This window comes from Pseudomonas sp. NMS19W (genome assembly GCF_051554255.1).
Classification (GTDB): Bacteria; Pseudomonadota; Gammaproteobacteria; order Pseudomonadales; family Pseudomonadaceae; genus Aquipseudomonas; species Aquipseudomonas kribbensis.
This window is the reverse complement of record NZ_CP136718.1, coordinates 5,427,795-5,483,472: the sequence shown is the minus strand read 5'-3', so window position 1 is coordinate 5,483,472 and position 55,678 is coordinate 5,427,795. Positions and strand designations below refer to the sequence as shown.

Here is a 55,678-nt window from a genome sequence, read left to right as displayed (position 1 = left end):
CTGTCGGCGCCGAACAGGCCATGGACCACGGCCAGCAGATCGACACCGTGGGCCACCAGCGGCGCGGCGTTGTCGAGGGTGATGCCGCCGATCGCGCAGATCGGCAGGTGCAAAGTGCGTTTGGCCTCGTCGAGCAGGTCGAGGCTGCAACTCGGCGCGCCGGGTTTGGTATTGGAATTGAAGAAACGGCCGAAGGCGACGTAGCTCGCGCCTTCTTTGGCGGCCTGTTCGGCCAGTTCGAGTTGCGCGTGGCAGGTCGAACCGATGATCGCTTTCGAGCCGAGCAGGGCGCGGGTCGGCGACAGCGGGCCGTCGGTCTGGCCCAGGTGCACGCCGACGTTCAAGCGTGCGGCCAGTTCGGCGTCGTCGTTGATGATCAACTGGGTCTTGTAGCGTTCGCACAGATCGCGCAAGGCCTCGGCTTCACGCAGGCGCCGGGCTTCGTCGCTGCTCTTGTCGCGGTATTGCAGGAGAGTGACGCCGCCTTCCAGCGCCGCCTCCACGTACGGCAGAAACTTGCCGGCCAGCAATGGACCGTCGGTAATGGCGTACAGGCCACGTAGTTTCATCAGGCAGACCTCACGACGTTACGAGCAGAAATCCAGCGGCAGGCGACGCGGCACGAACTGGCCTTTGCCCAGTTGTTCGGCATCGCGCAGGGTACGCCAGGTGTAATCCAGCGCGGTACGCACGGCGCTGGCCAGGTTTTCGCCCTGTGCCAGTCGACCGGCAAGGGTGCTGGCCAGGGTGCAGCCGGAACCGTGGTAGCTGCCGGGCAGACGCTGGCACTTGAAGGTTTCGCGCAGGCCGTCACGGCTGTACAGGCGATTGTGGATTTCGGTTTCGTCGCCGTGACCGCCGGTGATCAGTAGGTTCTTGATGAACGGCAACAGTTTTTCAGCACACTCGTCCGCGGTGCCTTCTGGCAGTTCGGCGAGGATCCGGCTTCGGGAAGGTTGGGGGTGGCGATGATCGACAGCGGCAGCAGGCGTTCGCGCATGGCGTAGCCGACCTCGTCCTTGCCCAGGCGTCCGCCACCGCCGGCGCGCAGCACCGGGTCGCAGACCACCGGCAAGTGCGGGTGCGCCTGGAGCAGTTCGACAACGGTGTCGACCATTTCCAGGGAACCGAGCATGCCCAGTTTCACTGCCGCGACTTCGGAATCGTTGAGCACGGCATTGGCCTGGGCCAGTACCCACTCACGGTCGAGGACGCGAAAGTCAGTGACGTTGACAGTGTCTTGCACGGTCAGGGCGGTGACGGCCGGAGCCGCATGGCAACCCTGAGCGAGCAGGGCTTCGATATCTGCCTGCAAGCCGGCGCCACCACTGGGGTCGTGGCCGGAGAGACAGAGGACAACGGGGCGTGAGCTGTAGATATTCATGGTGCGCGAGCTTACCACCAAACCTGTTTTTCGGGTGTTGTGGCGCAGCGCTTGGCCGATAACCTCGATAACCGGATCCGCAAGGGTTGTAACAATCTGACCAAGCCAACAGCTCTAGCTCGGTGTTTTGCTCTGAAACGCCCGTTCTAGAGCCTTTGTCAGAAAAATTTCCATGGTGCTCAATGGCCATCAACGGCTATGCTAGAGTGGATCCAAACCAATAACAGGTAATACCGGTTTTACGTCATCTCAAAGGGAATGGGGGGCTTCCTGACACAACCGGACAAGCCACGCTGGGGCTTCAATGCGCTATTTGTTGATGTTGCTGTTCTGTTTGCCCCTCCTGGCAAACGCCGTCGAGTTCGATGAGTTCACCCAGAGCCTCCCCCTGGGTCGATCCCTGCAAGTGTTCGAAGACCCGAGCGGTCAGGCGAGCATTGCCGACGTCCGCGCGCAGGCCGCTGCCGGACAATTCAAAAAACACGATAAAGCCACGCTCAATGCCGGTTACTCGCGCTCGGCGTTCTGGCTGAAGATCGATCTGCATTACCGTCCGAGCAATCCGGCGGCGCAGCGTACCTGGCTGCTGGAGCTGGCCTATCCGCCGCTCGATCACCTCGACCTGTATCTGCCCGATGCCGCCGGCGACTATCGGCTGGTGCGCCAGACCGGGGACGCGTTGCCGTTCGCCAGTCGCGAGATCCGGCAGAACAACTACCTGTTCAACCTCACGTTCAAGCCTGACCAGCAGCAGACCGTCTATTTGCGACTGTCCAGTGAGGGCTCGATCCAGGCCCCGGTGACGTTGTGGTCGAGTACCGCGTACCTCGAAGACCAGCCGGTGCGCCTGTACGTATTGGGCCTGATTTATGGCGTGCTGTTGGGGATGCTGGTCTACAACCTGTTCATCTACCTCAGCGTGCGCGACACCAGTTACCTCTATTACATCTTCTATATCGCGTCGTTCGGCCTATACCAGCTGTCAGTGAATGGCGCGGCGGTCGAGTATTTCTGGCCGGACAACCCGTGGTGGGCCAACGCCGCCACGCCGTTTTTCATTGGTTGCGCGGGGCTGTTCGGCAGCCAGTTCGCCCGCAGCTTTCTGCAGACCAAGAACCACAGCCGCTGGCTCGACCGGCTGTTGATCGCCCTGATCGTGTTCGGTGCGCTGGTGATCGGTCTGTCACTGATGACCAGTTACGCCCTGGCCTTGCGCCTGGCGACAACCCTGGCGCTGACCTTTACCGTGGTGATCTTCGCCGCCGGGATCCTCGCCTGGTGGCGCGGTCTGCGCGTGGCCCGCTACTTCATCATCGCCTGGTCGGCGTTTCTGCTCGGCGGGATCGTCAACACGATGATGGTCCTGGGCTTGCTGCCGAACGTGTTCCTGACCATGTACGCCAGCCAGATCGGCTCGGCCATCGAAGTGGCGCTGCTGTCGCTGGCGCTGGCCGACCGCATTAATGCAATGCGTGAACAACAGGCGCAGACCTTGTTCGATGCCGGCCAGAAACTCGAAGTGCTCAACCAGCAACTGGCCCACAGCAACAAGCTCAAGGACGAGTTCCTCGCGACCCTGACCCACGAGCTGCGCACACCGATGAACGGTGTGATCGGTTCGCTGGAACTGATGCAGACCGTCGAACTCGATCCGGAGCTGGAGCAATACCAGCAGACCGCCGCCGGTTCGGCCCGGGACATGATGCGCATGGTCAACGGGATCCTGACCCTGACCGAATTGCAGGCCGGCAAGCTCAAGGCCACGCCGGGCAGTTTCAGCCTGCGCGCGGTGGTCGAGGCGCTGCGCGTGCAGTTCGACGGCAATGCGTCGAGCAAATCGCTGGACTTCAAGGTCGACGTGCTGCCGACCCTGCCGGACCGCCTGCATGGCGACAGCGCCAAACTCGCGCAATGCCTGGAATGCCTGCTGGATAACGCGATCAAGTTCACCCGCGTCGGCGGTCTCGCTTTGCGGGTTACCGGCAAACCGTCGACGGACAATCGCTTGGCGCTGTCCTTTGCGGTGATCGACACCGGCATCGGCTTTACCGATCTGGGCGAAGCCACGCTGTATCAGCGCTTCTTCCAGCTCGACGGTTCGATGACCCGTGAGTACGGCGGCCTGGGCGTCGGTCTGGCGATCTGCCGACAACTGGTGGAATTGCTCGGCGGCAAACTCACGCACCGTTCCGAGCCGGGGCGCGGCAGCCGTTTCCAGCTGGACGTCGAGTTTGAATTGCCCGCCGTCGAAGCCGCGCCGACGCCTGTTCGCGATGCCATACGCGCACCGCAGGACTGCACCGTGTTGCTGGTGGACGACAACAGCGTCAATCAATTGGTGATGCGCGGGATGTTGCTCAAGCTTGGTTTCCGCGTGCGAACCGCCGACCACGGTGTCGCAGCCATCGAATGCCTGCAGCGCGAACCGTTCGATGCGGTGCTGATTGATTGCCAGTTGCCGCCGCTCGATGGTGCGTCGCTGTGCTGCCAGATCCACGACCTGCCGGGCTGTGCCAACCTGCCGGTGTTCGTGATCGCGCTAGGGGCGGATCGAGAGCATTGCGCCTCCGCCGGCTCGATCGATTACCTGAGCAAACCGGTGAAATTCGAAGACTTGCAGGTCGCGATGCAGCGTCGGGTATTGAGTTGCTGACAGGGTGAAAGCGCCGGCATTTAGGCCGATATGACACTTTGATCGGTCAGGGGGCGGTGCTTAACTGAAGCTCTGGCCGATCAAGGAGCCCCGTCATGAACCTGCATCAGTTCGCCGAAACCCACGAAGTGACCAACCAGCCACCGTCGCTGGACGGCACTAACCTGTACCGCATCGACCTGCCGCTGCAGGAGTGGTCGCGGCGGTTCGGCGCCGGCTGGGCCGAATCGCGGATCGATGCCTACGGCGCATTGGCCGGCGGGCCGCTGATGGAGGCCGGGTTCCTCGCCAACCAGAACAAACCGGTGTTCGCCAGCCATGACCGCTACGGTCATCGCATCGATCTGGTGGAGTTTCACCCGGCGTATCACGAGCTGATGCGCACGGCCATCGAGCATGGCCTGACGTCGTTGCCCTGGGCTCATCCACAGGACGGCGCCCATGTTGCCCGGGCCTCCATGAGCTATCTGCACAGCCAGGCCGAGGCCGGCAGCGGTTGCCCATTGACCATGACTTTCGCCAGTGTCCCCGCGATGCGCTTGCAGCCGGATCTGGCCGAACAGTGGTTGCCGAAAATCCTCGCCACCGAATACGACCCGCGCAATGTCGGCATGGCCCACAAGGCTGGCGTCACCATTGGCATGGCGATGACCGAGAAACAGGGCGGCACCGACGTGCGAGCCAACACCACCAAGGCTTATCCGGTCGGCGCCAGCGGTCCGGGCCAGGCTTATGAGCTGGTAGGCCACAAGTGGTTCTGCTCGGCGCCGATGTGCGATGCGTTCCTCACGCTGGCACAGACCGACAAGGGCCTGACCTGTTTCCTGCTGCCGCGCCATCGCCCGGACGACACGCGCAATCAGTTCTACATCCAGCGTCTGAAAAACAAACTCGGCAACCAGTCCAACGCGTCCAGCGAAGTGGAGTTCCGTGGCGCGCTGGCGTGGATGGTCGGTGAGGAAGGGCGCGGTGTGCCGACCATCATCGAGATGGTGGCGATGACCCGTTTCGATTGCATGGTCGGTTCCAGCTCGCTGATGCGTCAGGCGCTGACCCAGGCCAGCCATCACTGCGCCCACCGCAAGGTCGGCGGCAAACTGCTCAGCGAACAACCGCTGATGCAGAACGTGCTGGCCGATCTGGCGCTGGAAAGCGAAGCCGCGCTGGCGTTGAGCCTGCGCATGGGCAAGGCGCTGGATCATCTGAATGATCGCCATGAAGCGAAGTTCGCCCGGCTGGTGACGGCGGTGGGCAAGTACTGGATCTGCAAACGCGCGCCGGGGATGATCAACGAAGCGGCCGAATGCATGGGCGGCGCGGGGTATGTCGAAGACAGCATCTTGCCGCGGCTGTACCGCGAAGCACCGGTGAACTCGACGTGGGAAGGCTCCGGCAACGTGCAATGCCTGGATGTATTGCGCGCACTGTCGAAGGAGCCGGGCGTGCTCGACGTACTTTTCAACGAACTGGGCGACGGCCATGGCGACAAACGTCTTGCGGCGCATATCCAGCAATTGCAGGCCTCGTTCAAGGACACCAGCGACATTCAATATCGGGCGCGGCAATTGACCGAGGACATTGCTCTGGGGTTGCAAGCGAAGCTGTTGCTGGAGGCCGGGAATTCGACGGTCAGCGATGCGTTTATTGCCAGTCGCCTGAGCGGGGGCGGTCGGGTCTACGGCGCGTTGCCGCGCGGGCTGGATGTCGAAGCCATCGTTGCCCGCTCGACGCCGCAAGGTTTCTGACTTCATGCGAATCGACTGTGGGAGCCGCCAGCCAGGCTCCCGCCGCTGACGGATTGCTGAACAGCCAACATGCCACTGTTTCCGTGAAGCCACGATGCAGGCAAGATGAAGCTCTGCAAGTCAGAACACAGGAAGCTGATCGTGACCGAAGCGTTTATTGTCGTTCAAACCGCCGAACAAGCCGTGGATCGTCTGGCCGAGCTGCATGAGCGGGCCACCACGGCGCTGAACTCGGCGCTCAAGCGTTATCTCAAGGATCGCGTCGAGCCCGACGCCGAGCAACGTGCCCTGTTCCGTTATCCCGAACTGCGTCTGACCTACCACTGCCAGGGCGAAGTCCCGCAGACCACCCGCGCTTACGCCAAGGTGCAGTTGCCGGGTACCTACAGCGTGACCGTCACCCACCCGGCAGCGTTTCGCAAATACCTGCTGGAGCAGCTCACGCCGCTGATGCACGACTTCACCGTGACCGTCGAAGTCGGGGTCAGCGAGCAGAACATTCCGTACCCGTACGTGGTCGAGCAGGGTGATGAACTGGCCGGCTCCGGTGTCACCGCCGCCGTGCTGGCGCGAGTGTTCCCGAGCACCGACCTGTCCGCCGCCACCGATGGCATCGCCGATGGTCTCTACGACTGGGAAAACACCGATCCGTTGCCGTTGGCACTGTTCGATGCGGCCCGCGTCGACTTCTCGCTGCGTCGTCTGGTGCATTACACCGGCAGCGACTGGCGCCATGTGCAGCCGTGGATTTTGCTGACCAACTACCATCGTTATGTCGACCAGTTCATCGTCCATGGCCTCGAGCAACTGCGCCGCGACCCGCGCTTCGTGCGCATGGTGTTGCCGGGCAACGTGATCATCGAAAAGGGCATGGACCACGGCGAAGCCTCGGCGATTGCGGCCGGTGTGGTCTGGCACCGCTACCAGATGCCGGCCTATCACCTGATCGCCAGCGATGGCCACGGCGTGACCCTGGTGAACATCGGCGTCGGCCCGTCCAACGCCAAGAACATCACCGATCACCTCGCGGTGCTGCGTCCGCATTGCTGGCTGATGATCGGTCACTGCGGCGGCCTGCGTCAGTCGCAGACCATCGGCGACTACGTGCTGGCCCACGCTTATATGCGTCGCGACGGGATTCTCGACCGGGTGGTGCCGCCGAACATTCCGATCCCGGCTCTGGCCGAAGTACAACTGGCGCTGCAGCAAGCGGCGGCCAACATCACCGGCGAGAAGGGCGAAGAGCTGAAGAAGCGCCTGCGCACCGGCACCGTGCTGACCTACGACGACCGCAACTGGGAATTGCGCTGGGCCCAGGAGCGACCGCTGATCAACCTGTCCCGCGCCGTGGCGGTGGACATGGAAAGCGGCACCATCGCCGCCCAGGGTTATCGCCTGCGGGTGCCGTATGGCACGTTGCTGTGTGTTTCGGACAAACCGCTGCACAGTGAAATCAAGCTGCCGGGTTCGGCCAACGCGTTCTACGAGCGCGCGGTCAGCCAGCACTTGAAGATCGGCATCGAAGCGGTGGACCTGCTGCGCACCGAACTCAACTCGCTGCATTCGCGCAAACTGCGCAGCTTCGACGAACCGCCGTTCCGCTAACGGTTTGTCGTGGTCATTTGGCGGTCGGGGCACTAGCATTGTCAGCCCCGACCGTTAGATGTTCTTTTCGCCATGTCCCGTCCCCAACGTCCACCTTCCCGCCGTCCCGGCGCGAAGCCAGTTTCTTCAGCCCCGCGCCGTGTCGCCAAGGCACCGCCGGCCGAGCCGAAGCTGATCCTGTTCAACAAACCGTTCGATGTGCTGACGCAATTCAGCGACGGCGAAGGGCGGGCGACGCTCAAGGATTACATCGACGTTCCGGGCATCTACCCGGCCGGGCGGCTGGATCGTGACAGCGAAGGTTTACTGCTGTTGACCAACGATGGCCAGTTGCAGGCGCGGATCGCCGACCCCAAGCACAAACTGGCGAAAACCTATTGGGTGCAGGTCGAAGGCGTGCCGACGGCCGAGCAGTTGCAGCGCCTGCGTGACGGTGTCGAATTGAATGACGGCATGACCTTGCCCGCCGAAGCGCGACAACTGGATGAGCCTCAGCTGTGGCCGCGCAATCCGCCGGTACGCTTTCGCGCAACCATTCCGACAACCTGGCTGGAACTGGTGATTCGGGAAGGGCGCAACCGCCAGGTGCGGCGGATGACGGCGGCGGTAGGGTTGCCGACGTTGCGGCTGGTGCGGGTCAGGATTGGTGACTGGACGATCGAAGGGCTCGATCAGGGCCAGTGGAAAGAAGTGCCGGCGCGCTTATAAGGCGCCGGATTCGATCAGGCCGATCACCACGCTCTTGATGATGAACGCGGCCACGCCCAGGCCCAGCACGAAGAACAGAATGAACGAGCCAAAGCGCCCGGCCTTGGACTTCTTCGCCAGATCCCAGACGATGAAACCCATGAAAATGATCAGAATGCTGACCAGACCGGTCATCATCCACTCTTCAAATACTGCTGGATCCATCGGGCATCTCCGGCGCTGTGCGGCTGAAAGGGCGGCCGGGAGTATACGCCAGCGGCGAACGACGCAGCATTGACCTGCGTCGGTGTGCCGCAGTCATTCGTCGATCAGCTGCGCAGATGAGTCAGCGGCAATTCAGTGCTGTTGAGCACCTGATTCAACACAAAACTCGAGCGCACGCTGGTCACGCCTTCAATCCGCGTCAGGTGCCCCAGCAGCAGCTTCTGATAATGGTCCATGTCCGGCACCACGACCTTCAGTTGATAGTCGGCATCGACCCCGGTCACCAGGCTGCATTCAAGCACCTGCGGCAAGGTGCGGATCGCCGCTTCGAAGTTCTCGAAACGCTCCGGCGTGTGACGGTCCATGCCGATCAGCACGTAGGCGGTCAGGCTCAGGCCGAGCATCTTGCGATCCAGCAGGGCCACCTGGCGCGAGATGTAGCCGTCGTCCTCCAGTTGCTTGACCCGGCGCGAGCACGGGGAGGGCGACAGACCGATGCGCTCGGCCAGTTCCTGGTTGGAGATGCGGGCGTCGCGCTGCAATTCCGCCAAAATGCTCAGGTCGTAACGGTCGAGTTTGCTCATCAAACGGTCCTTGGTTCTAACTATTGCGGCGGATTATCTATCCAGGGTTAAAAATTGCGCAAGTGGTGTTTAATTGAGCAATCTTCGCAATCATCTGTCGCGGCCTCGGGCCTATCCTTATCACCAGAATCACTGCTCGGTAACACAGTCCACTGCGGCCCGCCCAATCAGGCCCGCCGCGGCCGCCGCCCCCACCGGGGACGTGCCGGCCCCCGAGCTGCACACTGTCCAGAAGACGGCGTGAGGTGAGCCGACGTCAAAAGCGTCGAGCCAGGACGAAGTTCTCTAGAAGGGAGGCCGACGGGTCTCCTTTTTTCTTGCCCGCGATTTGACCTCGTTCGCTCAATAAATAAATGGCGTGACTGATAACCTGTTGCAGAACCCGGTGTGCCCATTCCCGGTCTTAGCTACAAGCCCTACTTAATTACAGGGTCCGGCCCGCAGTGAGGAATTTCATGAAGTCGCGTATCTGGCGTCTGGCCAGTGTAGGTTTGCTGTGTGTAAGTGTCTGTGCGCAGGTGCTGGCCGATGAGCCGCAGAATCGTGGCCCCGAGGGCGGCGGACGCGAGCGGGAGCATCAGGGGCACAACGAAGGCCGTGAAGGCAACAACCAGCCACGTCCACAAAACCGGCCGCAGCAGAATCAGCCGCGGCCGCAGAACAACGAGATCATTCGCGGCGACAACAGCCGCCAGTTCGAGCACAACGGTCAGCAGCACAACAATGGGCAGTGGCAGAACCAGAATCGCCCACCTGTTCAACCTGCGCCGGTTCATCAGCCGCCGCCACCACCGGTCAACAATCTGCCGATCCAGCCGCGCCCCGACACCGTGCGTCAGACCCAGGAACCGCGTCAGGGCTACTACCGCGACGAGCGCCCGCAGAATGGCTACCACCAGAACTGGCAGACCGGCAACCGGCCCGATGACCATCGCTGGCCGGGACGTCCGGACGGGCATGGCAACGGTTGGGGCCCCGGCCCGCAATACCGGCCGGGCCATGTGATCGACCGCTTCCCGGATCGTGACTTCCGCGTGCCGTATCGTGGCCAGGATTATTTCTTCTCCGGCGGCTACTGGTATCGCCCGCAAGGTCCGCGATATGTCGTGGTTCAGCCGCCACGGGGGATCCGTATCCAGTACCTGCCGGATTACGCCCGCGAAGTGTGGATCGGCGGTTCGCTGTTGTTCCTGGCGGCAGGCTCGTATTACGCCTATCAGGAAGCGACCCAGGATTACGTGGTGGTCGAGCCGCCGGTGCAGCAACCGCCGCAACCGACCAACAACGGTTATGACGTGGAAGCCTATCCCGCCAACGGCCAGTCGCCGGAGCAGGTCCAGCAGGACGGCTACCAGTGCTACCAATACGCGGTGCAGCAAAGCGGTTTCGATCCGCGTACCGCGACCTACCAGCCCGCACCCGAAGTGGTGCAGGCCTACCGCCAGGCCCAGGGCAATTGCCTGAGCAGTCGCGGTTATCAGGTCCAATGAGAGCAGTGATTAGCTGCAAGTTTCGAGCTACAAGCTTGAAGCTTGCCGCTCGTTGCTTGTAGCTGCTTTTATCGGGTCGGCGTGCACCAGCACTTCGGCCCGCGGATAGGCAGCGTGGATCGCATCGGCGGCCTTATCGCTGATGCCGTGAGCGACTGACAGCGTCAGCTCCCCCGGCAATTCCAGGTGCAACTGTACGAACCAGTGATTGCCGGAAATTCGCGTGCGCAGATCATGCGCGCCCAAAACGCCCGGCACACCGCAGGCCAGTTCGAGCATGTGCTGACTGACATCCACCGGCAGCTCTTCATCCATCAACACGGAAAAACTCTCCCGGGCGATCTGGATGGCGCTCCAGAGGATGTACACGGCAATCCCCAGACCGAACCACGCATCCAGTTGATGAAAGCCCAGACCCGCCAGGATCAGGGCGATCAGGATGCTGCCATTGAGCAACATGTCCGAACGGTAATGCAGCGAGTCCGCGCGCACGGCGTTGGAGCCGGTCTGCTTGATCACCCGATGCTGCAACATCAACAGCGCCGCCGTCAGCACCAGCGAAAACACGATGACGCCGATGCTGATCCAGGGCGCGCCGAGCGGTTCCGGTTGCTGGATGCGCTCATAAGCCTGGAACGCAATCAGCACCGCACTGCCGCCAATGAACAGCGCCTGCGCCATGCCCGCCAGGGATTCGGCCTTGCCGTGGCCATATCGGTGATCGTCATCCGCCGGGCGCAGCGCGTAGTGCACCGCCAGCAGATTGAGTAACGAAGTGACGCCATCGAGGGCCGAGTCGGTGAGGCCGGCGAGCATGCTCACCGAACCGCTCAGCCACCAGGCGATGGCTTTGGCGATGATCAGCGTACAGGCCACCGCCACCGAGGCGCGGGTCGCCAGCCGCAGCAGGCGGGCGTGTTCGGGGCTGGAGGTCATGGGTGCGTTGATTCCTTATGCGGCAGGTTGCAGGCCGAACATCGCCAGTTGCTGGGTGCTGCCCTTGTGCTGGATCAGGCGCGGGTCGTCCAGCGGCAGGTTGCGGCCCAGTTCTGTTTCGAGAATAGCCTGCAACTTGAGGTTATCGACCTGACCGTCCGGGCCGACGGCTTGCTTGAGCTTGGCCGGATCGACCTGCGCCGTGCGGCCCGGTTCGAAATAGATCGCGCCGGTGGTGAAGTCCACGGCAAACGCGATTACGCCGGGAAGGATATAGAACAGCAGGCCCACGGCATCGAGCACGGCAATCGCCGGGTCGATCTTGCCGTCGATCTGGCCGCGCCGGTCGGGATAGAAAATCGAACCGCACGCGGTGATCTGAGTGAGCAGCGTGGCAACCAGTACACCGCCGATCAGGCGAAAAGGTAAGCGCATGGGAATCTCCTGAGTCATCTGTTAACGAAGCGTCATCGTGTGAAGTTAAGACCCTGACGAACGCCTGGCAGTTCGCCGTTATACTCGCGGCTCTGCTTTGGAGCCAGTATGAATTCGTTGCCGATCGATGAAGTTTTACCCGCCCTGCGTGAAGCCCTCGCGACACGCCACGAAGCCGTGCTCGAAGCACCGCCCGGCGCCGGTAAAACCACCCGCGTGCCCTTGGCCCTGCTCAATGAAGCGTGGCTGAACGGGCAGACCATTCTCATGCTCGAACCTCGTCGGCTGGCGGCGCGCGCAGCGGCCGATCGGCTGGCCAGCGAGCTGGGCGAGAAGGTCGGTGAAACCGTCGGTTATCGCATCCGCCTCGACAGCAAGGTCGGCCCCAATACACGCATCGAGGTGGTCACCGAAGGCATCCTCACCCGGCGTCTGCAGGACGACCCGGCGCTGGAAGGCGTGGGCCTGCTGATCTTCGACGAATTTCACGAACGCAGCCTCGACGCCGATCTGGCGCTGGCCCTCAGTCTGAACGGTCGCGAACTGTTTCGAGCTGAACAACCGCTGAAGATTCTGCTGATGTCCGCCACCCTCGAAGGCGAACGCCTGGCCGGTTTGCTCGACGATGCGCCGATCCTGCGCAGCGAGGGCCGGATGTTCCCGGTGACGATGCGCTGGGGCCGGCCGTTCCAGCCCGGCGAATACATCGATCAACGCGTCACGCAAACGGTGCTCGAAGCCCTGCACGATGAGACTGGCAGCCTGTTGGTGTTCCTGCCGGGGCAAGCGGAAATCCGCCGTGTGCATCAGCAACTGTCGGACGCCATCGGTGAGCGCAGCGACGTGTTGCTCTGCCCGTTGCACGGCGAACTCGACCTGAACGCCCAACGCGCTGCCATCGATCCGGCCCCGGCCGGCCAGCGCAAAGTGGTGCTGGCCACCAACATCGCCGAGACCAGCCTGACCATCAACGGTGTGCGCGTGGTGATCGACGCCGGGCTGGCGCGGGTGCCGCGTTTCGATCCGGGCAGCGGCATGACCCGCCTCGACACTCAACGGATCTCCAAGGCCAGCGCCACCCAGCGCGCGGGCCGTGCCGGGCGTCTCAAACCGGGCGTGTGTTATCGCCTGTGGTCGCAGGATCAGCACGAACAACTCGCGGCTTATGGCAGTGCGGAAATTCTCTCGGCGGATCTTGCGGGCCTGGCCTTGCAACTCGGGCGCTGGGGCGTGGCGCCGAGTGATCTGATCTGGCTGGACGTGCCGCCAGCGGCCGCTTATGCACAGGCTCAGGATCTGTTGCAACGCCTCGGTGCGCTGGACGGTGAAACCCTCAATCGCCACGGTCAGGCCATGGCCGAACTGCCGGCCCATCCGCGCATCGCTCATTTGCTGTTGCGCGGTCAGGCGCTGGGGCTGGCGAGCATGGCGTGCGATGTCGCCGCACTGCTCGGCGAGCGGGATATTTTGCGCGGCGCCGGGGCGGATCTGCACAGTCGTCTGGTGCTGCTGTCCGGCGAAGAACGCGCGGCCCGGGGTGCTCAAGGCGGCGTGCAGCGCGCCCGGCAACTGGCGCGGCAATATCGCGGCTACCTGCGCGGGCAACCGAGCCAACCGGTCAGCGATCCCGATCACCCGCGCTGGCTCGGCGCTCTGCTGGCACTGGCCTACCCGGACCGCGTCGCCCAGCAGCGGCGTGCCGGTGGTGCCGAATATCGTCTGGCCAATGGCCGTGCGGCGCTGTTCGCCGAAGCCGACAGCCTGATGAAGGAACCATGGATCGTCATCGCCGACCTCGGCAGCCGTCAGGGCCAGCGCGAGGAACGGATTTATCTGGCGGCGGATTTCGATCCGACGCTGTTCGACTCAGTGCTGGCCGAGCAGGTGCACGCCGTCGATCAACTGGACTGGGACGAGCGCGAAGGCGTGCTGCGGGCCGAGCGTCAGCGCAAGGTCGGCGAGCTGATCCTCAGCCGCGAACCGCTGACCGGTCTCGACGAAAACGCCCGCAGTCAGGCACTGGTCAATCTGGTGCGACGCAAGGGACTTGAGCTGCTGCCGTGGACCCCGGAATTGCGTCAATGGCAGGCGCGAGTCGCGTTGTTGCGTCAGCTCGATCTGGACGCCAAGGGCGACAGCCAATGGCCGGATGTTAGCGACGCCACGCTGCTGAAAACCCTCGAAGACTGGCTGATGCCGTACTTGGGCAAGGTCTCGCGACTCAGCCATTTCGCCAACCTCGACCTGTCGAGCATCGTCCGTAATCTGCTGCCGTGGCCACTGCCGCAGCAGCTCGACGAACAGGCACCGCACCACCTGAGCGTGCCGTCGGGCTCGTCAATTCGCCTCGACTACAGTGAGCAGCCACCGATTCTTGCCGTGCGCTTGCAGGAGCTGTTCGGCCTCGCCGACACACCGCGCATCGCCGGCGGCCGGCAAGTGGTCAAACTGCATCTGCTGTCGCCCGCACGGCGGCCGGTGCAGGTGACGCAGGATCTTGCCAACTTCTGGCGCAGCACCTATGCCGAGGTGAAGAAAGATCTGAAGGGGCGGTATCCGAAGCATTACTGGCCGGATGATCCGCTGGTGGCTGAGGCTACTGCACGGGCCAAACCGCGCGGTACGTGAGTATCAGTGACTGGCCTTCGCCGTCAGCTGCTCCCGACAATAATCGGCAAACAACTGCGCCGGTTTGGTCAGTTGCCCGCGTTTGAGCCACGCCGCCACCAGGCCTGAGCCGGTAACGTCTTCGACGATGTCCACGCACACGACTTTCTTGCCGTCGTAGGTGCATTCCGAATGCGGGCGGGTGACCAGGATCGAGAAGCCGAAGCCCTGGCCGACCATGCCGCGCACCATTTCGATCGACGGCGAGCTGAACTCGATGCGCGGCGACAGGCCGAGTTCTTCGAACAGGCTGACGAAGTAGGTGCGGCTCGGTTGTACGTCGAGCAGGATCATCGGTTCCAGGCACAAGTCCCGCAGCGAAACCTGCTTGAGCTGGGCGAAGCGGTGGTCCGCCGGCAGCAGGGCGTAAGGCCGTTGGGCCGGCATCAAGGGTTCGGTTTCGATGGTGGCGTCGAGGTCGTGCTTGTACAGGATTGCCAGGTCGAAGGTGCCCGAGGTCAGGCCTTGCACCAGTTCCTGCTGTTCGCCGTCGCGGATGCGGATCTTCACCCCCGGATACAGCGCCGAGAAACCTGCGATCAACTGCGGCAGATACAGCGGCGCGACGGTTTCAAAACAGCCGATATCGATCTGCCCGGCCACCACGTCGTTGTCGGCGAGGGCGTTCTGTTCGAACTCCTTGGCCATGCGCAGCAGTTCCTGCGCCTTGCGGAAGAACCGCGCACCGCTGGGCGTCAGCGACACGCCCTGGGCGTGATGGCGGATCAGCAGTTGCACGCCGAAGCTGTCTTCCAGCCCCTTGATCGCCGTGGAGATCGCCGGTTGCGCGATGTACAGCTTGCGCGAGGCTTCGGCGACGCTGCCGCATTCGACGGTGGTGATGAAGTATTTCAACTGACGCAGGTTGTAAGCGGCCACGGTGAACCTCAAAACGAACGGATTTCACATCCAAGCAATTTGTACGCCGCCGGCCTCCGTTCTGTCGGCGGTTTTTTTGTCCCTGAACAATAGCCCCATACGCGCGCGAGGGGGCCACCGGCTGGTTACCTTTTTTATTGTCTGCGAAGACATTTTTACTGGTTTTGGCTCGCGCCAGCCTGAGCGACTATCGACTGCAGCCGTTTATAAAAGAATAAAAGTCCAAGGAGCATCCACCGTGTTCGAACTTGCAGACTGGCAGCGCAAGGCCGCTGAATTGAGCTATCCGTACCAGGCCGTGATCGACGGCAAGCTGCGTGCGGCGCAGTCAGGGCAGACCTTTGCCGCGATCAACCCGGCCACCGGCCAACTGCTGGCAAACGTCGCCGCGTGCGGTGAAGAAGATGTCGACGCGGCGGTGCAGAATGCGCGGCAGGTGTTCGAAGCCGGCACCTGGGCCGGGCGTTCGCCCACCGAGCGCAAGCAAGTGCTGTTGCGTCTGGCGGATCTGATTCTGGCCAATCGCGAAGAACTGGCGCTGCTCGATTCGCTGAACATGGGCAAACCGGTGATGGATGCTTACAACATCGACGTGCCGGGCGCCGCCGGGGTGTTCCGCTGGTACGCCGAAAGCCTCGACAAACTCTACGATCAGGTCGCGCCAAGCGCATCGAACGTACTGGCAACCATCACCCGCGAAGCGTTGGGGGTGGTCGCTGCGGTGGTGCCTTGAACTTCCCGCTGGACATGGCCGCGTGGAAACTCGCTCCGGCGCTGGCGGCGGGCAACTCGGTGATCCTCAAACCCGCCGAGCAATCTCCTTTTTCCGCATTGCGTCTGGCCGAACTGGCGCTTGAAGCCGGGTTGCCGGCCGGCGTGCTGAACGTGCTGCCGGGGCTTGGCGAGCAGGCCGGTAAAGCCTTGGGCCTGCACCCGGATGTCGATTGTCTGGTGTTCACCGGCTCGACCCAGGTCGGCAAATATTTCATGCAGTACTCCGCGCAGTCGAACCTCAAGCAGGTGTGGCTGGAGTGCGGCGGCAAGAGCGCCAATCTGGTGTTCGCCGACTGTAAGGATCTGGATCTGGCGGCGCAGAAAGCCGCGTTCGGGATCTTCTTCAATCAGGGCGAAGTCTGCTCGGCCAACTCGCGGTTGCTGGTGGAGCGCTCGATTCATGACGAGTTCGTCGAACGTCTGAAGGCTCAGGCCGAACGCTGGCAGCCGGGCGATCCGCTGGACCCGGCAAGTGCGGCGGGGGCGATTGTCGACATCCGTCAGACCGAAAGCGTCCTGCGCTTCATCCATCAGGCCGAACGCGAAGGCGCGACCCGCGTCTGCGGCGGGCGGCAACTGAGTTTCAACGGTTCGGACAACTTCGTTCAGCCGACGATTTTCACCGACGTGCAGCCGCACATGTCCCTGTTTCGCGAAGAAGTCTTCGGCCCGGTGCTGGCGGTGATTCCGTTCGATGACGAGGCCCACGCCTTGCAACTGGCCAACGACAGCGTCTACGGTCTGGCGGCGTCGCTGTGGACCGATGATTTGCACCGCGCCCATCGGGTGGCGCGGCAATTGCGAGCCGGTACGGTGTCGGTCAACAGCGTCGATGCACTGGACGTGACCGTGCCGTTCGGCGGCGGCAAGCAATCCGGTTTCGGCCGCGATCTGTCGCTGCACTCGTTCGACAAATACACCCAGTTGAAAACCACCTGGTTTCAACTGCGCTCATGACAGCCGCTCACAACAAGAAAGGAGATCCGGCGATGACCACCTCACGTGAAACCCGCGACTACCAGGCCGCCGATGCAGCGCACCACATTCATGCGTTCGTCGACCAGAAGGCCCTCAACGACGAAGGCCCACGGGTGATGGTGCGCGGCGAACGCCTGCACTTGTGGGACAACGACGGCCGGCGCTACCTCGACGGCATGTCCGGGCTGTGGTGCACCAACCTCGGTTACGGGCGCAAGGACTTGAACGCGGCGGCGAGCCGGCAACTGGAGCAGTTGCCGTACTACAACATGTTTTTCCACACCACCCACCCGCAGGTGATCGAGCTCTCCGAGCTGCTGTTCAGCCTGCTGCCGGGGCACTACAGCCACGCGATCTACACCAACTCCGGCTCCGAGGCCAACGAGGTGCTGATCCGGACCGTGCGCCGTTACTGGCAGGTGCTGGGCAAGCCCGAGAAGAAGATCATGATCGGCCGCTGGAACGGTTACCACGGTTCGACCCTGGCGGCGACGGCCCTCGGCGGCATGAAATTCATGCACGAAATGGGCGGGATGATTCCCGACATTGCGCACATCGACGAGCCGTACTTCTTCGCCCACGAAGGCAACCTGACCCCAGCGGAATTCGGCCTGCGGGCGGCGCAGCAACTGGAAGCGAAGATCCTCGAACTGGGCGCGGACAAGGTCGCCGGCTTCATCGCCGAACCGTTCCAGGGCGCGGGCGGAATGATCTTCCCGCCGGAAAGCTACTGGCCGGAAATCCAGCGCATCTGCCGCAAGTACGACGTGCTGTTGTGCGCCGATGAAGTGATCGGCGGCTTCGGTCGCACCGGCGAATGGTTCGCCCACGAATACTTCGGTTTCGAGCCGGACACCCTGTCCATCGCCAAGGGTTTGACCTCCGGATATATCCCGATGGGCGGCCTGATCCTGTCGAAGAAAATGGCTGACGTGCTGGTGGAGCAGGGCGGTGTGTTCGCTCACGGCCTGACTTATTCCGGGCACCCGGTGGCGGCGGCGGTGGCGATTGCCAACCTCAAGGCCCTGCGCGATGAAGGTGTGGTGACGCGGGTCAAGGACGACATCGGCCCTTACCTGCAACAGTGCCTGCGCGAGGTGTTCGGCAATCACCCACTGGTGGGCGATATCCAGGGCACGGGCATGGTCGCGGCGTTGCAACTGGCTGAAGACAAGGCCACCCGCAAGCGCTTTGCCAATGAGAACGACATGGCCTGGCGCTGCCGCACGATCGGGTTTGAAGAGGGGGTGATCATTCGCTCGACCCTGGGGCGGATGATCATGGCGCCGGCGTTGATTGCCAGTCGTGAAGAGATTGACGAGCTGGTGGGCAAGACCCTGAAAGCGGTGGATCGTACGGCGCAGGAATACGGCCGGCTCTGATCTGAAACCTGCGTGAACCTTTAACAATCGCAGCCTTCGGCTGCGATTTTTTTTGGCTTTGCACCCACCTCGGGCACCGCCGCTCGACGCGCCCTTTCGCGGTGCGCACTACCCAGTTTTTTCATCGTTCGCGTCTAACTATTTCCTCGTTTTCCTGACGCCGGGCCTGGGTCAACATCGATTTCGCCAGCCAAGGCATTGCCCGCCAGAGTCCGACAGAGACCGCAGCGTGCAATCGCGAGACCCCGGCTGGCCGTACTGCCCATGACAACTAAATCAACAGCGTTGGGAGTGCTCCATGAACAAGTCCTTGTTTACCCGTCTTGCTTGTCCTCTGGCGATTTCCGCCCTTTCAGTCACCGCCGTCCAGGCCGGCACCTTGTCGATCGGCCACACCACGTGGGTCGGTTACGGCACCCTGTATCTGGCCCAGGATCTGGGCTACTTCAAGGAAAACGGCCTGACCGTCGAATTGCCGGTGGTCGAAGAAGCCTCGATGTACATGGCCGCCCAGGCGTCCGGGCAATTGTCCGGCTCGGCCTCGACCATCGACGAAGTGCTCAAGTACCGCCCGCAGTTCTGCTTCAAGGCCGTGGCCGCGCTGGATGACAGCCATGGCGGCGACGGCGTGCTGGTCGGTAAAAACGTCAAGAGTCTGCAAGAACTCAAGGGCCAGGCCGTGGCCGTCAACGAAGGGTCGACCTCGCAGTTCTGGCTGTCGTACCTGCTGAAAAAGAACGGCATGCGCATGAGTGACATCACCGTGCAGAACATGACCGCCGACGATGCCGCCACCGCGTTCATCGCCGGTCGTGTGCCGGCCGCCGTGACCTGGGAGCCGCATCTGTCGATGGTGCGCGACAAGCAACAGGGCAAGGTGCTGATCGACAGCAGCAGTACGCCGGGCGTGATCGTCGATGTGGTGGCGCTCAACTGCACGGTGATCGAGAAGCAGCCGGAAGACGTCAAGGCGCTGGTCGCCGGCCTCTACAAAGCCGTGCAGTACACCAAGGACCATCCACAGAAAGCCTACGAAATCATGGCCAAGGGCGTCGGCGGTTACCTGTCCGATCCGAAGGAACTGGCCGCCGCCGCGCAAGGCGTGCGTTTCTACGATCAGGCCATGAGCGAGAAGCTGCTGGGCAAACCGGGCGTGCCGGGTGACAGCGAGCCGCTGATCAAACTGGCCAACGAAACCGCCAGCGAATTGCAGGGCAAGCCCTACAACGTCAGCAACGACGATCTGGTGGATAACCGTTTCGTCAGCCCGCTCTAGGAGACTGGTCATGTTCAAACGCAATTCATGGCTGAGCCGCTGCATCACGCCGAAAACCGGATTGCCGGTGCCGGTGGTGTGGAGCGCCAGCGGTCTGGCCTGGGTGTTGCTGGTCGGCCTGTGGGCCGGGTTGTCCTACGGCGGCATCGTGCCGGGGATGTTCCTGCCGACCCCCGGTGCGGTGGTCGAAGCCGCCCTGCGTCTGAGCCGCGACGGCACCCTTGGCCAGCATGTCTGGGCCAGTGTCGAAGTGGTGATGGTCGGTTTCATTGTGTCGTCGCTGGTGGCGGTGCCGCTGGGTTTGCTGATGGGCAGCTTCCGCATCGTCCAGGCGTTCCTCGAACCGATGGTGAATTTCATCCGCTACCTGCCGGTGACCTCGTTCGTGCCTCTGTTCATCCTCTGGATCGGCATCGGTCTGGAGCAGCGGGTCTCGGTGATCATTTTCGGCGTGTTCTTCCAGCAACTGGTGATGGTCGCGGACGTGTCCAAAGGCATTTCCAAGGACTTGATCAACGCCTCCTACACCCTCGGTTCCAACCGGCGTGACGCGGTGCTGCATGTGATCGCCCCGGCGTCGCTGCCCGGCGTACTCGACACCCTGCGGGTGACCATGGGCTGGGCCTGGACCTACCTGGTGGTGGCCGAACTGGTCGCCGCTTCCAGTGGCCTCGGTTACTTGAGCCTCAAGGCCATGCGCGGCTTTCAAGTCGACGTGATTTTTCTCGCCATCGCGATCATCGGCCTGCTCGGCCTGGTCACCGATCAACTGTTCCGCTTCTTGCGTTTGAGGATTGCCGCATGGGCTCAGTAACCGCTGCCAACCGTCGTTTCATCGAGCCGGTCGCCGCACCGGCACACGCCGCGCCAAGGCTGCAGGTGGACAAGGTCAGCCTGCGTTACACCAAGCCCGGCGGCGGTACGTTCACCGCGCTGGAAGAAGTGTCGTTCGAAGTGCCGGACCAGCAATTCGCGGTGCTGGTCGGGCCGTCGGGCTGCGGCAAGTCGAGCCTGCTGTACCTCACCGCCGGCCTGGCCGAGCCGACGTCCGGCGAGATTTACGTCGGCGGCCAGCAAGTGCAGGGCCCCGGCGCGGATCGCGGGATGGTGTTCCAGAGCTACACGCTGTTCCCGTGGCTGACGGTGCGGCAGAACGTCGAGTTCGGCCTCAAGCGCCGGGGCATGCCGGCGGCCAAGCGCAAGGAAATCGTCGATCACTACGTGCACGAGGTGGGCTTGTCAGGATTTGCCGACAACTACGCCAAGCAGTTGTCCGGCGGCATGATGCAGCGAGTGGCGATTGCCCGGGCCCTGGCCAACGATCCGCAGATCCTGCTGATGGACGAACCCTTCGGCGCCCTCGACAGCCAGACCCGTCTGCAAATGCAGCAGCTGTTGCTGCGGGTGTGGGGCAACAGCAAGAAAACCGTGCTGTTCGTCACTCACGATATCGACGAAGCGATTCTGCTCGGCGACCGGGTGTACGTAATGGGCGCGCGGCCGGGACGAATCAAGCAGATTCTCGATGTGCCGATCGAACGCCCACGCACCCTGGACATGGTGATGGAACGCTCGTTTATCGAAATGAAGCGGCAGATCTTCGGGCTGTTGCACGACGATCTTGAAGAGGCTCACTGAGATCAGTTGGGTGGCAGGAGGAACTTCGCAATCACCGGCAGATGATCGGAGATGCGCAACGTATCGTCCTGCCGCACCGTGGCTTCGACCCGTTTGATCTTCGGGCTGTAGAACAGGTAATCGACCGTGCGGTCCGGGCCGTTGAGGCCGGGGTCGTTGGGGTAGTGGGTCAGCCACTTGGCGCGGTCGATGCCGCTGGCTTCGTTGTTGGTCGGGATCATCGGGTACTTGTCCCACAACAGGTGCAGCGCACTGTCCACGGAGTAGGGCGTGCGCTGTTCGACCGGCAGGCGCCGGTACTGGCCGAGCGGCAGCAGGTTGAAGTCGCCCCCGATCAGCCACGGCGTGCCGTGGCTTTCGTGTTTGTCGAGCACCTTGGCCACCGCCGTCACCTGCGCCTGCAAGGTTTCGTCCGGCTGCATGGCGCGATCCAGATGGGTGTTGAACACCACCAGTTGCCCGCCATCGCTGAACGGCAGGGTGGTGGCGAGCAGGGCGTTTTTCGGCTGGAACTGGCGGCTGATGATATTCAGCGGCTGCACCGGCAATTGCAGGCGTTCGGCGTGCTCGATACGGAAGCGGCTGAGGGTCGCGAGTTGCCGGCCGACGCTGCCGAAGATATGCGGATCCGGGACGAAATCGGCCTTCCAGTCGAAGGCGTGGGCGCTGCACGGGTAGAGGTCGGTGAGGCGTTCCTGCAACAGCTTGAGCTGGTTCTGATAGTCGCTGGCCTTGGCGCCGTCATCCAGTTCCTGGATCAGCACCACATCGGGCTGCTCGTCGCGGATTACCCGGGCCACTTCGTCGAGGCTGAAGGCCATGTCTTCCGGGGTCGGGGCTTCGTCGTCGCCTTGCGCCAGGTCATTCCAGAACACATAACGCTTGCCGGCCAGGTATTGCACGTTCCAGGTCATGACCTTCAGCGCCTGGCCGGGCACCAGCGTCGGCGGCTGCCCGGTGCAACTGACCGGCAGGGTCTCCCGGGCGTCGGGGCGCCAGGTCAGGCTGAAAATCATCACGCCGATCAGGGCGACGGCCAGCAGCACGCAGATCAGGATGTAGCGCAGTAGACGGGTCATGGCTCGGCTTATAGCGATACGGAAGTGGTCCCGAGCATATACGAGACCCCCGCATCACCCAAGCGCAGAGCGGTCAGACTATTCCGTCACGTTTGTCGGGCAATTCGCTTATCAACATGAACAGGCGGAACAGCACCACGCTGGTGAACAGCTGCAGGAAGCTGTGGCCACTGTCGATCAATATGGCGATCAACGGATTCTGCGGATCAGGGTAGACCTGCAGGGTCAGACCCTTGAGCAGCCACAACGGCCCCATCACACAGAGGATGCACACCAGAATCCGCAGGAAATGCCCACGGCTCAGGCGCAGGCTTTCCTTCATGGCCTGCAACGGGCCGTAGCCGCGCAGCACCAGCAGATATTCACCGAAGGCCAGAGTGACCATCAGCCACAGGCCTGGCAGGAAATACAGGGACAGACCGAGCAGAATCAACAACGTGTTCAGCGCAGTGAGCACGGCAAAACGCGGCCACAGGCGCGCCGCCATCGCCAGCAGATCGAGGGTTTGCGGGGATTCGCCACGGGTGCGGGCGTCGAGAAACAGGATCAGGGCGGCGGTGTACAGCGGGTAGACCAGCAGGCCGACGATCACGCTGATGGCCGAATAACCGTCCGGGTCGCTGGCGTGATCCACCACCTGTTGCAACGCGGCTTCGAAGATCACCAGCGGCAGGCACAGCTGGACGATCCGCGCCAGATTGCGTTTAAAGAAATACAGCGAGTCACGCAGCACATCGAAGGCATTCATCAGTCGGTATCGCAGGTCAAAAACAGTGGCTCACTTTAACCGATGATGTGCTGCGGGGCGCAAACGTAAACGTTCGGTAAAGACCATTGAAACATTCTGTCACTGCCTCCATTACGTAGGTGCGCCTCATCCACTGTGGACGAGGGCAACGTTATCCCCGGCAATCTACGAGGTCGCCATGAACAGCGAAGAGCAAACCCTGATCGATGGACTGTTTTCCCGGCTGCAACAGGCCGAAACGGAGGCAGCCCCGCGTGACGCCCTGGCTGAAGCGCGGATCAAGGAACACCTGACGCGCCAGCCGGCCGCAGGCTATTTCATGACCCAGGCGATTCTGGTGCAGGAGGCCGCGATCAAGAGCCTCGACGAACAGAACAAACAACTGACTCAACAGGTCCAGCAACTGCAGGCCGAACTGCAATCGGCCAAGGCGCAAACCGCAGCCCCGGCGTCGAGCGGCGGCGGTTTCCTGTCGAGCATCTTCGGTGGCAGCAGCCCGCGTCCGGCGCCGGCCCAGAGCGCCCCGGCGTCCACCGGCGGCTGGCGTGAACCGGCTCCGCAGCAGAACTTCGGTGCACCCGCGCCACAACAGAACTTCGGCGCGCCACCACCGGGTTATGGCCAGCAACCAGCAGCCCCAGCGGCGGGCAGCAGCTTCCTCGGTGGCGCCCTGAAAACCGCAGCCGGTGTGGCCGGTGGCGTGATGCTGGCACAAGGCATCAGCAGCCTGTTCCATCAAAACCAGCAGCCGCAGGAAATCGTTGAGGTGATCAAGGAAGAGCCGGCCCAGGTCAACGATCAGGGCAACAACGGTTGGGGCGATGACCAGCGCATGGCCAACAACGATTCCTGGGGCAACAACCAGGGTGGCTTCAGCGACACCGACTACAGCGATGACAACTCATCGTTCTTCGATGACGACGATTCCTTCGTCTGATTCACCATTCGTCCGGGGCGCCTGAGCGCCCCGGGCCGATTATTCGCGGAACCTTCCTTCGGGCTGGCATACTGAGCGCCTTTTTCGGGCCTGGTGCCTGATCCGGCTCATGCGCGTCAGCGCTCACAGGAACTCCGGTGAAAAAAATCGCAGTGTTCGCCGATGTGCAGAACCTCTACTACACCGTCCGCCAGGCCTACGGTTGCCACTTCAACTACGCGGCACTGTGGGCGGATGTCAGCCAGCACGGGCAGATCGTCGAGGCCTACGCCTACGCCATCGACCGGGGTGACAGCAAACAGCAGCAGTTCCAGCAGATCCTGCGCAACCTCGGTTTCACCGTGAAACTCAAACCCTACATCCAGCGCAGCGATGGCTCGGCCAAGGGCGACTGGGACGTGGGCATCACCCTCGACATCATGGACGCCGCCGACCACGTCGACGAAATCGTCCTGGCCTCCGGTGATGGCGACTTCGACATGCTGCTCGAACGCATCATCAACAAACACGGCGTGCAAGCAGTGGCCTACGGCGTTCCCGGCCTGACCGCCAACTCGCTGATCCGCGCCGCCAGCCGTTATGTGCCGATCGAAGGCGCACTGCTGTTGAAAAACTGAGCGTTGCTCAAGAATTGATTTGAACGGAGTTGAACCCGGTTTGGAACGCATTGCAGTCATCGACTTTGAAACCACCGGCATCTCGCCGAGCAGCAGCTGCCGGGCCACGGAAATCGCCGTGGTCATGCTGGAAAACGGCCGCATCGTCGAGCGTTACCAGAGCCTGATGAACGCCGGCGTCCGCGTCCCGGCCTTCATCGAACAACTCACCGGCATCAGCAACGCGATGCTGCGCACCGCGCCCTCGGCCGAACAGGTGATGAACGAAGTCAACGAATTCGTCGGCTGCACACCGCTGCTGGCGCACAACGCCGCGTTCGACCAGAAGTTCTGGGACTTCGAACTGGGCCGGATCAAACGCACCCGCCTGCAGAACTTCGCCTGCTCGCTGCTGCTGGCTCGTCGTTTGATGCCTGCGGCGCCGAATCACAAGCTCGGCACGCTCACGACCTTTGCCCAACTGCCGCATACCGGTCAGGCGCACAGGGCGATGGCGGATGCGGAGATGGCGGCGAATTTGCTGGCGCATCTGGCGGATGAATTGCGGCACAAGCATGGGGTGCGGGAGCTATCGCACGACCTGCTTTGCAAGTTGCAGAAAGTCCCTGCGGCGAAGGTTCGGGAGCATCTTCAGCGATTTCGCTGATTACTTGCCGTTGCCCTCGATATGCCCCAACGGCACCCGCTTCTCTATCGCACTCGACAACACGATCGACGTCTTGCTGAATCCGAATTTCGCCACCTGGTTGATCAAGTCCTCCAGCTCCGGCATCGAACCCACCGCGGCCTTCATGATCACGCACGGATCGCCCGTCACTCGAAAACACTCGGTCAGTTGCGGGATTTTCACCAGTTCGTCGTAGACCTTTTGACTGCCGTTCTGGTGAAGGCGCAATTCGATCACGCACTGGATCGGCAAGCCGATTTTCGACAGGTCGATGTTCGCCTGATACCCGGTGATGACTCCGGCCGCCTCCAGTTTGGCCACGCGCTCGGCGACGGCGGGGGCGGAGAGGTTCACTTTGCGGGCGAGGTCGGCGTAGGACGCGCGACCGTTTTCGAGCAGGGCGCCGAGCAGCATGCGGTCGTATTTGTCCAAGGTCGGACTCCTGAAAATGCCAGACTTTCGAAATCGTGGTTTTGGCCGTCGATCTCCGTGTTTTCAAAAGTGTACCGGCGCTATAAACAGGTTTTGTAACTTATTTTTAGCGGTTGGCCTTTCTAGAATAACCAATCCCCTGTGTCTGACTTTCGAGTTGCCCATGTCTGCCTTGCGCCGTTTTTCCTTGACATTGATCGCTGCGTTTTTTGCGTTGTACGTGATTTGGGGATCGACCTATCTGGTGATCCGCATCGGCGTCGAGTACTGGCCGCCGCTGATGCTCGGCGGTGTGCGCTTCGTGATCGCCGGCACGTTGATGTACGCGTTCCTGCGCTGGCGCGGGGCACCGGCGCCGACCTGGGCGCAGTGGAAAGCGGCGGGGATCATCGGGATTCTGTTGCTCAGTTTCGGTAACGGCGCGGTGACCCTGGCCGAGCACAGCGGCGTGGCGTCGGGTGTTGCCGCGTTGGCAGTGGCGACGGTGCCGCTGTTCACTTTGCTCTGCGGTTATTTCTGGGGCGCGCGCAACACCCGTCTGGAATGGGCCGGGGTGGCGATGGGGATTATCGGCATCGCGATGCTCAACATGGGCTCCAACCTGCAATCGAGCCCGCTGGGTGCGGCGCTGCTGATTTTCGCGGCGGCGAGCTGGGCGTTCGGTTCGGTGTGGAGCAAACACCTGCCGTTGCCCCAGGGCGCAATGGCCAGTGCTGTGGAAATGCTGGTGGGCGGCGTGGTGCTGTTGATCGGCAGCGCGGTGAGCGGTGAACACCTGCAAGCCATGCCGCCGCTGGAAGGCTGGCTGGCGCTGGCGTACCTGATCTTCTTCGGCTCGATCATCGCCTTCAACGCCTACATGTATCTGTTGAAAAACGTTCGCCCGGCGGCGGCCACCAGTTATGCCTATGTGAACCCGGCGGTGGCGGTGTTGCTGGGGATCGTGTTTGTCGGCGAGACCATCGGGGTCGAAGAGGCGCTGGCGATGCTGGTGATCATTGGCGCGGTGGTGCTGATCGGGTTGCCGCAGTGGCGCCGCCCTCGGCAGTTGCCGGTGGTCAGCGAGCCGGCTGCCATAGCGACGGAGCAGCGTGCGAATTAGGGTAAACTGCGCGCCATCGCACACGTGCACTGATTTTTTCCTACGGTACTCCCATGACTTTCGCCACCCTTGGCCTGATCGAACCCTTGCTGCGCTCCCTCGAGAAGCTCGGCTACCAGACCCCGACGCCGGTGCAGGCGCAGGCCATTCCGGCCGTGCTGGCCGGTCGCGACCTGATGGCCGCGGCCCAGACCGGCACCGGCAAGACCGCCGGTTTCGCCTTGCCGCTGCTGCAACTGCTGGCGATGGAAGGGCCGAAAGTCACCGCCAACTCGGTGCGTGCGCTGATTCTGGTGCCGACTCGCGAGCTGGCCGAACAAGTCCACGAAGCCGTGCGCCAGTACGCCGAAAACCTGCCATTGCGCACTTACGCTGTGTACGGCGGCGTCAGCATCAACCCGCAGATGATGAAGCTGCGCGGCGGCGTCGATCTGTTGGTCGCCACTCCGGGCCGTCTGCTCGACCTGTTCCGCCAGAACGCGCTGAAGTTCAATCAGTTGCAAACTCTGGTGCTGGACGAAGCCGACCGCATGCTCGACCTGGGCTTTTCCGAAGAGCTGGCGAACATTTACCGCGCGCTGCCGAAGAAACGTCAGACGCTGCTGTTCTCCGCAACCTTCTCCGATGACATCCGCCTGCTGGCCGGGCAGATGCTCAACGATCCGCAGAGCATCGAAGTCAGCCCGCGCAACGTCGCCGCCAACACCGTCAAGCAGTGGGTGGTGACGGTGGACAAGAAGCGCAAGCCGGAACTGTTCGTGCACTTGATGCGCAAGAACAAGTGGAAGCAGGTGCTGGTGTTCGCCAAGACCCGTAATGGTGTGGACGCGCTGGTCGAGAAGCTTCAAGGCCTGGGCGTGAACGCCGACGGCATCCACGGCGACAAGCCGCAAGCGACCCGGCAGCGCGCGCTGGACCGTTTCAAACTGAGCGAAGTGCAGATTCTGGTGGCCACCGACGTGGCGGCCCGTGGTCTGGATATCGAAGACCTGCCACTGGTGGTCAACTTCGATCTGCCGATCGTTGCCGAGGATTACATCCACCGTATCGGCCGGACTGGCCGCGCAGGTTCGACTGGTCAGGCGATTTCGCTGGTGTGTGCCGACGAAGTGAACATGTTGTCGGCGATTGAAATGCTGACCCGCAGCACGTTGAAGCGTGAGGTTGAGCCGGACTTCGTACCGGAGCACCGCGTGCCGGACACCGACGCCAGTGGGCAGGTGATCAAGAAGCCGAAGAAACCGAAAAAGCCGAAAGTTTCCGGTGGCGGCGGTGGCAAGCGCAATCTGGGCAAGTGGGTGGACAGCGGGGATACCCCGGCGCCGGAGGTGGCGATCAAGCCTGTGCGCAAGGTGCCGGTGTTCAATACCGGGCCGCGCAAGCGTAAGCCATAGGGGCAGCGGCGAGTTTCAAGCTGCAAGTTACGAGTCAAGGGCGGTTTGTTGTTAGCTTTTGGCTTGTAGCTTGCCGCTGTAGTTGAGCCACTTCAGCATTCCAGCTCCGGCCGCCCGGCCACTGGCAAAACACGCCGTCAGCAGATACCCGCCAGTCGGCGCCTCCCAATCCAGCATTTCCCCCGCACAGAACACCCCCGGCAACGCCTTGAGCATCAAGCGCTCATCCATCGCCTCAAATGTCACGCCACCGGCACTGCTGATCGCTTCATCCAGCGGTCGAGTTTTCACCAGCGTCAGCGGCAAGGCCTTGATCGCGCGGGCCAGCAGCGCGGGATCGGCAAAGGTCGCGGCATCAGTGAGTTCACGCAGCAACGCCGCTTTCACCCCATCAATCCCGACCTGACTGTGCAGATGCTTGGCCATTGAGCGCGAACCTCGTGGTTTGCTCAACGCCGCCTGCAATTTATCCACAGGGCGGCCGGGCAGCAGGTCGATGTGAACAGTCGCGGCACCGTGCACATTGATCGCTTCGCGAATCGGCGCTGAGAGCGCATAAATCAGACTGCCCTCGATCCCGGTCGCGGTAATCACGCATTCACCCAGACGCGGAACGTCGTCGTTCAAACCGATGGCGATATTTTTCAGCGGCGCGCCGGCGAATTTGCTGACCATCACTTCGCTCCAGGCCTGCACCTCGAAGCCGCAATTGCTCGGCTGCAAGGGCGCCAATCCTACGCCGCGTTGCTCCAATGGCAGCATCCACGCACCGTCGGAGCCCAGACGCGACCAGCTGCCGCCGCCGAGGGCGAGCAGGGTGGCGTCGGGACTCAGGGTTTTCTCGCCTTCCGGGCTGTCGATGCGCAGCGCGCCGTTTTCATCCCAGCCGAGCCAACGGTGGCGGGTGTGGATAACTACGCCGCTGTCACGCAGGCGCTTGAGCCAGGCGCGCAGCAACGGTGCGGCTTTCATGTCGGTGGGGAACACCCGGCCGGAGCTGCCGATAAAGGTCTCGATGCCCAGTTCGTGAATCCACCGGCACAGTGCGTCGGCATCGAAGGCGCGCAGCAGCGGGGCGATGTTCGGGGCGCGTTCGGCGTAGCGTGAGAGGAACGCCGGCCAGGCTTCGGAATGGGTGATGTTCATGCCGCCAACCCCGGCCAGCAGGAACTTGCGGCCCACCGAGGGCATGCCGTCGTACAGATCGACGCGGACTCCGGCCTGGCTCAGCACTTCGGCGGCCATCAGGCCGGCGGGGCCACCGCCGATGATGGCGACGTGAGCGGGAAGGGCGGCGGAAGTCTGGGTCATGGCAGCGGCAATAGCGTGGCGGAATAAGCCGCGCATTCTAGCAGCAGCGGCCGGCGTCAGGCCTGATCAAAAAACAACCAGCTGGCTGCAGGCCATGTTCAGCGTGGGCTGTAGTCCCTTTCGCTCAGGTTATCCACAGGCCGTTCCACAGCCATTGTGGGTAACGCAGCACAACTCAATGACAACCGGATGACTGCCAGACGCGTTGCGCACTGTGATGCAGGATGCCGTGGCGACGGGCGAGGGCCTGGCGATCCTTGCTGTAGCCACCGCCGATCACGCCGACCACCGGGATATCGCGGCCCAGGCAATGGCGCATGACGCTTTCATCGCGGGCGGCAACGCCTTCGTCGGTCAGTTGCAGATAACCGAGGGCGTCGTCCTTGTGCACATCGACGCCGGCGTCGTACAGCACCAGATCCGGCTGATACAGCGGCAGCAAATAGTTGAGCGCATCGTCGACGACTTTCAGGTAATCGGCATCGCCCATGCCGTTGGGCAGCGGAATGTCCCAGTCGCTTTCGGCCTTGCGTGCAGGAAAGTTCTTTTCGCAGTGCAGGGAAACGGTGATGGCTTCCGGGGTGTTGTGCAGAATCCGTGCGGTGCCGTCGCCCTGATGCACGTCGCAATCGAAGATCAGCACCCGGTTCACCCGGCCGCTTTGCAGCAGGTAGTGACTGATGATCGCCAGGTCATTGAAGATGCAGAACCCGGCGGGATAGTCGTAGTGGGCGTGATGAGTGCCACCGGCCAGGTGGCAGGCCAGACCATGTTCCAGTGCTTTTTCCGCTGCCAGTATCGAACCGCCGACCGCCCGCACCGTGCGCCGGGCCAGCGCTTCGTTCCATGGCAGGCCGAGGCGCCGTTGGTCTTCGCGGGACAGCTCGCCACTCATGTAGCGTTCGATATAGCTGCGGTCATGGGCCAGGGCGAGGATGTCGGCAGGGCACAGCTCAGGGCGCAGCAAGTCTTCGTCGCGGGTCAGGCCGCTGTCCACCAAGTGATCGCGCAGCAGACGGAACTTGTCCATGGGAAAGCGGTGATCCGCCGGAAACTCGGGGCTGTAGTCTTCGTGGTAGATCAACGGCAATGGCATGGCGGACTATTCATAAAGGCTGTAGGAAAGAGTGCAAAGCCTACCAGCGATGTAGACTGGCGGCATGGAAACGGAGGGGCACGATGGAGCCGATACTGCAGCTGGAAAGCGCGCGACTGCTGATGCGTCAGTGGCAGGACGCGGATTTGCCGGCATTTGCGGCGATGTGCGCCGATCCGCAGGTGATGCGCTATTTTCCCGCGCTGTTGAGCCGGCTGGAAAGTGCCGCAATGATCGGCCGTGTGCGCGGTCATTTTGCCGAACACGGCTTCGGCCTGTGGGCGCTGGAGCGCAAGGACACCGGCGAATTCATCGGTTTCACCGGGCTTGGCGTGGTCGGTTTCGAGGCGCCGTTCACCCCGGCGGTGGAAATCGGCTGGCGTCTGGCGAAAGAACATTGGGGCCTGGGATATGCCAGCGAGGCGGCGTGGACCGCGCTGCGTTGCGGCTTTGACCGGTTGGCCTTGAAAGAGATTGTGTCCTTCACCGCGCAGAGCAATCTGCCGTCGGAAAAAGTCATGCAGGCCATCGGCATGCATCACGACCCGGCCCATGATTTCGATCACCCGAAACTGGCTGTCGATCACCCGTTGCGTCGACATCTGTTGTACCGAATCACCAGGGAGCAATGGCTGCAGACCCTGCATGGCTAAGCCGACACGGACGTTTACAATGGCGCGATCATGGCTCGCGCCAGAACCTGAATTGGCCGCCGCAGCCGAGACTGCGCGGCATAGCGTTGTGTGAGGAGAGTCTGAATGAGCCAAGTGTTGGAAGATCTGGTGGATCTGCTGACCCTCGAACCGATCGAGGAAAACCTGTTCCGTGGTCGCAGTCAGGATCTGGGCTTTCGCCAGTTGTTCGGCGGCCAGGTGCTCGGCCAGTCGCTGTCGGCGGCCAGTCAGACGGTTGAAGAGACGCGTCATGTGCATTCGATGCACGGCTACTTCTTGCGTCCGGGCGATGCCAAGTTGCCGGTGGTCTACTCGGTTGACCGCGTGCGTGACGGCGGCAGCTTCAGCACCCGTCGCGTGACGGCGATCCAGAAGGGCCACCCGATTTTCACCTGCAGCGCTTCGTTCCAGTACGACGAAGAAGGCTTCGAACACCAGAGCCAGATGCCGCAAGTGGTCGGCCCGGAAAACCTGCCTTCGGAGCTGGAGCTGACCCAGCAACGCGCGCACCTGATCCCGGAACACATGCGTGAAAAGCTGTTGTGCCCGAAACCGATCGAAGTGCGCCCGGTCACTGAAAAAGACCCGTACAACCCGCAACCGGCGGATCCGATCAAGTATGTGTGGTTCCGTGCCGACGGTGCGCTGGCCGACATCCCGGCGCTGCACAAATACCTGCTGGCCTACGCCTCGGATTTCGGTCTGCTGACCACGTCGATGCTGCCCCACGGCAAATCGGTCTGGCAGAAAGACATGCAAGTCGCCAGCCTCGACCACGCGTTGTGGTTCCACAACGACCTGCGCGCCGATGACTGGTTGCTCTACGCCATGGACAGCCCGTGGGCCGGCAATTCTCGCGGGTTCTCCCGTGGCAGCGTGTTCAACCGCGCCGGGCAACTCGTAGCCTCGGTGACCCAGGAAGGCCTGATCCGTCATCGCAAGGACTGGGCATGAGTCTGGCGGAGGTGCGGCACTGGGTGTTCGACATGGACGGCACCCTGACCGTCGCCGTACATGATTTCGCGGCGATTCGCGTGGCGCTGGCGATCCCGCCGGAGGACGACATCCTTACGCACCTCACGGCGCTGCCCGTCGAGGAAGCGGCGGCGAAACATGTGTGGCTGCTGGAGCATGAACGGGATCTGGCGCTTGGCTCGACCCCGGCAGTCGGTGCGGTGGAACTGGTGCGCGATCTTCACACGCGGGGTTATCGCCTCGGCATCCTGACCCGTAATGCGCGGGAGCTGGCCCATGTGACGCTGGAGGCCATCGGCCTTGCGGACTGCTTCGCGGTGGAGGATGTGCTGGGCCGCGATGAAGCGCCGCCGAAACCGCACCCGGGCGGTTTGCTGAAACTGGCGGAAGCCTGGCAAGTGCCGGCGAGCGAGATGGTGATGGTCGGCGATTACCGCTTCGACCTCGATTGCGGCCGGGCCGCCGGGGCGCACACGGTGCTGGTAAACCTGCCGGATAATCCCTGGCCCGAGCTGACCGACTGGCATGCGAAGGATTGTGTGGAGTTGCGGCGAATGTTGTTCGCTTGAAAAAAAACGGGGGCTTTGGCCCCCGTTTTTTATTGGTCGAAGATTGCTTTCTGACCTTCCGGTGAGGTCAGCATTCCATCGCCGTTATGCCCGACGCCGGGCACTTCCACCAGCCGCTGGTTCACCCCTTCCGGGTGCCGACGCAGCAGATAGCTGAAAAACATCTTCCCGCGTTCCAGTCGATAAGCCCCTTGGGCTTCGGCGGCACAGCTCTTGTCCAGCGCCGGGTGTTGCGGGTCGATGTCCTGCTGGCCCAGCAGATAAATCACCTCGCGTTTGACGTAACTGCCTTCAAGCTGTGCGGGCGTTTGCCCACCGGAATAGATCGGCGGATCCACCAGACCGTACTTCCAGCGATTGAAACCCGGGCACTGCGCGTGATCGAACGCCACCGGCCGTTGCTCGTTGAAGTAGGCGTAGGACGACGGGTTGGCCACCACATACCGCAAGCGAATGCCTTCAGCCTTGAGCGCTGATTGTTCGCGGGCGAGCAGGGCATAACGCTGCACCACCTGACCGCCGCCGGAGTGGCCGAAGATCACGATCTGCTTCACGTCCGGAAACTGCTTGCGATCGGTCAGCCGACCAATGATTTCGTCGAGAGCGGCATAGGAGCTGAGCGGGTTCGGCCCTGTGGATAACCCGCCGCCCATCCACTCATTGCCCTTCCAGCGCAGCACGCTGGCGGGCAACGAATAGAGGGCGACATCGCTTTCGTTGAGAAACTGCGGTGCGATCACCAGGGTGTTGGCGGTTTGCCCGGCCAGTTCGGCGGCGCTCTCGCCACTCTTGCGATAGGTCTCGGCGTTGCGCAGCTTGCCATGAATGACAATCAGCACCCGCTCGATTTTCGCCGGAGCCGGGCCGATACCCACCGCCATTTCGCCGGCCTGCAATTGCAGGCGTCCGGGACTGATCGCGTCGACGCCGGCCGCATGTGCGGAGCTACCAATGAACAGTAAAGCCAACAGCCATTTATGCATTTACAGGTTTTTCGCCGCAAAGGTATCGCACTGGCCGACCTGGCCCTGGGCGAATCCGGTTTTGAACCAGCGCACCCTTTGCGCCGACGTACCGTGGGTGAACGAGTCCGGCACCACGCGGCCCTGACCCTGTTGTTGCAGGCGATCATCACCGATGGCGTTTGCCGCGTTCAAGGCTTCTTCGATGTCGCCCGGCTCCAGCCAGTTCAGGCGTTTCTGCGCGTGGTAGGCCCAGACGCCCGCCAGGCAATCGGCTTGCAGTTCCTGACGCACCAGCAGACCGCCATCACCTTGCATCTGCCGACCTTGTTGGCGGGCGGCCTGAATTTTCGCCGAGACGCCGAGAAGCGTCTGCACATGGTGTCCGACTTCGTGAGCGATCACGTAGGCCTGGGCGAAGTCGCCGGCGGCCTTGAAGCGTTGGGCCATTTCCTGGAAGAACGCCATGTCCAGATAGACCTTCTGGTCTGCCGGGCAATAGAACGGGCCGGTGGCCGAGGTGGCCAGACCGCAGGCGGAATTCACCCGGTTGCTGAACAGCACCAGGGTCGGGTCCTTATATTGACGACCGGCCTGCTGGAAAATCGCACCCCAGGTGTCTTCGGTGTCGCCGAGGATCGAGCGCACGAATTCGGCCTGTTCATCGTTGGCCGGCGGTGCCTGACGGGTTTGCGAAGCAGGGGCCGATTGCTCGGTCATCTGCCCGGTGAGCTGGCCGAGGATCTGCAACGGGTCCTGCCCGGTGATCCAGCCAATGCCGACGATCAGCAGAATCGCGCCGAGGCTCAGGCCCTTGCCGCCGCCGAAACGCATGCCGCCACCACCGCCCATGTCATCGCCACGGGCATCGACGACGTTGTCACTGCGTCGACCTTTTCTCCATAGCATGCGGGAATCCTCTGGTTGAACCTGGTGATGAGTGTTGCTGGTGCACGGAGGTGGCGCCAGTCCGGTCGTCAGACACTTGAACAGCTCCGGCAGTTCGACAGTTGATTCAAGGTTTGTGCGACTGAAGCGGACTATAACTGCGCGCCATCAAAAGTTCTGCAATCGCCTTCGATGTGGGTGAAGCCGGTATTGAACCATTTGACTCGCTGTTGGGATGTGCCATGGGTGTACTCATTCGGGCTGACGTTTCCTGCGTCGTTACCCAGAGCGACGGCAAGTGCCAGGGCTTCGTCGATGTCTCCCGGTTCCAGCCAGTCGAACTTTTTCTGCGCATGGTTCGCCCACACGCCTGTCAGACAATCGGCCTGCAGCTCTCGACGCACACTCAGCCCGCTTTCTCCGATCATGCGCTCGCCATTGCTTTTGGCTTCTTCAATTCTCTCGGAGAGTCCCAAACTGTTCTGAACGTGGTGTGCGACCTCATGGGCGATGACATAGGCCTGGGCAAAATCGCTGACGTTGGAAGAGACTGTTGTTTCTTTTTCCAGTGAAAGCAGATCGATGTAGATTTTTTGATCATCAGGGCAGTAGGCGGGGCCTACCTCTTCCGAGTGCAGTGAACCGCAAGCCGAGGATATTTTCTGGTTGTACAAGACCAGCGTCGGCGGCTGATATTTCACGTCTGTTTCAGCCAGTAGCTCAGTCCATATTTCTTCGGTACTGCCCAGAATGCTTTCGACAAATGAACGATGCGGATCGTCACCTATATGGCTGGCAATCTGCGAATCATGCGCCATCTTCTCCGCGATCGCCTTCGCAGGGCCGACAGTTGCGGCCAGCGATAGCCAGTAGCCTGCCGTTGCGACGGCGATGGAGGAGAGAAGTCCGGCAGCCAGAAACTTTCCTGAAACACCGCGGGCCTCCTTGTCCTTTCGTTGGTCATCCACGTTTTTGCTGCGTTGTGTTTTGTTCCAAAACATTCTGCGTATTCCTGATAGGTTGATGGGCATCTATCGCCCGCCCTATTAGTAGCCGCATGCCAAAGGTGTTTGCAGAAGGAATATGTAAGGGTGCGTAAGACACTTCTGGGTAAAGAAGTAAATGTGGTTCTTTTCAGTATTGGATTGTCGAAAAAGACGGCTTCAGGATGTAATCCGAGAGCGTCTGCACAAGCGACTGGTCGAGCTTCCCGACAAAGGCTCTCAGGCGTCCGAGCGTCTGTGCTTGATTGAAGCTGTGCGCTGTTCGCCCGTTATTTCGAATGTTGTCTGTCAGCGTCATACATCCGGCTCTAGATTGTTGCGCAGTATTTACATGGAGGTCCCATGACCGTCAGCACCCCGTTATCCGGAATAAACCAACCCTTCAAAGGGATCGTGCTGATTGTCGTGGCAACTTTCCTGTTCTCCAGTCACGACGCATTGTCGAAGTATCTCTCGGGTTTCTACCCGATCATCATGGTGGTGTGGGCGCGGTATCTGGTGCATACGCTGCTGATGGCGGGGATTTTTCTGCCGCAGTCGGGCTTGCGCGTGCTGCGCACCAAACGCCCGTTGTGGCAGTTGGCGCGGGCGCTTTGCCTGCTGGGCACCAGCCTGTTTTTCACCACCGCGCTTTTGTACATCCCGCTGGCCGAAGCCACGTCGGTCAACTTTCTTGCGCCGGTGCTGGTGACGGCGCTGTCGGTGCCGCTGCTCAAGGAGCGGGTGACGCGCGGTCAGTGGATCGCGGTGATCTGCGGGTTTATCGGCGTGCTGATCATCGTCCATCCCGGTGGTGAGTTGTTCACCCCGGCGATTCTGTTGCCGTTCTGCTCGGCGCTGTTTTTCTGCTTCTATCAGTTGCTGACCCGCAAGCTCAGCGAAGTCGACAGCCCAACTACCAGCAACTTTTTCGCCGGGTTGTGCAACACGCTGGTGATGAGTGTGCTGGTGCCGTTCTTCTGGCAGGTGCCGAGCCTCGGCCACGCTTTGTTGATGCTGGCGCTGGGCACGTGCGGGATGACGGCGCACCTGTTTCTGACCCAGGCATTCCGGCATGCCGCGCCGGCGTTGCTGGCGCCGTTCGGTTATTGCCAGATCGTGTTTGCGGGGTTGTTGGGGTGGTTGCTGTTCGCGCACACGCCGACCCTGATGACGGTGATCGGGATCGCGGTGATCTGTTGCAGCGGACTGGCGGCGGCGTGGCAGCAAAGCCGACGCTGAAGACGTGACCGGCCTGAAATCAGGCCGGTCAGTGCAGGACGGTTACTCAGTGACGGTAGGAATCTTGCGCGGTGCCATGAAGTACATCCAGGTCAGCGCGATGAAGTACATCGCCGGGATCAGGGTGAACAACACGGTGTAGTTGTTGTTGGTTACGGTGAGGATGTGGCCGACGATCTGGGTCATGAACATCCCGCCGATCGCCGCGCACATGCCGCCGAAACCGAACACCGTGCTCATCATGTGCTTGGGCGTGTAGTCCATCACCAGGCTCCAGATGTTCGCCGTCCAGGCCTGGTGCGCGCCGATGGCCAGGGAGATGGCGGCCACTGCGATCCACAGGTTGGCGGAACCGGCGGCCATGACCACGCCGATGATGCAGCAGGCGAACAGGAACATTGACAGCAGCCGCGCCTTGATCGAGTTCATGCCGCGACCGATCAGGAACGAAGACAGGATCCCGCCGCCCACGCTGCCGAAGTCGGCGGTGACGTAGATGATGATCAGCGGAATGCCCATCTGGGTGACGTTGATGCCCAGGTTGTATTGCTGATTGAGAAACGGCGGCAGCCAGTACAGGTAGAACCAGAACACCGGCGCGGTCAGCGAGTAGGCGAGGGCGAAGGCCCAGGTGCCGCGCATGCGCAGAATCCGCGAGAACGGCACGCGGGCCTGTTCCGGTTCGACTTCTTTCTGGATGTAGTCCAGCTCCGACTGTTTCACGCTCGGATGATCTTCCAGGTTGAAATACTTCAGGCCCCAGAACAGCAACCAGATCCCGCCCAGCGCCGACATGCACAGGAACGCGGCCTGCCAGCCCCACACATGCAGAATCAACGGCAGCAGCATCGGGGTGAACATCGCGCCGACGTTGGTGCCGGCGTTGAAGATGCCGGTGGCCACCGCACGTTCGCCGGCCGGGAACCACAGGCGCGTGGTTTTCACACAGGCCGGGTAGTTGGCCGCTTCGGTCAGGCCGAGAATGAACCGGCAGACCATGAAGCCGACGGCTGAAGTCGCCAGGCCGTGGGCGCCGGTGGCCAGGCTCCAGAGCAGCACCGCGCAGAAGAACACGCGTTTCACGCCCACCCGGTCGATCAGCCGTCCTTGCAGCACGAAGCCGATGGCGTAGCCGACCTGAAACCAGAAGTTGATGTTGGCGTAGTCCATCGCCGTCCAGCTCATTTCCTTGGCGAGGATCGGCTGCATGACGCCGAGGGCGGCGCGGTCGATGTAGTTCAGGGTGGTGGCGAAAAACACCAGCGCCAGCATGCCCCAACGGGTCTTGCCGACGGCCATGGCGCCGCGGATCTTGTCGCCGATGCCACCCGTGGCAGTGCTCATGGCCGGAGCCATGCGGGAAGTCTGTGAAGGAATCATGTGTTCCACCCGTTTTTGGATTTGTTATTTGGTGTGCTTTCTTGTGCACGCTGCGACCGGTGGTTCAGATCCGGACTCAAGGTGAAAGGGATGTTGGGCAGTGGGCGAAAAATCGTCAATTCGCCAAACCGGCATTGTGTTCGATAATCGCACGCAAAACTAACCGGGTAGTACAGTTTAAATTGCTCAATGAAAAACCGGGACCAATAATTCGCTCACCTTATAAAAGCGGCGCAATCCCCGTAGCCGACATCTCCACCGGGAGTTGAAACATGCAGCGATCCATTGCCACCGTTTCCTTGAGCGGAACCCTGCCGGAAAAGCTCGAAGCCATTGCCGCCGCCGGGTTCGACGGGGTGGAGATTTTCGAGAACGACCTTCTGTATTACGACGGCAGCCCTCGGGAAATCCGGCAGATGTGCGCCGACCTCGGAATTGCCATCACCCTGTTCCAGCCGTTCCGCGATTTTGAAGGCTGCCGCCGCGACCGCCTGGAGCGCAATCTGGAACGGGCCGAACGCAAGTTTGATCTGATGCAGGAACTGGGCACCGACCTGGTGCTGGTCTGCAGCAATGCTTCTCCCGACAGCGTTGGCGATCAGCGAATCCTGATCGACGACCTGCGTCTGCTGGCCGAGCATGCCGGTGCTAGAGGCTTGCGCATCGGGTATGAAGCGCTGGCCTGGGGCCGTCACGTCAATACTTATCAACAGGTCTGGGACATCGTGCGCCAAGCCGATCACCCAAGCCTCGGCGTGTTGCTCGACAGCTTCCACACCTTGTCGCTCAAGGGCGATCCTCGGGCGATTGCCGAGATTCCCGGCGACAAGATCTTCTTCGTGCAGATGGCCGACGCACCGATCCTGGCGATGGATGTGCTGGAGTGGAGCCGGCATTTCCGCTGCTTCCCGGGGCAGGGCGAATTCGATCTTCCGGGTTTCCTCGCGCCGATCATTCAGAGTGGCTACTCCGGGCCGCTGTCGCTGGAAATCTTCAACGACGGCTTCCGTGCCGCGCCGCCTCGGGCCAATGCCGCCGACGGTTTGCGTTCGCTGCTGTATCTGGAGGAGAAAACCCGCCAGCGTCTGGAGCAGGAAGTCCGCCCTGTGGATAACCGCGAAATCCTCTTCGAGACGCCGAAGGCCAGCGAGTACAACGGCATCGAGTTTCTGGAGTTCGCCGTCGACGAAGCCCTCGGCGCCAAGCTGTCGAACTGGCTGGAGCGGCTGGGGTTCGTCAAGGCCGGGCAGCATCGTTCCAAGAGCGTCAGCCTGCTGCGGCAGGGCGATATCAACCTGATCCTCAACTCCGAGCCTTATTCGTTCGGCCACAGTTTCTTCGAGGCCCACGGCCCGTCGCTGTGCGCCACCGCCGTGCGGGTCAAGGACAGCGCCAGTGCGCTGGCCCGCGCCGTCGCCTATAAAGGGCAGCCGTATCGCGGACTGGTCGGCCCCAATGAGCTGGAGCTGGCAGCGGTGCGGGCGCCGGATGGCAGCCTGATTTATCTGGTGGACGAAGAGGCGGATGTCTACGGCACCGATTTCAATCTGCTGCCGGGCGCGGTGGCAAGTGGCGGGCTCAAGCGCATCGATCACATGGCCATGGCACTCCCGGCGGACAGCCTCGACAGTTGGGTGCTGTTCTACAAGAGCCTGCTGGATTTCGAGGCCGACGACGAAGTGGTGCTGCCCGATCCCTACGGTCTGGTGAAGAGCCGAGCCCTGCGCAGTCGCGACAGTTCGATCCGTCTGCCGCTGAACATTTCCGAGAACCGCAACACCGCGATCTCACACGCGCTGTCGAGTTATCGCGGTTCCGGGGTGCATCACATCGCCTTCGACTGCGACGACATCTTTGCGCAGGTCAGTCGCGCGAAAGAGGCGGGCGTGCCGCTGCTGGATATCCCGCTCAACTATTACGATGACCTCGCGGCGCGTTTCGATTTCGATGACGAGTTCCTCAGCGAGCTGGCGTACTACAACGTGCTGTATGACCGCGATGCCCAGGGCGGCGAGTTGTTCCACGTCTACACCGAACCGTTCGAAGGGCGCTTCTTCTTCGAGATCATTCAGCGCAAGAACGGTTACGCCGGTTACGGCGCGGCCAACGTCGCGGTGCGACTGGCGGCGATGGCCAAAGCACGCAGTGGCGCCGTTCGCCAGGCGAAGTTGTAGGAAATTCGTAAACGCGGGATTAAACACGGGCCTCGCGGCTTCCTTCACTGTGCCGCGCGGCCCATAATCGCCAGCCTGTGCAGTGATGGCCGTGAGCCCGCAATGACAATGACTTCAGAACTTTCCGCAGCCCCCGTTTCATCAGCGGTCGAGCCGCGCAAGAGTCGCAAGAACAACCCGGAAAAAACCCGCGAGAACATCCTGCAGGAAGCGATCGTCGAGTTCGTCCAGCAGGGCCTGTCCGGCGCCCGCGTCGATGCGATCGCCGAGCGTATCCACACCTCCAAGCGCATGATTTATTACTACTTCGGCAGCAAGGAGCAGTTGTACGTCGAGGTGTTGGAGAAGCTCTACGGCGATATCCGCAGCACCGAAAACCGTCTGCACCTGGCGGAGCTGCCACCGGTAGAGGCGATCCGCCGTCTGGTGGAGTTCACCTTTGATCACCATGACCGCAACGTCGATTTCGTGCGCATCGTCTGCATCGAAAACATCCACAACGCCGAGTACGTGAAGCGTTCCGATGCGATCAAGGCGATGAACAATACGATTCTTGATTCGCTAGGCGAGATCCTGGCGCGTGGTGCTGCTGAAGGTGTGTTCCGCGCCGGACTCGACGCGCTGGACGTGCATCTGCTGATCAGTTCGTTCTGCTTCTATCGCGTGTCGAACCGCCACACCTTTGGTGAGATCTTTCAGATCGACCTGCCGGACGAAACCATCAAGCAGCGTCATCGCGAGATGATTTGCGAGTCGGTGCTGCGTTACCTGCAGGCCTGACCGGTATCGAGGGGGCGTCGCCCCCTCACGGTTTTATCCTTTCATGCTTTGAAAATGCGCCAGCATTCGCTGCGCATCCGGCGCCACGCCGCTGAACAGTTCAAATGCCTTCACTGCCTGAAACACCGCCATGTTGCCGCCATCCAGGGTTCGGCAACCCAGGGCGCGGGCGTTGCGCAGCAGTTCGGTTTCCAGCGGGAAATACACGATCTCCGCCACCCACAACTCCGGCCGTAGCAATGCTGCCGGCACGGGCATGCCCGGCAGTTTGGCCATGCCCATCGGCGTGGTGTTTACCAGACCATCGGCTTGACTCAACGCGCTCGACAAATCGTGCCCGGCCACGGCCCGACCAGCGCCGAAATGCTGGTTAAGGTTGTTGGCCAGGCTTTCGGCCCGCTCAATGTCCACATCAAAAATGCTCAGTTGCTGTACGCCTTCGCTCAACAAGGCGTGGGCCACGGCCGCGCCTGCACCACCGGCACCCATCTGGACTACACGGTCGCGGGCAACGTCTGGCAGGCCGCGACGAAAACCTTCGGCGAAACCCAGGCAATCGGTGTTATGGCCGACGCGTTTGCCGTCCTTCAGCACGACAGTGTTTACGGCGCCGATGCCCCGGGCTTCCGCAGACAATTCATCGAGCAGCGGAATGATGGCCTGCTTGCACGGGAAAGTGATGTTCAGTCCGGTGTAGTTCATTCGCTCGGCGGCCAGCAGCAGGTCGGGCAGGGCGTTGCTGTCCAGTTGCAGTTGATCGAGATCGATCAATCGATACAGGTAACGCAGGCCCTGTTCATCACCTTCATGTTCATGCAGCGCCGGGGTGCGGGAGGCCTGGATGCCGGCGCCGATCAGCCCGGCGAGTATCACGTTGTTGCGGTTCATGCGGTTCACCCCTTCAACCGCTGGCTGAAATGTTCCAGGGCCAGGCGATAACCGTGGCTGCCGAAGCCACACATCACGGCGGTGGCGATGGCCGAGACGAATGAGTGATGACGGAACGGCTCGCGGGCGTGGACGTTGGACAGGTGGACTTCAATCACGGGCAGTTCACTGGCGACCAGGGCATCGCGGATCGCTACCGAGGTGTGGGTCCAGGCGGCCGGGTTGATGACGATGCCGGCGCAGCGCTGGCGGGCGCCGTGAATCCAGTCGAGCAATTCGCCTTCGTGGTTGGTCTGGCGAAACTCTACGGCCAGGCCGAACTCTTCGGCGGCGCGCCCGCACAGGGCAGAGATGTCGGCCAGGGTTTCGTGACCGTAGGTCGCCGGTTCACGGGTGCCGAGCAGGTTCAGGTTCGGGCCGTTGAGCACCAGAACGATCGGGGGCATGGGGGAAAACTCCACTTATTGTTTTTGGCTTGGGCCGAGGGTTTCGACCTGTGGAGTTAAATTGTACTAGCTGGTTACTTTAATCAATTGATCAACGATCGCTGCGCCGTTTTGTGTTCGGTAATCGGACATTAATGCGGCAATTGCCCGACCAGGAAATCGATGAAGGCCCTGACGCGCAGTGGCATATGGCGATTCTGCGGGTACAGCAGCGTGAACGGTCGCGAGCGCCCGCTGTAGGGTTTGAGCACTTCCACCAGCGAGCCGTCGGCCAATTCTTTTTCGACGATGAAGCGGTAAGTCTGGAACAACCCGGCGCCGTGTCTGGCCAGGGTCACGCCACCGAGGACGTCATCGGAACAGCAGAAATTACCCTCGGCGAGGACTTCCCGTGGCGTGTCCTCGTCGTAAAACAGCCAGGTGATTCGCCGCCCGCTGCTGGGCAATTCGTACTGGATGCACTCGTGCTGTTCGAGGTCTTCGAGCGTTTGTGGCGTGCCGGCGCGCTTCAGGTAATCGGGGCTGGCGACCATCACCAGCGCCGCATCTTCCAGGTGTCGGGCGATCAGGCCCGAATCGGGAATCGCCCGCACGCGGATCGCCATGTCATACCCCTCGCCGACGAAGTCGATGTTGCGATTGCTGATGTGCATCTCGACCTTCACTTGCGGAAAGCGCGAACGAAAGGCCGGCAGCAGCGGCAGGATCCGGTGGTGGGCGTAGGTTGTAGGAATACTGATGCGCAGAGTGCCGGACGGTTCCTGCTGCCGGCCCATGACTTCCCGTTGCGCCTCCACCAGTTGCGCCAGTGCCTGACGGCATTCTTCGTAATAGCGTCGGCCGCTGTCGGTCAGTTTCACACTGCGGGTGGTGCGCGCGAACAACCGCACACCCAGGCGTTCCTCCATGCGTGACACCGAGCGACTCACCGCCGCCGGCGTCACCGAAGCCGCCTGCGCCGCAGAGGTGAAACTGCCGCACTCGGCCGCCAGACAAAACAACTCGATGCTACCCAGCTGAAGATCGTCGAAGTGCCGCTGCATGATTGATTACACCGGGGAATGAGTCTTCGTATGTAGCAAATGCGCGGCCGCTGCGAAAGAACTGCTTACCATTTTGCGCGGGGCTTTTGCGGCTGCCGCACTAGGCTCGGAAGGTAACGACCACAGAAGGCGTCGGCGCCGATGGTCGGATTTGCCAGGGAATGGCAAATGTTGAAACTTTTAAACCTAACGGATGGGTTAGCATGAAGGTATGCAGTTACAAAGGACTGTCAGTGGTAATCATGTTGCGTGACGAACATTGTCCGCCTCATGCGCACGTAGATTCGGGTGCATGGAGTGCGCGCTTCAAATTCAGTTTCTGGCACAACGGCGTGGAGTTGTGGGATGTGGTGCCGCTGTCGCGACGGCCACCGATTGCAGTGCTTGAGGGGCTGCGTCAGTCGCTGCGTGAAACGGATCATCTGCGGCGGGCCCGCCGAATCTGGTGGTCTCGTTTGCAGACGGCGTGTCTCGATAACCAATGGTGGGACGGGGACTCGAACGAAGTGGCCGTCATGCGCGAGGTGACTGGGGCGACCTTCAGAATCGGTTCGGCGTATTACGAACCTGATGAAAATAAAACCCTGCTGGCCCTCGTCGGGGCCCAGGAAGGTGTGGAGATTGAATTATGAAAACAGTGAAGGCCGGTCTGCATGCAGATCGACCGGTTACGGAAAAGCGTCTCGACGAAGCTGTCGACCGCGGGGGGCTGCGTCGTCGCAACAGCCTGCAGGCGGTATCGGTGACGTTTCAGAAACCGTGCCTGGTGATTCACTTCGAGGACGACAGCGGCGTGCTGCTGCCAGTAAATCTATACCGCGAATTCGATGATTTCGAACCGGAAGACTTCACCGGATTGACCGTCGGATTTGCCGGCACCGCGCTGTGCCACGACGGCAAGGATCTGCAGGTTTCCATCGCCGGCATGATCTCGGCCAGTCAGCCATTGATGGCCATGGCTGCCTCGGTGATCGCTTCACGCAATGGCCGCCAGAGCAGCACCGCGAAAGCTGAAGCTGCACGGGCCAACGGCAGGAAGGGGGGCGCCCGCGCAAAGTCGATCCCGTGCCATGAACAGGCACAAAAAAGCCGTCGGTCAGGACGGCTTTCTTGTTTCTGGCACCTGCTATCAACGCCGGGTCAACAGCACGCCGGATTCCATGTGGTGAGTCCACGGGAACTGGTCAAACAACGCGCAGCGGGTGATGCGGTGCGTGTCGTGCAGTTGGGCGATGTTGGCCGCCAGGGTCTCCGGGTTGCAGGAGATGTACAGGATGTTGTCGAAGCGACGGGTCAGTTCGCAGGTGTCCGGGTCCATGCCGGCCCGTGGCGGGTCGACGAACACGCTGCCGAACTCGTAGCTCTTCAGGTCGATGCCGTGCAGGCGACGGAACGGGCGAACTTCGTTCAGGGCTTCGGTCAGCTCTTCGGCGGACAGGCGCACCAGGGTGACGTTATCCACAGCGTTTTCGGCCAGGTTGCTCAACGCAGCGTTGACCGAGGTCTTGCTGATTTCGGTGGCCAGCACTTTGCGCACCCGGGTCGCCAACGGCAGGGTGAAGTTGCCGTTGCCGCAGTACAGCTCCAGCAGATCGTCGCTGCGATCACCCAGTGCTTCGTATGCCCAGTTGAGCATCTTCTGGTTCACGGTGCCGTTGGGCTGGGTGAACGCGCCTTCCGGCTGGCGATAGCTGAAGGTGCGACCGCCGACTTCCAGTTTCTCGACCACGTAATCGAGGCCGAGCACTTCGCGCTTGCCCTTGGAGCGACCGATGATGCTGACGCCCAGGTCCGCCGACAGCTTGGTGGCCGCCGCGTGCCAGTGCTCGTCCAGCGGACGGTGATAGCACAGGGTGATCATCGCGTCGCCGGCCAGGGTGGTCAGAAACTCCACCTGAAACAACTTGTGGCTCAGCGCCGCGCTGGCCTGCCAGGCCGCCTTCAATTGCGGCATCAACTGGTTGATGCGCAGGCTGGCGATCGGAAACTCTTCGATCAGGATCGGCGTGCGTTTGTCGTCCTGGGAAAACATCGCGTAATGCCGCTCACCACCCTCGCGCCACAGGCGGAATTCGGCGCGCAGGCGGAAGTTCTGCAAAGGCGAGTCGAACACCGTTGGTTCCGGCGCATCGAACGGGGCCAGCAGGTCACGCAGGCGCGTGACCTTGTCTTCGAGTTGTGCGGCGTAGGCCTGGGAATCAAAAGTCATGCGTTGAACCAACCCAGCTTGATCACGAACAGAATCGACAGGATCACCAGCGCCGGGTTCAGCTCACGGGCGCGGCCGGACAGCAGTTTGATCGCGGTCCAGGCGATGAAGCCGAAGGCGATGCCGTTGGCGATGGAATAGGTGAAAGGCATCGCCAGGGCGGTGACCACGACCGGCGCGGCGACGGTGATGTCGTCCCATTCTATTTCCGCCAGGCCCGAAGTCATCAGCACGGCGACAAACAGCAGCGCCGGTGCGGTGGCGAACGCCGGCACGCTGGCAGCCAGTGGCGAGAAGAACAGCGCCAGCAGGAACAGGATCGCGACGACGATGGCGGTCAGGCCGGTGCGGCCGCCGGCGCTCACGCCTGCAGCAGATTCGATGTAGCTGGTGGTGGTCGAAGTGCCCAGCAGCGAGCCGGCCATTGCCGCGGTGCTGTCAGCGATCAGCGCACGGCCCATTTTCGGCATGTGGCCGTCCTTGCCCATCAGGCCGGCGCGCTTGGCGACGCCGATCAAGGTGCCGGAGTTGTCGAACAGATCGACGAACAGGAAGGCGAAGATCACGCTGACCAGACCGATGTCCAGTGCGCCCTTGATGTCCAGTTGCAGGAAAGTCGGGGCCAGCGAAGGTGGCATCGACGTCACGCCGCCAAACGGGGTGAAGCCCATCACGATCGAGACGATGGTCACCGCGAGAATGCCGATCAGCACCGCGCCGCGCACTTTCAGGGCTTCAAGGGCAACGATCAGGGCGAAACCGAGGGTGGCGAGGATCGGTGCCGGTTGCTTCAGGTCACCGAGGCCGACCATAGTCGCCGGGTTGCTGACCACGATACCGGCGTTGTGCAGGGCGATCAGCGCCAGGAACAGGCCGATACCGGCGGCAATCGCCGAACGCAGCGGCAGCGGAATGCTGTTGATGATCCATTCACGGATGCGGAAGATCGACAGCAGGAAGAAGCACACGGCCGAGATGAACACCGCGCCCAGCGCCACTTGCCAGGTGTGGCCCATATGCAGCACGACGGTGTAGGTGAAGAAGGCGTTCAGGCCCATGCCTGGTGCGAGGGCGATCGGGTAGTTGGCGATCAGGCCCATGACCGTGGAGCCGATGGCGGCTGCCAGACACGTGGCGACGAACACCGCGCCCTTGTCCATGCCGGTCTCGCCGAGGATGCTCGGGTTGACGAACAGAATGTAGGCCATGGCCAGGAAGGTCGTGACGCCCGCCAGAATCTCGGTCCGCACGTTGGTGTTGTGTGCCTTGAGTTGAAACAGCCTTTCCAGCATGTCTGCTCCCCGTGGCGCGCGTGGCGCCGTGAATGTATCGACCTCAACAGCAAAGCACAGACCGTCGCAAGCGCCTGGAAAATTGTGGTGGGCCGGAAAAAGCCGCGCATCATACCAGCAGCGTGAGGAATATGGCGGATGTTGGGCTCGATCGTCGGCGAAGTTTTGTGTCGCCGCCAAACCGGCCATACTGCGCGCTGATTTTTCGGGAATGGATCGCATGAACAAGCATTGGATGAAGGCTGGCGGATTGATCGCACTGTCGCTGGCCGGGGCTCCCGCAGCGCTCGCGGCGTCGGCGGCGCCACTGAGCGAAGTGAAAGTCATCAAGGTGCAGTCGCCGTCTTGCGGGCTCGAAGACATTACCGATGGTCAGGTACAGACCCGTTGCGATCACGGCGGTCCGGGCATCAAGGTCTATGTGCTGGAAATCGGCTACGGCCAGAGCCAGCCCCAGGCCGCACTGGACGGCTTTGAAGTAAACGGCACGCGAAGCCCTGTATGCGCCTTTGATAACGGCAATCTGACCGAGTGCACACCCGGCAGCAAAACCGTCGGCTCTCTCTATACCTTCGATCTGGCCGGTCGGCAGGAGGGCACGTTCACGTTCAGCAATACCTCGATCAACGCCCCGCGCAACACGATGTCGACTCAGCTTTACATCAAGTAACGGCTGCCGCGAACAGGGCAGGGTAAAGCTGACTACGCTTTAAAGATCACCCAGCGGATGGCGCCCATGACCTTTAGAGCCCTGATTACCCTCGCCGAGGGCATCGATGATCTGCAAAGCGTGACCTTGATCGACGTGCTGCGCCGGGCCGGTATCGAAGTGATGGCGGCCAGCATCGAGGGACGGCGTATGCTGACCTGCGCCCGAGGCACACGACTGACCGCCGACGGCATGCTCATTGATGTGCTGGCCCAGACCTTTGACCTGATCGTCCTGCCCGGTGGCGCTGTTGGCGCACAACACCTGGCGGCGCATCAGCCGTTGCAGCAATTGCTAAAGGACCAGGCCAGCGCCGGACGCCTGTTCGCCGCCATCGGCGAAGCCCCGGCCGTCGCCCTGCAAAGCTTCGGTGTATTACGTCAACGCCGCATGACCTGCTTGCCCACCACCAGCCATAACCTTTCCGGATGCACGTTTGTTGATCAACCGGTGGTGGTCGACGGCAATTGCATTACCGCCCAGGGTTCCGGCGCCGCGCTGGCATTTGCCCTGACACTGGTCGAGCAACTGGCGGGCAAGGCCGCCAGATCGAAGGTAGCGGGAGAGTTGCTGGCCTGAGAAGGTCAGGCGTGAGCAGCGATTGGTTGAATGGCTGGCTGCTCACGGTGCTCGGCTTGCCAAAGGTCGTAATCGGTTTGAACGCCTAGCCACATGCGAGCCTTGCCAATCCCCGCGCGTTCCAGTCGTACAGCCAGATCCGGGCTGATCGGCGCATGTCCGTGCAATACACGAGAAAGGTGAGGGCGGGCGAATCCAAGATGCCGAGCCAATTCGGTAACGCTGATGCCAAGTTCCGGCAATACATCCATCAGCAGTGTTTCACCGGGGTGTGGCGGGTTGTGAGTGGGCATAGGATTTGATCATGGGGCGAGTGTAAGGCGATACATTACACTCAATGCGGTATCTATGTACCGCATCTTTTCGAGCTATTTGTGCTGGGGGGGCTCCGCTGGTGAAACCCGTGTAGCTAAGCCTTCACCTCTTCCACCGGCACATGCATCCGGTCGCGATTAGCTAGGGTCGGGAACAGTTTGATCCACGTCCCGGTCACCACCAGCGTCCCGATGCCGCCCATCACCACCGCTGGCACGGTGCCGAACCAGTGAGCGGTGAGGCCGGATTCGAACTCGCCCAACTGGTTCGAGGCGCCGATGAACAGGCCGTTCACCGCGCTGACCCGGCCGCGCATTTCGTCCGGGGTTTCCAGTTGTACGAAGGAGGCGCGGATCACCATGCTGATCATGTCCGCCGCGCCGAGCACCACCAGCACCGCCAGCGAGAACCAGAACGAGGTCGACAGACCGAAGGCGATGGTGGCTACGCCGAATACGCCGACGGCAGTGAACATCACCCGACCGACTTTGCGTTCGACGGCGAAGCGCGCCAGGAACAGCGACATCATCAACGCCCCCACCGCCGGCGCCGAGCGCAGCAACCCGAGGCCCCATGGTCCGGTCAACAGGATGTCCTTGGCGAACACCGGCAGCAATGCCGTGGCGCCGCCGAGCAGCACGGCGAACAGATCCAGCGAGATCGCCCCGAGAATGTCCGGGCGGCTGCGGATAAAGCGAATCCCCGCCAGCAATGAGTCCAAGGTCGCCTTGCCCTTGTTCAACGGGGTCTGGCGCGCGGGCAGGTTGAGCATCAGGGTGCAGGCGATGACGTACAGAACGACGGTCGGGCCATACACCCACACGCTGCCGAAGGCATAAAGCAGACCGCCAAGCGCCGGGGCGACGATGGTGGCCGATTGCTGCGCCGACTGCGCGGCGGCGACTGCCCGGGGGAACAGCGCACTGGGCACGATGCTCGGCAACAGCGCCTGGGTGGTCGGCATTTCGAAGGAGCGCGCAGCACCCAGAAGGAACGCCAGGATAAAGATCATTTCCCGGGTGACATGGTCGGTGGCGCTGCCGATGGCCAGTGCCAGAGCGATCAACGCCTGCAACGACTGACAGATGGCTGCGACCTTGCGCCGGTCGTATCGATCGGCAACGTGGCCGGTGTGCAGCATGAACAGCACCCGTGGGGCGAATTCCACCAAACCGACCAGGCCAAGATCGAGCACATTGCCGGTCAGTTGATAGAGATTCCAGCCGATGGCCACGGTGAGCATCTGGAAGCCGCTGGCGGTGAAGATCCGGGCAAACCAGAACGCGAGGAAAGGACGATGGTGGCGTAACAGCAAGGGCTCTTGGCTGGGCATCTGCGGGCCGGTCTTGATCGAGGGGAATCGCGAGATTATCACCAGTCTGTAACAGGAAGTTGCCATGATGAAAAATTTAGTTAGCCAGACATCGATTTTCCGCGTCCGTACAGCGATCACGGCCAGGGATGTATTTCAGAGCGTTGCCAGATCTGTGAGGCAACTTGTCACGCGGCAAAAGACCACGCGGTTCCCCGTCGGAAATGGGACTACTCTTTCTACGTTGATTGATCCAGATCAAGACCCTTCGCGGAACCGATCCCGGACCCGTCGGCAGACTCCCTGCGTCGCGATGCCTGTAAAAAGAAGAACGAATCCGAGTTCGCCGCACTCCATACCCGTGGGGGCAGTGGTTCAAGGCCGCCAGCCTTGGAACCGTTATCTGATAGAGGAAAGCTTATGTTCGGTTTAGAGGCACTAGATCTCGCCCGAATCCAGTTCGCGTTCACCATCTCGTTCCACATCCTGTTCCCGGCAATCACCATCGGTCTTGCGAGCTATCTCGCGGTGCTGGAAGGCCTGTGGCTGAAAACCGGCAATGACACCTACCGCGATCTCTACCATTTCTGGTCGAAGATCTTTGCCGTCAACTTCGGCATGGGAGTGGTCTCTGGGCTGGTCATGGCCTACCAGTTCGGCACCAACTGGAGTCGCTTCTCGGACTTCGCCGGTTCCGTCACCGGACCTTTGCTGACCTACGAGGTGCTCACGGCGTTCTTCCTCGAAGCCGGCTTCCTCGGAGTGATGCTGTTCGGCTGGAACAAGGTCGGACGCAAGCTGCACTTCTTCGCCACGGTGATGGTGGCCATCGGCACGCTGATTTCGACCTTCTGGATTCTCGCGTCCAACAGCTGGATGCAGACGCCGCAGGGCTTCGAGATCGTCAACGGTCAGGTAATCCCGACCGACTGGCTGGCAATCGTGTTCAACCCTTCGTTCCCCTATCGCCTGATGCACATGGCGACTGCGGCGTTCGTCGCAACGGCGTTCTTCGTCGGTTCGTCGGCGGCCTGGCATCTGCTGCGCGGCAAGGACAACCCGGCGATCCGCACCATGCTGTCGATGGCGATGTGGATGGCGCTGATCGTTGCGCCGATCCAGGCGGTCATCGGTGACTTCCACGGCCTCAACACCCTCAAGCATCAACCGGCGAAAATCGCCGCGATCGAAGGCCACTGGGAAAACGTCGGCAACGAAGCGACGCCGCTGATCCTGTTCGGCTGGCCGGACATGAAAGAAGAGAAAACCAAATATGCCGTCGAGATCCCGTACCTCGGCAGCCTGATCCTGACCCACTCGCTGGACAAGCAAGTCCCGGCGCTCAAGGAGTTTCCACCGGAAGACCGGCCGAATTCGACCATCGTGTTCTGGTCGTTCCGGATCATGGTCGGCCTCGGCTTCCTGATGATCTTCACCGGCCTCTGGAGCTTGTGGCTGCGCAAGCGCGACACGCTCTACACGTCGCGGCCGTTCCTGTACCTGGCGTTGTGGATGGGGCCGTCCGGCCTGATCGCGATTCTGGCGGGCTGGTTCACCACTGAAATCGGTCGTCAGCCGTGGGTGGTCTACGGCTTGATGCGCACGGCGGATGCATCCTCCAATCACAGCTTCATGCAGATGAGCATCACGCTGATCATGTTCGTGGTGGTGTATTTCGCGCTGTTCGGGGCGGGTCTGGGCTACATGATGCGCCTTGTGCGCAAAGGGCCGAAGACCGACGAAGGCAAGGAAACCAACGACGGTGGTCCTGGCCAGAAACGCACACCGGCCCGTCCGTTGTCCGCTGCCGACGACGATGGCGCCGAACACGACCGCAGCCTGACCAAGGAGATTTGAATCATGGGTATTGATCTTCCGCTGATCTGGGCCGTGATCATCATCTTCGGCATCATGATGTACGTGGTCATGGACGGTTTCGACCTGGGGATCGGGATTCTCTTCCCGTTCATCCCCGGCAAGACCGACCGCGACGTGATGATGAACACTGTCGCCCCGGTATGGGACGGCAATGAAACCTGGCTGGTGCTGGGCGGTGCGGCGTTGTTTGGCGCCTTCCCGCTGGCCTATTCGGTGGTGCTGTCGGCGCTGTACCTGCCGCTGATTTTCATGCTGATCGGGCTGATTTTCCGTGGCGTGGCGTTCGAGTTCCGCTTCAAGGCCAAGGACGCCAAGCGTCACCTTTGGGACAAGGCCTTCATCGGTGGTTCGGTGGCGGCGACGTTCTTCCAGGGCGTGGCATTGGGTGCGTTCATCGACGGCTTGCCTGTGGTCAACCGGCAATACGCCGGCGGTTCACTGGACTGGCTGACGCCGTTCACGCTGTTCTGCGGCGCTGCGTTGGTGGTGGCGTATGCCTTGCTCGGTTGCACCTGGCTGATCATGAAGACCGAAGGCAAGCTGCAGGAGCAGATGCATGACCTGGCGCGTCCGCTGGCCTTCGTGCTGCTGGCAGTGATCGGCATCGTCAGCCTGTGGACGCCGCTGGCCCATCCGGAGATCGCAACGCGCTGGTTCAGCATGCCGAACCTGTTCTGGTTCATGCCGGTGCCGATCCTGGTGCTGGTGACTATGTACGGTCTGATCCGCGCGGTAGCACGCAATGCCAACTACATGCCGTTCCTGCTGACCCTGGTGCTGATCTTCCTCGGCTACAGCGGTCTGGGCATCAGCCTGTGGCCGAACATCGTGCCGCCGTCGATCTCGATCTGGGACGCCGCTGCACCGCCGCAAAGCCAGGGCTTCATGCTGGTCGGCACGCTGTTCATCATTCCGTTCATCCTGGGTTACACCTTCTGGAGCTACTACGTGTTCCGCGGCAAGGTCACCCATGAAGATGGATATCACTAGGGCTGATCACGATGGCGCCGACAGCGGCGCCATTTCCCTTAACCGGAGGATGAGAGCATGAGCGGCAAACATTCCCTGCACGACATTGAAGAAGCCGAAAAAAAGCCGCTGTGGCAGCGGCTCGGCTGGTTGGCCATGATCTGGGTCGGCAGCGTCGGTGCCTTGTTCATCGTCGCCAGCCTGATGCGCATGTTCATGAACGCCGCAGGCCTGACCACGCACTGAAATTCCCATCCCGTCGCCTTGCGGCACGGATTTTTAACCCTCCGGCCGGAGGGTTTTTTTGCCCGGATTATTTGCGCGCCTTGAGAATCACGAACTTCGGCGTGGCCGCGACTTGCTCGACACCTCGGAACAACCGCGCCAGTTTGCTGTGGTAACCCAGGTGACGGTTGCCGACGATGTACAGCGCACCGCCAACTACCAGCGCTTCACGGGCCTGCTGGAACATGCGCCAGGCGAGGAAGTCGCCGACCACCTGTTGCTGGTGGAATGGCGGGTTGCACAGCACCACGTCCAGCGATTGCGCTTCCTGCCCGGCCAGACCGTCGCCGGCGCGCACGATCACTTCACGTTCACCCAGCGCCGCGCGCCAGTTTTCGGCGGCGGATTGCACGGCCATGAACGATTCGTCCACCAGCGTGTAATGCGCGTCGGGGTTTTGCAAGGCGCTGGCAATGGCCAGCACGCCGTTACCGCAGCCAAGATCCGCGACTCGCGCTGAGCCGAGGTTTTTCGGCAGGTGTGGAAGGAAGGCGCGGGTGCCGATGTCCAGCCCTTCGCGACAGAACACGTTGGCGTGGTTGAGCAGTTCGATAGCCGGCTCGTCGAGGCGATAGCGAGTCGGATAAGGCGAAGCGACCGGAGCCTTTGCCTCAGGCGTTGCGATCAGCAAGCGTGCCTTCTTCACCGCCAGCGAAGCCTGGACCGGGCCGATGTAGCGCTCCAGCAGATCACCGGCGGCACGGGGCAAGTGCTTGACCATCGCTGCCGCCACAACTTGCGCGCCGGGCGCCAATTGACCTTGCAGGCGGATCAGTTGCTCTTCCAGCAGCGCGAGGGTTTTCGGTACACGGATCAGCACCCGATCGAATGGCCCGATCAACGGCTCACTGGCGGGAATGCCGTGCAGAGCATCGAACGCCTGCCCATTGCGCAGCAGGTTCTTTTCCAGGCCCTGAAATGCCAGGAACGAATCACCGCTGGTGCTGACCTGCACTTTGCCCGAGAGGCTGATGGCCAGCGCGCCGAAACTGTCGTTGAGCACCAGAACTCGTGCCTCGACCGGCAGATTCTGTTCGGCCAGATGATTGAGCAGGTATTCGTCAGCCGCATCGAAGGCTTGCAGCGGTTCGTTCTGCTGTTCGGGCTGGCGGATCAGATCAAGCTGGGCGAAAGGCGTATCGAGCAAAGGCATGGGGCGGGGACTCTGGGTAATCGACGGGTGTCCCGCGGCCCAGGGTATCGTGCGGCGGAACCGTCCGAGTGGACAGCGGCGCGAAGATACGCGTCATCACTCAGGAAGGTCGCAAATGGTACTTTTTTTCGGCTGCTTTACCTGCTTGTTTTCGGGGTTGCCGACTAGATGATCCCTGCCTTGGCGGCGGCGATGACAGCAGAGATCTTGTTGCAGACATTCATTTTCACAATCACGTTTTGCACGTGATAGTTCACGGTGCGCTCACTCAGGCTGAGGATTCTCGCGGTTTCATAGGCGGTCTTGCCGGAAGCGCAGAGCTTGAGCACTTCCACCTCCCTTGTAGACAGACGAGGCGGCTTGGCTTTCTCAGGTCGTGAAGGAAGCGTACGGGCGAACAATTCGCTCAGATGACTGGTGACGTAGAACATATAGCCAAAATGTTCGTACAACTCGATCGACGTGATCGGACAGTGAGGCCGGGCCAGGCTGAGAATGCAGCACAGAGCGCTTTCTTCGTGATGAAAGGATTGCGACCAGCCGTGTTCCAGCCCCTGTTCTTTTAACGACTCCCACAACGATGGTGTTTTTGAGAATAGTTCTTTGCTCCATGTAATGGGCAGCATTGAGCGATTGCAATGTGCAACTACCGGATCAACTTCCCAGTGATTTTCCTCTTCATATTGTTTATTCCAGATGAGAGGGTAGTTATTGATACGCAAGGGCTTTGGCAGTGTGTTTCGATCAGGCGAGCTGACTGAAACTCCACAAAACTGGAAGCCTATGTTTTTGGCAAATGTCAGCAGAATCGGGTAAGCAGTGTCGACTCTCGTCGCGAAAGTCAGCTGCTTTATCTGCGACTCCTTCCAAATTTCCATTTGAAGATTCTCCGAGATTTTCCGCAGGGGTGCGATCTTGGATCCAAGAGTCGTGCACGAAATCGAGTGTAGGACGTTTCCTATACAGGTGTTTGGAATTTTTTGCTCTTACAGTGGGTTCAAATTAGTCGTTTGTGATTAGCCGCATATATTTATTAAATGCAGCTCATCATTTAAAGATCTGGATTGTGTCAGTGTGCCAGTACTTGTTTGCGTTAGTTTCTCATTGGGAACTTAAATGAGCGTTTAATCACTACAGTTTGTAGGTTTTTTATCAAACACCATTGCGTGACACTATGGCCATTGCCCAAGGAGTTGCCGATGACCGCCAGCGCAGAAAAATTCAGCCGTCAGACCTTGCTTGATGTACAGCC

General features: G+C 61.5%; 52 protein-coding genes and 2 pseudogenes (2 of these 54 only partly in view). 29 read left to right on the top strand and 25 right to left on the bottom strand.

The annotated features are described in order from the left end of the window. On the bottom strand, positions 1–569 hold the 5' portion of the coding sequence (thiE, locus tag R1A29_RS25130; protein WP_085712268.1) for a thiamine phosphate synthase. The gene continues 55 nt to the left of window position 1, outside the view; only the first 569 of its 624 coding nucleotides appear in the window; the start codon lies at positions 567–569; its stop codon lies beyond the left edge, outside the window. Positions 570–587: 18 nt separating this feature from the next. Continuing rightward, positions 588–1,384: pseudogene (locus R1A29_RS25125) on the bottom strand (hydroxymethylpyrimidine/phosphomethylpyrimidine kinase). Between the two features lie 304 nt (positions 1,385–1,688). On the opposite strand from R1A29_RS25125, the gene R1A29_RS25120 reads away from it, so the two are divergent. The 4 genes from R1A29_RS25120 (at position 1,689) to R1A29_RS25105 (ending at position 8,095) form a co-directional block, all read left to right on the top strand. After that, on the top strand, positions 1,689–4,037 hold the full coding sequence (locus tag R1A29_RS25120) for a 7TM diverse intracellular signaling domain-containing protein (RefSeq protein WP_438299871.1): 2,349 nt from the start codon (positions 1,689–1,691) through the stop codon (positions 4,035–4,037). Between the two features lie 95 nt (positions 4,038–4,132). Further along, on the top strand, positions 4,133–5,782 hold the full coding sequence (locus R1A29_RS25115; protein ID WP_438299870.1) for an acyl-CoA dehydrogenase family protein: 1,650 nt from the start codon (positions 4,133–4,135) through the stop codon (positions 5,780–5,782). 105 nt (positions 5,783–5,887) lie between these two features. Then, positions 5,888–7,387, top strand: a complete 1,500-nt coding sequence (amn, locus tag R1A29_RS25110) for an AMP nucleosidase (protein WP_162130486.1) — start codon at positions 5,888–5,890, stop codon at positions 7,385–7,387. A gap of 72 nt (positions 7,388–7,459) precedes the next feature. Then, positions 7,460–8,095 carry a pseudouridine synthase gene (locus R1A29_RS25105; protein ID WP_438299869.1) on the top strand — a complete coding sequence of 212 codons (636 nt, stop codon included), beginning with the start codon at positions 7,460–7,462 and terminating at the stop codon, positions 8,093–8,095. Here the strand turns inward: R1A29_RS25105 and R1A29_RS25100 are convergent. Both R1A29_RS25100 and R1A29_RS25095 read right to left on the bottom strand, forming a co-directional pair. Then, positions 8,090–8,299, bottom strand: a complete 210-nt coding sequence (locus R1A29_RS25100) for a DUF2788 domain-containing protein (RefSeq protein WP_003228500.1) — start codon at positions 8,297–8,299, stop codon at positions 8,090–8,092. The two genes, R1A29_RS25105 and R1A29_RS25100, sit on opposite strands and share 6 nt — an antisense overlap. A gap of 104 nt (positions 8,300–8,403) precedes the next feature. Beyond that, positions 8,404–8,883, bottom strand: a complete 480-nt coding sequence (locus R1A29_RS25095; RefSeq protein ID WP_007909658.1) for an Lrp/AsnC family transcriptional regulator — start codon at positions 8,881–8,883, stop codon at positions 8,404–8,406. Between the two features lie 455 nt (positions 8,884–9,338). Here R1A29_RS25095 and R1A29_RS25090 point away from each other — a divergent pair, with 455 nt between their 5' ends. Continuing rightward, on the top strand, positions 9,339–10,373 hold the full coding sequence (locus R1A29_RS25090) for a DUF6515 family protein (protein WP_438299867.1): 1,035 nt from the start codon (positions 9,339–9,341) through the stop codon (positions 10,371–10,373). A gap of 27 nt (positions 10,374–10,400) precedes the next feature. Here the strand turns inward: R1A29_RS25090 and R1A29_RS25085 are convergent, their stop codons facing one another. Both R1A29_RS25085 and R1A29_RS25080 read right to left on the bottom strand, forming a co-directional pair. Further along, positions 10,401–11,309, bottom strand: coding sequence for a cation diffusion facilitator family transporter (locus tag R1A29_RS25085; protein WP_438299866.1), 909 nt, complete (start codon positions 11,307–11,309; stop codon positions 10,401–10,403). A gap of 15 nt (positions 11,310–11,324) precedes the next feature. Further along, positions 11,325–11,744 carry a polyribonucleotide nucleotidyltransferase gene (locus R1A29_RS25080; protein WP_114885714.1) on the bottom strand — a complete coding sequence of 140 codons (420 nt, stop codon included), beginning with the start codon at positions 11,742–11,744 and terminating at the stop codon, positions 11,325–11,327. Positions 11,745–11,852: 108 nt separating this feature from the next. Between R1A29_RS25080 and hrpB the strand changes: the two genes are divergently transcribed. Further along, positions 11,853–14,372: an ATP-dependent helicase HrpB gene (gene hrpB, locus R1A29_RS25075; RefSeq protein WP_438299865.1), complete on the top strand. Its 2,520-nt coding sequence runs from the start codon at positions 11,853–11,855 to the stop codon at positions 14,370–14,372. Positions 14,373–14,375: 3 nt separating this feature from the next. On the opposite strand, the gene R1A29_RS25070 is transcribed toward hrpB, so the two are convergent. Continuing rightward, positions 14,376–15,290: a LysR family transcriptional regulator gene (locus tag R1A29_RS25070; protein WP_085732924.1), complete on the bottom strand. Its 915-nt coding sequence runs from the start codon at positions 15,288–15,290 to the stop codon at positions 14,376–14,378. Positions 15,291–15,528: 238 nt separating this feature from the next. On the opposite strand from R1A29_RS25070, the pseudogene R1A29_RS25065 reads away from it, so the two are divergent. From R1A29_RS25065 to R1A29_RS25045, 5 genes and pseudogenes are all read left to right on the top strand, one after another. Further along, positions 15,529–17,021 (top strand): annotated as a pseudogene (locus tag R1A29_RS25065) (aldehyde dehydrogenase). Positions 17,022–17,053: 32 nt separating this feature from the next. Further along, on the top strand, positions 17,054–18,424 hold the full coding sequence (locus R1A29_RS25060; RefSeq protein ID WP_114885707.1) for an aspartate aminotransferase family protein: 1,371 nt from the start codon (positions 17,054–17,056) through the stop codon (positions 18,422–18,424). A 298-nt stretch (positions 18,425–18,722) separates the two neighbouring features. Then, positions 18,723–19,700 carry an ABC transporter substrate-binding protein gene (locus tag R1A29_RS25055; protein WP_438299864.1) on the top strand — a complete coding sequence of 326 codons (978 nt, stop codon included), beginning with the start codon at positions 18,723–18,725 and terminating at the stop codon, positions 19,698–19,700. Between the two features lie 10 nt (positions 19,701–19,710). Beyond that, positions 19,711–20,514 carry an ABC transporter permease gene (locus tag R1A29_RS25050; RefSeq protein ID WP_065259616.1) on the top strand — a complete coding sequence of 268 codons (804 nt, stop codon included), beginning with the start codon at positions 19,711–19,713 and terminating at the stop codon, positions 20,512–20,514. Next, positions 20,502–21,338 (top strand): ABC transporter ATP-binding protein, encoded by an 837-nt coding sequence (locus R1A29_RS25045; protein ID WP_248740490.1) that lies wholly within the window; start codon positions 20,502–20,504, stop codon positions 21,336–21,338. Before R1A29_RS25050 ends, R1A29_RS25045 begins: the two co-directional genes overlap by 13 nt. Before the next feature lie 2 nt (positions 21,339–21,340). On the opposite strand, the gene R1A29_RS25040 is transcribed toward R1A29_RS25045, so the two are convergent. After that, complete coding sequence (locus R1A29_RS25040; RefSeq protein WP_438299863.1) at positions 21,341–22,417, bottom strand: endonuclease/exonuclease/phosphatase family protein; 1,077 nt, start codon at positions 22,415–22,417, stop codon at positions 21,341–21,343. A 73-nt stretch (positions 22,418–22,490) separates the two neighbouring features. After that, positions 22,491–23,165 carry a YciC family protein gene (locus tag R1A29_RS25035; protein WP_085733022.1) on the bottom strand — a complete coding sequence of 225 codons (675 nt, stop codon included), beginning with the start codon at positions 23,163–23,165 and terminating at the stop codon, positions 22,491–22,493. 178 nt (positions 23,166–23,343) lie between these two features. Here R1A29_RS25035 and R1A29_RS25030 point away from each other — a divergent pair, with 178 nt between their 5' ends. The 3 genes from R1A29_RS25030 to R1A29_RS25020 all read left to right on the top strand — a co-directional run bounded on the left by R1A29_RS25030 (position 23,344) and on the right by R1A29_RS25020 (position 25,365). Further along, positions 23,344–24,102, top strand: coding sequence for a DUF2076 domain-containing protein (locus R1A29_RS25030; RefSeq protein WP_438299861.1), 759 nt, complete (start codon positions 23,344–23,346; stop codon positions 24,100–24,102). A 137-nt stretch (positions 24,103–24,239) separates the two neighbouring features. Beyond that, positions 24,240–24,719, top strand: coding sequence for an NYN domain-containing protein (locus R1A29_RS25025; RefSeq protein ID WP_007958730.1), 480 nt, complete (start codon positions 24,240–24,242; stop codon positions 24,717–24,719). 40 nt (positions 24,720–24,759) lie between these two features. Next, a complete protein-coding gene (locus R1A29_RS25020; protein ID WP_438299860.1) occupies positions 24,760–25,365 on the top strand; it encodes a 3'-5' exonuclease in 606 nt (201 codons plus the stop codon). On the opposite strand, the gene R1A29_RS25015 is transcribed toward R1A29_RS25020, so the two are convergent. After that, complete coding sequence (locus R1A29_RS25015; RefSeq protein ID WP_265813168.1) at positions 25,366–25,818, bottom strand: Lrp/AsnC family transcriptional regulator; 453 nt, start codon at positions 25,816–25,818, stop codon at positions 25,366–25,368. Between the two features lie 163 nt (positions 25,819–25,981). Between R1A29_RS25015 and yedA the strand changes: the two genes are divergently transcribed. Both yedA and R1A29_RS25005 read left to right on the top strand, forming a co-directional pair. After that, the gene (gene yedA / locus R1A29_RS25010; RefSeq protein WP_438299859.1) at positions 25,982–26,920 is read left to right on the top strand and encodes a drug/metabolite exporter YedA; all 939 of its coding nucleotides are present in this window, start codon (positions 25,982–25,984) and stop codon (positions 26,918–26,920) included. Between the two features lie 53 nt (positions 26,921–26,973). After that, positions 26,974–28,314, top strand: coding sequence for a DEAD/DEAH box helicase (locus R1A29_RS25005; RefSeq protein ID WP_438299858.1), 1,341 nt, complete (start codon positions 26,974–26,976; stop codon positions 28,312–28,314). A gap of 51 nt (positions 28,315–28,365) precedes the next feature. Here the strand turns inward: R1A29_RS25005 and R1A29_RS25000 are convergent, their stop codons facing one another. Both R1A29_RS25000 and R1A29_RS24995 read right to left on the bottom strand, forming a co-directional pair. Next, positions 28,366–29,625, bottom strand: coding sequence for a TIGR03862 family flavoprotein (locus R1A29_RS25000; protein ID WP_438299857.1), 1,260 nt, complete (start codon positions 29,623–29,625; stop codon positions 28,366–28,368). A gap of 175 nt (positions 29,626–29,800) precedes the next feature. After that, on the bottom strand, positions 29,801–30,721 hold the full coding sequence (locus R1A29_RS24995) for a histone deacetylase family protein (RefSeq protein WP_432217793.1): 921 nt from the start codon (positions 30,719–30,721) through the stop codon (positions 29,801–29,803). A gap of 83 nt (positions 30,722–30,804) precedes the next feature. Between R1A29_RS24995 and R1A29_RS24990 the strand changes: the two genes are divergently transcribed. The 3 genes from R1A29_RS24990 (at position 30,805) to R1A29_RS24980 (ending at position 32,939) form a co-directional block, all read left to right on the top strand. Further along, positions 30,805–31,374, top strand: coding sequence for a GNAT family N-acetyltransferase (locus tag R1A29_RS24990; RefSeq protein WP_192552399.1), 570 nt, complete (start codon positions 30,805–30,807; stop codon positions 31,372–31,374). 105 nt (positions 31,375–31,479) lie between these two features. Next, positions 31,480–32,349 carry an acyl-CoA thioesterase II gene (gene tesB, locus R1A29_RS24985; protein ID WP_085712241.1) on the top strand — a complete coding sequence of 290 codons (870 nt, stop codon included), beginning with the start codon at positions 31,480–31,482 and terminating at the stop codon, positions 32,347–32,349. Next, positions 32,346–32,939, top strand: coding sequence for an HAD family hydrolase (locus R1A29_RS24980; RefSeq protein ID WP_438299856.1), 594 nt, complete (start codon positions 32,346–32,348; stop codon positions 32,937–32,939). Before tesB ends, R1A29_RS24980 begins: the two co-directional genes overlap by 4 nt. A gap of 29 nt (positions 32,940–32,968) precedes the next feature. On the opposite strand, the gene R1A29_RS24975 is transcribed toward R1A29_RS24980, so the two are convergent. The 3 genes from R1A29_RS24975 to R1A29_RS24965 form a co-directional block, all read right to left on the bottom strand. Beyond that, a complete protein-coding gene (locus R1A29_RS24975) occupies positions 32,969–33,922 on the bottom strand; it encodes an alpha/beta hydrolase (RefSeq protein WP_438299855.1) in 954 nt (317 codons plus the stop codon). Beyond that, complete coding sequence (ypfJ, locus tag R1A29_RS24970; protein ID WP_438299854.1) at positions 33,923–34,810, bottom strand: KPN_02809 family neutral zinc metallopeptidase; 888 nt, start codon at positions 34,808–34,810, stop codon at positions 33,923–33,925. Between the two features lie 131 nt (positions 34,811–34,941). Then, positions 34,942–35,790 carry a neutral zinc metallopeptidase gene (locus tag R1A29_RS24965; RefSeq protein WP_438299853.1) on the bottom strand — a complete coding sequence of 283 codons (849 nt, stop codon included), beginning with the start codon at positions 35,788–35,790 and terminating at the stop codon, positions 34,942–34,944. 345 nt (positions 35,791–36,135) lie between these two features. On the opposite strand from R1A29_RS24965, the gene R1A29_RS24960 reads away from it, so the two are divergent. After that, complete coding sequence (locus tag R1A29_RS24960; protein ID WP_438299852.1) at positions 36,136–37,014, top strand: DMT family transporter; 879 nt, start codon at positions 36,136–36,138, stop codon at positions 37,012–37,014. A 42-nt stretch (positions 37,015–37,056) separates the two neighbouring features. On the opposite strand, the gene R1A29_RS24955 is transcribed toward R1A29_RS24960, so the two are convergent. Further along, positions 37,057–38,394, bottom strand: a complete 1,338-nt coding sequence (locus tag R1A29_RS24955) for an MFS transporter (protein ID WP_438299851.1) — start codon at positions 38,392–38,394, stop codon at positions 37,057–37,059. A gap of 272 nt (positions 38,395–38,666) precedes the next feature. Between R1A29_RS24955 and quiC the strand changes: the two genes are divergently transcribed. Continuing rightward, positions 38,667–40,568, top strand: coding sequence for a 3-dehydroshikimate dehydratase QuiC (gene quiC / locus R1A29_RS24950; RefSeq protein ID WP_438299850.1), 1,902 nt, complete (start codon positions 38,667–38,669; stop codon positions 40,566–40,568). A 102-nt stretch (positions 40,569–40,670) separates the two neighbouring features. Then, complete coding sequence (locus R1A29_RS24945; RefSeq protein WP_085732890.1) at positions 40,671–41,348, top strand: TetR family transcriptional regulator; 678 nt, start codon at positions 40,671–40,673, stop codon at positions 41,346–41,348. Between the two features lie 33 nt (positions 41,349–41,381). Here R1A29_RS24945 and R1A29_RS24940 read toward each other — a convergent pair whose 3' ends face one another. The 3 genes from R1A29_RS24940 to R1A29_RS24930 form a co-directional block, all read right to left on the bottom strand. Further along, positions 41,382–42,236, bottom strand: coding sequence for a shikimate dehydrogenase (locus R1A29_RS24940; protein ID WP_438299849.1), 855 nt, complete (start codon positions 42,234–42,236; stop codon positions 41,382–41,384). Positions 42,237–42,241: 5 nt separating this feature from the next. Then, on the bottom strand, positions 42,242–42,682 hold the full coding sequence (gene aroQ / locus R1A29_RS24935; protein WP_011336043.1) for a type II 3-dehydroquinate dehydratase: 441 nt from the start codon (positions 42,680–42,682) through the stop codon (positions 42,242–42,244). 131 nt (positions 42,683–42,813) lie between these two features. Next, entirely contained in the window at positions 42,814–43,725 is a 912-nt protein-coding gene (locus tag R1A29_RS24930; RefSeq protein WP_438299848.1) for a LysR substrate-binding domain-containing protein, read from the bottom strand. A 203-nt stretch (positions 43,726–43,928) separates the two neighbouring features. On the opposite strand from R1A29_RS24930, the gene R1A29_RS24925 reads away from it, so the two are divergent. Beyond that, a complete protein-coding gene (locus tag R1A29_RS24925) occupies positions 43,929–44,357 on the top strand; it encodes a DUF4160 domain-containing protein (RefSeq protein WP_438299847.1) in 429 nt (142 codons plus the stop codon). A 497-nt stretch (positions 44,358–44,854) separates the two neighbouring features. Here R1A29_RS24925 and trmA read toward each other — a convergent pair whose 3' ends face one another. Continuing rightward, complete coding sequence (gene trmA / locus R1A29_RS24920) at positions 44,855–45,934, bottom strand: tRNA (uridine(54)-C5)-methyltransferase TrmA (protein WP_085712227.1); 1,080 nt, start codon at positions 45,932–45,934, stop codon at positions 44,855–44,857. Continuing rightward, positions 45,931–47,226 (bottom strand): NCS2 family permease, encoded by a 1,296-nt coding sequence (locus R1A29_RS24915; RefSeq protein WP_085712226.1) that lies wholly within the window; start codon positions 47,224–47,226, stop codon positions 45,931–45,933. The genes trmA and R1A29_RS24915 overlap by 4 nt, the downstream gene beginning before the upstream one ends. Before the next feature lie 220 nt (positions 47,227–47,446). On the opposite strand from R1A29_RS24915, the gene R1A29_RS24910 reads away from it, so the two are divergent. Continuing rightward, positions 47,447–47,896, top strand: coding sequence for a DUF4879 domain-containing protein (locus R1A29_RS24910; RefSeq protein ID WP_438299846.1), 450 nt, complete (start codon positions 47,447–47,449; stop codon positions 47,894–47,896). 66 nt (positions 47,897–47,962) lie between these two features. After that, positions 47,963–48,514, top strand: a complete 552-nt coding sequence (locus R1A29_RS24905; RefSeq protein ID WP_438299845.1) for a DJ-1 family glyoxalase III — start codon at positions 47,963–47,965, stop codon at positions 48,512–48,514. A 5-nt stretch (positions 48,515–48,519) separates the two neighbouring features. Here R1A29_RS24905 and R1A29_RS24900 read toward each other — a convergent pair whose 3' ends face one another. Beyond that, a complete protein-coding gene (locus R1A29_RS24900) occupies positions 48,520–48,807 on the bottom strand; it encodes a HigA family addiction module antitoxin (protein WP_438299844.1) in 288 nt (95 codons plus the stop codon). A gap of 116 nt (positions 48,808–48,923) precedes the next feature. Next, a complete protein-coding gene (locus R1A29_RS24895) occupies positions 48,924–50,162 on the bottom strand; it encodes an MFS transporter (RefSeq protein WP_438299843.1) in 1,239 nt (412 codons plus the stop codon). 399 nt (positions 50,163–50,561) lie between these two features. Between R1A29_RS24895 and R1A29_RS24890 the strand changes: the two genes are divergently transcribed. Genes R1A29_RS24890 through R1A29_RS24880 form a run of 3 tightly spaced genes read left to right on the top strand, consistent with a single transcriptional unit; the run spans position 50,562 to position 53,234 of the window. Further along, complete coding sequence (locus R1A29_RS24890) at positions 50,562–51,998, top strand: cytochrome ubiquinol oxidase subunit I (protein WP_085712222.1); 1,437 nt, start codon at positions 50,562–50,564, stop codon at positions 51,996–51,998. A gap of 3 nt (positions 51,999–52,001) precedes the next feature. Continuing rightward, the gene (gene cydB, locus R1A29_RS24885; protein WP_085712221.1) at positions 52,002–53,009 is read left to right on the top strand and encodes a cytochrome d ubiquinol oxidase subunit II; all 1,008 of its coding nucleotides are present in this window, start codon (positions 52,002–52,004) and stop codon (positions 53,007–53,009) included. Positions 53,010–53,066: 57 nt separating this feature from the next. Beyond that, on the top strand, positions 53,067–53,234 hold the full coding sequence (locus tag R1A29_RS24880; RefSeq protein WP_134828172.1) for a DUF2474 domain-containing protein: 168 nt from the start codon (positions 53,067–53,069) through the stop codon (positions 53,232–53,234). Positions 53,235–53,301: 67 nt separating this feature from the next. On the opposite strand, the gene R1A29_RS24875 is transcribed toward R1A29_RS24880, so the two are convergent. After that, complete coding sequence (locus R1A29_RS24875) at positions 53,302–54,426, bottom strand: methyltransferase (protein ID WP_438299842.1); 1,125 nt, start codon at positions 54,424–54,426, stop codon at positions 53,302–53,304. 164 nt (positions 54,427–54,590) lie between these two features. Beyond that, the gene (locus tag R1A29_RS24870; protein ID WP_438299841.1) at positions 54,591–55,304 is read right to left on the bottom strand and encodes an autoinducer binding domain-containing protein; all 714 of its coding nucleotides are present in this window, start codon (positions 55,302–55,304) and stop codon (positions 54,591–54,593) included. Positions 55,305–55,625: 321 nt separating this feature from the next. Here R1A29_RS24870 and R1A29_RS24865 point away from each other — a divergent pair, with 321 nt between their 5' ends. Beyond that, positions 55,626–55,678, top strand: partial view of a ferredoxin--NADP reductase gene (locus tag R1A29_RS24865; RefSeq protein WP_438299840.1) — the 5' portion only. 724 nt of this gene lie beyond the right edge of the window; 53 of the gene's 777 nt are visible here — the first part of the coding sequence; it begins with the start codon at positions 55,626–55,628; the stop codon falls past the right edge of the window.

What these genes read in the sequence shown, in the direction of transcription:
- R1A29_RS24965 (WP_438299853.1), bottom strand. Translation starts at nt 35,790, where the DNA reads ATGTTTTGGAACAAAACACAACGCAGCAAAAACGTGGATGACCAACGA.
- R1A29_RS24945 (WP_085732890.1), top strand. Translation starts at nt 40,671, where the DNA reads ATGACAATGACTTCAGAACTTTCCGCAGCCCCCGTTTCATCAGCGGTC.
- R1A29_RS25085 (WP_438299866.1), bottom strand. Translation starts at nt 11,309, where the DNA reads ATGACCTCCAGCCCCGAACACGCCCGCCTGCTGCGGCTGGCGACCCGC.
- R1A29_RS25100 (WP_003228500.1), bottom strand. Translation starts at nt 8,299, where the DNA reads ATGGATCCAGCAGTATTTGAAGAGTGGATGATGACCGGTCTGGTCAGC.
- R1A29_RS24870 (WP_438299841.1), bottom strand. Translation starts at nt 55,304, where the DNA reads ATGGAAATTTGGAAGGAGTCGCAGATAAAGCAGCTGACTTTCGCGACG.
- R1A29_RS25030 (WP_438299861.1), top strand. Translation starts at nt 23,344, where the DNA reads ATGAACAGCGAAGAGCAAACCCTGATCGATGGACTGTTTTCCCGGCTG.
- trmA (WP_085712227.1), bottom strand. Translation starts at nt 45,934, where the DNA reads ATGACTTTTGATTCCCAGGCCTACGCCGCACAACTCGAAGACAAGGTC.
- tesB (WP_085712241.1), top strand. Translation starts at nt 31,480, where the DNA reads ATGAGCCAAGTGTTGGAAGATCTGGTGGATCTGCTGACCCTCGAACCG.
- R1A29_RS25045 (WP_248740490.1), top strand. Translation starts at nt 20,502, where the DNA reads ATGGGCTCAGTAACCGCTGCCAACCGTCGTTTCATCGAGCCGGTCGCC.
- R1A29_RS24900 (WP_438299844.1), bottom strand. Translation starts at nt 48,807, where the DNA reads ATGCCCACTCACAACCCGCCACACCCCGGTGAAACACTGCTGATGGAT.
- R1A29_RS25000 (WP_438299857.1), bottom strand. Translation starts at nt 29,625, where the DNA reads ATGACCCAGACTTCCGCCGCCCTTCCCGCTCACGTCGCCATCATCGGC.
- R1A29_RS24880 (WP_134828172.1), top strand. Translation starts at nt 53,067, where the DNA reads ATGAGCGGCAAACATTCCCTGCACGACATTGAAGAAGCCGAAAAAAAG.
- R1A29_RS24960 (WP_438299852.1), top strand. Translation starts at nt 36,136, where the DNA reads ATGACCGTCAGCACCCCGTTATCCGGAATAAACCAACCCTTCAAAGGG.
- hrpB (WP_438299865.1), top strand. Translation starts at nt 11,853, where the DNA reads ATGAATTCGTTGCCGATCGATGAAGTTTTACCCGCCCTGCGTGAAGCC.
- R1A29_RS25055 (WP_438299864.1), top strand. Translation starts at nt 18,723, where the DNA reads ATGAACAAGTCCTTGTTTACCCGTCTTGCTTGTCCTCTGGCGATTTCC.
- quiC (WP_438299850.1), top strand. Translation starts at nt 38,667, where the DNA reads ATGCAGCGATCCATTGCCACCGTTTCCTTGAGCGGAACCCTGCCGGAA.
- R1A29_RS25120 (WP_438299871.1), top strand. Translation starts at nt 1,689, where the DNA reads ATGCGCTATTTGTTGATGTTGCTGTTCTGTTTGCCCCTCCTGGCAAAC.
- ypfJ (WP_438299854.1), bottom strand. Translation starts at nt 34,810, where the DNA reads ATGCTATGGAGAAAAGGTCGACGCAGTGACAACGTCGTCGATGCCCGT.
- R1A29_RS25080 (WP_114885714.1), bottom strand. Translation starts at nt 11,744, where the DNA reads ATGCGCTTACCTTTTCGCCTGATCGGCGGTGTACTGGTTGCCACGCTG.
- R1A29_RS24955 (WP_438299851.1), bottom strand. Translation starts at nt 38,394, where the DNA reads ATGATTCCTTCACAGACTTCCCGCATGGCTCCGGCCATGAGCACTGCC.
- R1A29_RS25090 (WP_438299867.1), top strand. Translation starts at nt 9,339, where the DNA reads ATGAAGTCGCGTATCTGGCGTCTGGCCAGTGTAGGTTTGCTGTGTGTA.
- R1A29_RS24980 (WP_438299856.1), top strand. Translation starts at nt 32,346, where the DNA reads ATGAGTCTGGCGGAGGTGCGGCACTGGGTGTTCGACATGGACGGCACC.
- R1A29_RS25095 (WP_007909658.1), bottom strand. Translation starts at nt 8,883, where the DNA reads ATGAGCAAACTCGACCGTTACGACCTGAGCATTTTGGCGGAATTGCAG.
- R1A29_RS24995 (WP_432217793.1), bottom strand. Translation starts at nt 30,721, where the DNA reads ATGCCATTGCCGTTGATCTACCACGAAGACTACAGCCCCGAGTTTCCG.
- R1A29_RS25035 (WP_085733022.1), bottom strand. Translation starts at nt 23,165, where the DNA reads ATGAATGCCTTCGATGTGCTGCGTGACTCGCTGTATTTCTTTAAACGC.
- cydB (WP_085712221.1), top strand. Translation starts at nt 52,002, where the DNA reads ATGGGTATTGATCTTCCGCTGATCTGGGCCGTGATCATCATCTTCGGC.
- R1A29_RS24930 (WP_438299848.1), bottom strand. Translation starts at nt 43,725, where the DNA reads ATGCAGCGGCACTTCGACGATCTTCAGCTGGGTAGCATCGAGTTGTTT.
- R1A29_RS25060 (WP_114885707.1), top strand. Translation starts at nt 17,054, where the DNA reads ATGACCACCTCACGTGAAACCCGCGACTACCAGGCCGCCGATGCAGCG.
- yedA (WP_438299859.1), top strand. Translation starts at nt 25,982, where the DNA reads ATGTCTGCCTTGCGCCGTTTTTCCTTGACATTGATCGCTGCGTTTTTT.
- R1A29_RS24910 (WP_438299846.1), top strand. Translation starts at nt 47,447, where the DNA reads ATGAACAAGCATTGGATGAAGGCTGGCGGATTGATCGCACTGTCGCTG.
- R1A29_RS25115 (WP_438299870.1), top strand. Translation starts at nt 4,133, where the DNA reads ATGAACCTGCATCAGTTCGCCGAAACCCACGAAGTGACCAACCAGCCA.
- R1A29_RS25040 (WP_438299863.1), bottom strand. Translation starts at nt 22,417, where the DNA reads ATGACCCGTCTACTGCGCTACATCCTGATCTGCGTGCTGCTGGCCGTC.
- R1A29_RS24940 (WP_438299849.1), bottom strand. Translation starts at nt 42,236, where the DNA reads ATGAACCGCAACAACGTGATACTCGCCGGGCTGATCGGCGCCGGCATC.
- R1A29_RS24925 (WP_438299847.1), top strand. Translation starts at nt 43,929, where the DNA reads ATGAAGGTATGCAGTTACAAAGGACTGTCAGTGGTAATCATGTTGCGT.
- R1A29_RS24895 (WP_438299843.1), bottom strand. Translation starts at nt 50,162, where the DNA reads ATGCCCAGCCAAGAGCCCTTGCTGTTACGCCACCATCGTCCTTTCCTC.
- R1A29_RS24905 (WP_438299845.1), top strand. Translation starts at nt 47,963, where the DNA reads ATGACCTTTAGAGCCCTGATTACCCTCGCCGAGGGCATCGATGATCTG.
- R1A29_RS24875 (WP_438299842.1), bottom strand. Translation starts at nt 54,426, where the DNA reads ATGCCTTTGCTCGATACGCCTTTCGCCCAGCTTGATCTGATCCGCCAG.
- R1A29_RS25050 (WP_065259616.1), top strand. Translation starts at nt 19,711, where the DNA reads ATGTTCAAACGCAATTCATGGCTGAGCCGCTGCATCACGCCGAAAACC.
- R1A29_RS24890 (WP_085712222.1), top strand. Translation starts at nt 50,562, where the DNA reads ATGTTCGGTTTAGAGGCACTAGATCTCGCCCGAATCCAGTTCGCGTTC.
- R1A29_RS24990 (WP_192552399.1), top strand. Translation starts at nt 30,805, where the DNA reads ATGGAGCCGATACTGCAGCTGGAAAGCGCGCGACTGCTGATGCGTCAG.
- aroQ (WP_011336043.1), bottom strand. Translation starts at nt 42,682, where the DNA reads ATGCCCCCGATCGTTCTGGTGCTCAACGGCCCGAACCTGAACCTGCTC.
- R1A29_RS24975 (WP_438299855.1), bottom strand. Translation starts at nt 33,922, where the DNA reads ATGCATAAATGGCTGTTGGCTTTACTGTTCATTGGTAGCTCCGCACAT.
- R1A29_RS25105 (WP_438299869.1), top strand. Translation starts at nt 7,460, where the DNA reads ATGTCCCGTCCCCAACGTCCACCTTCCCGCCGTCCCGGCGCGAAGCCA.
- amn (WP_162130486.1), top strand. Translation starts at nt 5,888, where the DNA reads ATGAAGCTCTGCAAGTCAGAACACAGGAAGCTGATCGTGACCGAAGCG.
- R1A29_RS25005 (WP_438299858.1), top strand. Translation starts at nt 26,974, where the DNA reads ATGACTTTCGCCACCCTTGGCCTGATCGAACCCTTGCTGCGCTCCCTC.
- R1A29_RS24915 (WP_085712226.1), bottom strand. Translation starts at nt 47,226, where the DNA reads ATGCTGGAAAGGCTGTTTCAACTCAAGGCACACAACACCAACGTGCGG.